This window comes from Blastocatellia bacterium (assembly GCA_035275065.1).
In the GTDB taxonomy this organism is placed as follows: domain Bacteria; phylum Acidobacteriota; class Blastocatellia; order UBA7656; family UBA7656; genus DATENM01.
This window is the reverse complement of record DATENM010000163.1, coordinates 1-57671: the sequence shown is the minus strand read 5'-3', so window position 1 is coordinate 57671 and position 57671 is coordinate 1. Positions and strand designations below refer to the sequence as shown.

Sequence of the window (57671 nt, the reverse complement as noted above, 5' to 3'; positions counted from 1 at the left end):
CTCAAGCTGCGCAAGGCAAGCGTTTATATCGCGAACGGTACGCACGCGACGGCGACCTTATGGGTAAGCGCTGCTGATCTGACCGCCTCCACGGCGACCGAAGCCAACGGCGCGATTGAAGCGCCGCCGAGCGGTGGCCATACGGTCACTGTTGATCGGGCGACTTTGGAAGCCATCTTCGGGACCGGTGGGACAATCACCGTCTATGCAACCTGGACAAACGACATCGGCGCGAGCGGATTCTCCAGTGGGGCAACCTACAACCTGACAACCGGTGAGCCGGGAGCCGTCGATCAGGATACGGCGGTGCCTTCCTCACTCGGCACCCCGACTCTGGTCTATATCGCGCGCCAGGGAGTCCACATCGAGGGGCTGATAGTGGGAGCGAACTGGAATACGCCGACTGACAAATGGGTTGTCATCTACAACGGCAGCAGCACCTACTTCGATCTTGCTGCTTATATGTCGAGTGGGGGCGCGACTGTGCAGGGGGCGGCGAGCGAGGCGGCAGCTCGCTATCGCATCGGGCCGGGTAAAGGCCACACACCCTTCGGGATCAAGCTGTACGATCTCAAGCAGGTGTTCGGCTTTACCAACCCGACGAACACCTATGCGTATTTCTATGCAGCCAACGCTAAAGGCACCAGCAGCAAATCATCTGATTCGGCGGCGCTGAATCTCTACACGGCTAAAGACATCATGGGGGCCACGGATGGGGTGCGTGTCCTCGACGTTGCCGCGACGATGATGAGTCCCGGCCAGTTGCTCGGCAACGGCGATGCCTTACTTGTCGATAACACCAATGACCAGCAATACAGTTGGGCGCGATGGGACGGCCTGACGACGCCGCTGCCAGCGATTGGCGGCACGGGCTACAAGGTGATCACCTCGACCACCAATGAAATTGCTTACGTGTCGAGCACGGACTCGCTGTGGCTGAAAGCCAACTCGACCTGGCTGTTGATCCAAAACGTCAAGAGGCGCATTAAGGCCGGGCAGCCCTACGCGCTCACCTTCATGCTGCGCGCGGCATCGGCGATCACCGTCACGGTCAAGCTGCACCTCTATAACCTTTCGCGCGCGGCGCTCACCGGCACCGCGAATGCGACCTCGAGCACGGCGGTCGTCGGCTCCGGCACACTCTTCCTTTCAGAAGTTTCGGTCGGCGATCAGATCGTCATTTCAAGCCAGAAGCGCACCGTACAGAGCATTACCGATAATACTCACCTGACGGTCACTTCGGCCTTCTCCGCCGCGTCGGGCGCGATCAACGTCATCATCGACAACATCAACGACACGATCAATAAAACCATCAACCTGACGACCAGCTACCAACTTTTCGAGGCCGTCATTTCGATGAAGAACAGCCCGAACCTGGCGTCGACGCCCGGCGGCACGGACTACGCCAACCATCAGTTCGGCGTCGAGATCACCGGCAACACGCAGGACGTCTACGACGACTATTTCATGCTGGTGCGTGGCCAGCAGCCGATGATGTTTGCGCCGCGCGGCGATGAGACTGAAAACTTCAACACCGGCGCGGTGCCGACCTACATCAGCACGCCGGACATCGTGCCGATCAGCGGCACCCAGGGCGGCAGCTACCTCAAAGACAGCGGCGGCTTTCTCAATCTGCAATAGGGGTGAGGGCGTGAGACGACATCTGTCGAAGCGAGACGAACTGCATCACAGGGCCGCAAGCCATAAGACCGCAGCGATAGCGCAGCTCAAAGATGCTGTAACGGTTGAGGAGCGTCATGCGCTAATGCGGCAGATCATTCAGGCGGATAGGCTTCACGACGAAGCCAGGGCGCACGACGGCTCATGGCAATGCTCCTTCTGCAAACAGACGAACCCGAAAGGCAAGCACATCAGCGTACCGGTGGCCGGAGTCCTCGCCGAGCGCGGCCAGGCGAAGCGTGCCGATGATGACCCGGAACGCGACGAGGGTGAATTCGTCGCGCTGCCGCCGCTGGTAAAGGACTACCCAACAACCCATCGGCCCTATTTGTACCTCTGTCACGAGTGCGGCATCGCCTGTGGCGTCGTCACCGAAAAAGAACTTGCCACAGGCCGGCGTGAGGACGATTTGACCAATTAGTTTGATTGGATAAAGAGGAAAACAATGCGAAAGGTTCAGAGTTCGGTTTTGCTAATTCTGGTTTTGTTACTGTGCTGCTCTGTCTTTGCGCAAGCGCCAGCGACGTGTACGTTGGCGGGTGTAGCCTACAACCCAGACGGCACGCTCGCCGCTGGGGCGCAATTCAGAGTGAGCAAAATTAGTAGGAATGGCATCTTGATTTCGCAGGGGCCATTCACCTATACAACCTCAAGCTTCACCGTCACGAACGCGACCAATGCGAGCCCGATTGTCATCACGGTCTCGGCAGCAGAAACGCTGCAAACCGGCGATAAGGTCTCGGTCTCCGGTGTGCAGGGCAACATCGTGGCCAACAACACTCCGCTAAACCCGACCTGGACGATTACGGTTGTTGACTCGACTCATTTCAGCCTGAATGGCTCGGCGGGGAACGGGGCTTTTGTACCTAGCAATACCGCTATTGCGACCGATGGTGTAATCCGCGACGCGCAGAACAATGCTGGCATCGTACTGCCGCAAGGTTCTACCGTCTACATTTATTCAGTGCTTGCGCCCTGGAATGTCCCTGGTGGCGTGGCTATTGCAGTGCCTAGCGCATCAAGCGCCTCGCTCGCTGCCCAAGCAACAGTCGCCGCCGTGCCGACGACGGGCGCGACTGTGCAAACAGGCACCGGGCCGACGACACTGACGAACAAGGAAGGCACCTTATGGTTTACGTCCGGGTTGAAAGCTGCTGAGACAACTCCCGGCATCGCGAAGATCGAGATCGATAGCGCTACGCTCGGCTCATTCCTGCCCACATACACAGCGAACCGTGCGCTGATCACTAACGGCAGTGGGCAGACTGCCGCATCGTCGGTAACGAACACCGAGCTTGGCTACTTGAGTGGCGTCACGAACCCGATTCAAACACAGATCAATAGCAAAGGTGACGCAAGCACCAATACATCTTCTTCCGTTGATTCGGAGATCGCATTATTCAGCGGCACCGGTGGCAAGACACTGAAACGGGCCACCGGCACCGGCGTCGTCCACCTGACCGCGGGCGTTTTCTCCACCTCGACGGTCAACCTATCTTCGGAGGTCTCCGGCACACTCCAGGCCGCGCAGTTCCCGGCGCTCACCGGCGACGTGACCACGCCGGGCGCTTCGGTGGTGACGACAATAGCGGCGAATGCGGTGAGCGACGCGAAGCTCCGGCAGTCCGCGGGGCTGTCGTTGATCGGGCGCACGGCCAACACGACCGGCAACGTCGCGGACATCGTGGCAGGCAGCGACTTTAATATACTGCGACGCAGCGGCCCGGCTATCGGCTTCGGCTCCATTGATCTATCACAAAGCGGAGCGGTGGGTACAAGCATCCTCGGCATCGCCAACGGCGGCACGGGCAGCGCCACACAAAACTTCGTTGACCTGACTTCAGCGCAGAGCAGCATTGGGGGCGCGAAGACATTCACAAGCAACCTGACCGCACCGGTCTATGACAAAGCAGGGCAGGTATTCAACGCCTCATCGTATGCGTCGATCCAGGCTGCCATTGATGCCTGCGCAGCGGCGGGCGGTGGAATTGTATACGTGCGTCCCGGCAACTATTCGATTTCTTCGACCCTCAATATTGGCAACGGCACATCTACGGCCATCAGCTCTTATCATGGGGTGTCCTTAGTGGGTGCGGGCGGGCCGCGCTTAACGGCAACGACCACCGGCCAGGCGGTCAAAATCACCTGGACGGGCTCAAGTAACACCGCCACCCCGATGTTGAAGATCAACGGGCCGATTGGCGGGGTGAGTGTCGAGAATATCCTGTTTGATTGCGCCTCAAGCGCGGGGATCGGTATCCAGTCGATTCACGCGCAGGGTGTGGCGATCAAGAACTGCCAGATTGTCAATAATACAGGCGTCGGCTTGGACATCGACGCCTATGCCACCATTACGTTCGGCTCTGATACTGTCTTCACGAACGGCAGCATTAATGGGGTTGTTGAGAATCTCCTCATCAACACCACCAACAACAACGCGACGGGAGTCCGCTTGGGAGCTACTGGCAACGTTGCGCAGTGGAACTTCAACGGCGGGGCGTGGCGGCTGGATGCTACGACGGGTAGCAATGTTCTCGTCCTCAGCTATGCCGACCACAATAACTTCTATAACGTTACGGGCAAAGCCGAGACAGGGGTGCGATTCAAAGCGATCTCAGGCCACGCGACCTTCCCTGTTAACAACTTCTTCTGGGGCAGCTCGATGCAGGCGACGAGCGGCGCGAATAGCTACGTGATTGATAACAGTGTCGTCACCTGGAACCCTTCCACGGGCTACGGTATCCCGCTGATCGGCCTGCCGACGGCAGACGGGTCGTCGCCTCCGACCGACACTCGGTTGTGGGGATTTACTGACAAACAAATTTTCTTAGGCAACTGGACGGTGCGTGACTCTTTCACCTTCGCCAACGCCGCACTCAAAGTGAACGATGCGGGCGGCACGAAGACAATGAGCATTGTTCCCGGATCAACCTACACGGCGAATCACACGCTAACGGTGACGACTGGCGACAGTGATCGAACGGTGACACTGAATGGCAACCCTACGCTCAATGATTGGTTCGACCAGTCGGTCAAAACCACAGCTTCGCCGTCCTTCGCAGGCGAGACCCTCACAGGCAACTTGATCTTTAGCGGCAATGCTCGACGGATGACCGGCGACTTTGCCAACGCGACTAACAGCAACCGCACGCTATTCAGGAACGCTTCAACGGGGGATAGCTACGTCGGTGTGATTAGCAATAGCGGCACGTTCGCAGGGTTCCGCGCCTATAGCGGCTCAGATCCCGACAACGCCGGCTTCATTGACTTATTCATGAACGGCACCTTCAACGGGGCTATTAACGTGGGACACACCGGCACCGGCACGACGCCGCCGTTTACGGTCTTCAAAGACGGCGGGGTGCAACTGTTTCAGGTAGGCACGAACCTGCATTTCACCGCAGGGGATTCGACCACAGGTGACTTCGAGAATTTTAACTTGCAGGGAAATTTCGCGGCCAACATCGGCGCGAACCTGCAATACCTAGCCATGCGCTCGTTGACCGAGTTGACGACTGTTGCCGCAGCGGCGACTACTACAACATCAATTCAGGTTCCTGCCGGGGCTGTCGTCTTCGGGGTAAGCGTGCGCGTGGCGACTGCGATTCCAACAGCGAGCACGTTCACGGTGAAGATTGGCACCGACACCTGGAGCACGGCGGCTGTCAGCGTCGCTTTGAACTCGACTGATCCGGGAACGGCTATCGGGCCGAAATATTATGCATCGGCGACCTCTGTCACCATTACGCCGAATTCAACGCCGGGCACCAACGCCGGCAGAGTCCGAGTAACAATTCACTACTACCAGGTTTCACCGCCGACATCATAAGGAGGGCCTTGATATGAAAAAACTTCTAGCAGTTATCTTCGCTTTTTCTATTGTTGGCTTGGCACAGCAACCGGCACAGCCATCGCAGACGAGCGCGTCAGCCCCAGAAGCCGCGCTCCCGGAATCGGTTGAGGCAAAGCGCGAAGTAGTATTGGAATATGCGCTCAGGCTCTCTCAGATAGAGGCCGCGCGCCAACGCGCCGCCGCGAAAAGACTGGAGGCGCAGCTTGAAGAGAACCGAGCAGAAAGACTCGGCGAAATGCTTCAGCCGCTGCTGGATGATTTTTTGAAGAGTCAAAAGCTCGATCCCAACAGGTATGAGAGGCATATCGAAGAGCAGCAGGGCCGGATTTATTTCACGCTCAAGAAACCGCCAGCGCAGCCTGAAAAGTGACCAGACAATAGCGGCTCTTTGAAAACTGATTATTTGCTCTTTGAACCCGCCTCAAACTGCCTTCAAAGCCGAAGCGCACGCGCTGTAAGTGTTGCATATACGTTCGAGGATCATGACGAAAATTGTGCAAAATTCGGACGATTAATATGCAAAATTATGGCGAAAATTGTGAAAAGCAATAGCCTGCCACTCACTTTCTGCCGATTTGAATCTGTGCCCGTATGATCTACGAAAAAATTCGTTGACATTACGAAGAGCTTCGTACTATGATAGCAGCCGGCATAAAATCAGGCGAAAGGATCATCGCTATGGCGAGGACGAGTCTGCCGCGCCCGACCGACGCGGAGTTAGAAATCCTCAGGGTCTTGTGGCAGCGCGGCGCTTCGACGGTGCGCGAAGTGCAAGAGGCGCTCCAGGAAACGAAACCCACCGGCTATACCACCGTACTCAAGCTCATGCAGATCATGACCGACAAGGGGCTGGTGCGCCGCGATGAGCGGCAGCGCGCCCATGTCTACGAGGCGCAACTGGCGCAGGAGCTGACTCAGCGACAGATGGTCAGCGACCTGCTTGAGCGCCTCTTCGACGGCTCGGCCAGCAGCCTCGTCATGCAGGCGCTGGCGACCCAGAAGACGTCGGCCAGCGAGCTTTCAGAGATTCGCAAAATACTTGATGAAGTCGAGCGAGGTCGGCGATGAACACACTGGAGATGCTGTTAAGCAAACCGCTCATTCAAGCCCTGGGCTGGGCGCTCGTCCACTTCATCTGGCAGGGCGCGCTGGTCGCTTTGCTTTATGCCGGGCTGGCGTCGGCGCTGCGCCAGCGCGCCGCCAACCTGCGCTACGCGGTCGCCTGCGCGGCGATGCTGTTGATGCTATTGCTGCCGATGGTGACGGGCTTCATCATCGCGCGCGCGACGTCACAGACGCCGGGCGAAGCATTGATGCGACAGACCACGGTCTACTCACCGACAGGCGCGTCGCTTGAAGGCCACAGGCAAGCCGGTGCCAGCGAGGCGACGCCGCCCGTCGGGTTCGGCGCGTCGCAGAGCGTGCCGGTCGCGACAACTCAAGCGGTCGCCCCGGCCAATGCGGATGCGCCGATGTCGTCATGGCCGCTGTGGGCGCGGCAGCGATTCGTTTCGCTCATGCCGTGGCTGGTGGCCGTCTGGTTTGCAGGCGTGCTGTTTCTGTCGTTCCGTTTTCTCGGCGGCTTGTTCGTCGCGCAGCGGCTCAAGCGGCGGGAAGCCAGCCCGTTGTTAGAGCAATGGCAAGCCAAGCTCGCGGAGCTTTGCGAGCGCCTTCGGGTGTCGCGGCCCGTGCGTCTGTGCGAGTCCGTACTGGTCGAAGTGCCGACCGTCATCGGCTGGCTGCGACCTGTCATCCTGGTGCCGACGAGCGCGCTGACCGGGCTGAACGCGGCACAGTTAGAGGCGCTGTTGGCGCACGAGCTTGGACACATCAAGCGTTACGATTATCTGGTTAACCTGCTGCAAACGGCAGTCGAGACTTTGCTCTTTTACCACCCGGCGGTCTGGTGGCTTTCATCACAAATTCGCCAGGAGCGCGAGCATTGCTGCGACGATCTGGCGGTCGCCACCTGCGGCAACGTGCTGGTCTATGCGCGAGCCCTGGCCGAGCTTGAGCAGATGCGTGGTGTCGCTCCGCAACTGGCGGTCGCGGCTTCGGGCGGCGTGCTGATGCGCCGCATCCAGCGGCTGGTCGGCAACCCTGCGCGACCTTCGCACCGCTTTGAATCGTGGCTCGCAGGTGTCATTGCCCTGGCGATGGTGTGCGGCCTGCTTGCCGGCGCGCAGGCGAGGATTTTTTCCGGCGAGATCACGAAAGCGACCGCGGATGATTCGTCCGCCGCGTCCGTAGCGCGGGCCACTGACAAAGCGGATCAGCGCGCGCCGGCTGCCGCGCCGAAACCGCTTGAGCCGGCTCACGAAACGCAATCCGAAACCGTCGAGAGCCAGAGCGAGCAGCAGAGTGAATCAACGGCGACGGTTGAAACGCCGGCCACCGAGCAGGCCGAGCAACAGAGCGAGTCGGGCGCTGACTTCCTCAGCGGCCTGGCCGCCGAGGGCTACAGCAACCTGTCGGTTGACGATGTGGTCGCCTTCAAGATTCATGGCGTCACGCCGGCCTTCATCCACGAGATGAACGCTTTGTTCAACAAGAAGCTGCCGGCTGATGAGCTGGTGGCGTTCAAGATTCATGGGGTCACGCCGCAATTTATGTCCGAGATGAAAGCGGCGGGCCTTGCCAATCTTTCACCGGACGATCTGGTCGCCTTCCGCATTCACGGGGTCACCCCTGAGTTTATGTCCGAGTGGAAAGCTGCCGGCTACGATCACCTTTCAGCGGATGATCTGGTGGCGTTTCGCATTCATGGCGTCACGCCGGCTTTCGTTCAAGAAGTGAAGGGGCTGGGCTTCGACCACATTTCGCCCGATGACCTGATCGCCTTCCGTATCCACGGCGTCACCAGCGCCTTCGTGCAGACGATGCGCGGCTACATCCGCGGCAACCTCTCTGCCGACGACCTGACGGCGATGCGGATTCATGGGGTTACGCCGGAATTCATCAAAGAGATGGAAGGCACCGGCTATACCAACCTTTCGGCGGACGACCTGGTCGGCTTCAGAATTCATGGGGTCACGCCGAGCTTCATCAAAGCTATTCAAGCGCTCGGGTTCAAGCCGACGGCGGATCAACTCGTCGAGTTACGCATTCACAACGTCTCATCTGAATTCATCGAAACGGTCAAGAGCCGTGGGTTCAAAGATGCGACGCTCGAACAGATCATCGAGTTGCGGCGGCTGAACATTGTTCCGGGCCCGCGCAAACAATAAACGGCGGCAAGTGCTCTGCTGCAATACCGTAGAACCCAGATACGAGACCCGCTCTCGACAGCCGAGTTGTGTCTCGTCAGGGAGGGAAAGCAATGAAGACGGAAATCCATCAACGCACCTCAGACCGGCCGACGCGCCGCCCTGCTATGGGATGGAAGCAGGCATTGCGCGCCACCTGTATGGCGCTGGCGCTGCTCGCCTGCTACTTCGGCATGCGTTCGACCGCCGCGCATAATGCGGCGATGCCTGAGCCCGCGGCGGCGCCGCTTGAGGCCATCACCGGCGAATGGATTATCGAATCGAAGCCTTCGAGCGATAGCCTTTACTTAACCGTGCAGCGCGGCGGCAATGAGAAGGGCCACCACTTTCATTCGACTTCGTCATTCGACATCAAGCAGGACAGCCTCAAAGGCTTGAGCATGACGATGATGCAGAGCAACGGCTCGCCTGTGCAGTTCCAGATCGTGCGCGACGCCGGCACCTTCAACTGTGAAGGCTGGTTCAAGAACGGCAACGGCTCGGGCCACTTCAGTTTCGCGCCCAGCCAGGCGTTCGCCGGCCAGATGGAGAGCCTCGGCTATGGCAAGCTCACCGACGAGCAACTCTTCTCGCTGGCGGTGATTGACGTTCATCTGAATTTCATCCGCGAGCTTAGCGCCCTCGGTTACGATCACCTGTCGCTCGACAACCTGATCGCCATGCGCATTCACGGGGCCGGCCCGCAGTTCATCAACGAGCTGAAGGCCGCCGGCTACGACCGCCAGCCGGTTGACGAGCTGATCGCCATGCGCATCCACGGCGTGACCCCCGATTACATCAAGGAAGTTAAATCGCTCGGCTACGAAAAGCCGCAGGTCGATCAACTGGTGGCGATGCGCATCCACGGCGTCAGCACCGATTTCATTCGCGGCTTGCAGGAGTACGGCTACGAGCGCCCGCCGATAGATGAGCTGGTCGCCATGCGCATTCACGGCGTCAAGATCGAGTTCATCAAAGAGCTGCGCGAGCTGGGCTATGATCGAGTGCCGATTGATGAACTGGTGGCGATGCGCATTCATGGCGTCAGCACGGACTTCATCAAAGAGGTCAAAGCGCAAGGCTATGACCGCGTCTCGATAGATCAATTTGTCGCGATGCGCATTCACGGGGTGACGCCGGCTTACATCGAGAAGATGAAAGCCCGCGGCTTCAACGATCTGACGATTGATAAGCTGATCGAGCTGCGCATTCACGGCTTCGACAAATAAGCCTGACGGGAGGTTCGCCATGAAAAATATCAATGAGCTTGGGCAGGTCGGCAGAGTTGAAAAGCGGCGGATGATTTACGGAATCGGGCTCGCGGCGCTGGTGGCCGTGGCCGTGTGGTTCGGCGGCGGGCTGGTCTTTCTGCGGACGCACGCCGATGTCTCAGCGCCGCAAGCGCGGGCTGAAGAAGCGCACACCGGCCAGTGGATCATCGAGCCGGGCCGCGACGCGAACTGGCTGCACCTGGAGTTGATTTATTCATCCGAGCAGCAGGGCAGGGGACGGAGCATGCACGGTTCGCGGCTGGCGCTCGACCAGTTGCGCGGCCTCGGGTCGGCGCAGATGATGTCTGCCGGCACCAACGTGCAATTTCAACTGGTGCGCGACGCCGGCACCTTCAACTGCGAAGGCTGGTTTAAGAACGGCAGAGGATCGGGCCACTTCGTCTTTGCCGCCAATCCGGCTTTTGTCGCCGAGCTGAAACGACGGAACTATGAAGCGCCCACCGATACACAGTTGTTCAGGCTGGCCCTGAGCGACACCGGCCTCGGGTTGCTCGACGAGTTACAGGCGCAGGGCTACGAGCGCCCGACGCTCGATCAACTGGTGCGTATGGGCGATCACGGCGTCAGCCTCGAATACCTGCGCGCCTTGAAGGCGCAAGGCTACAACGTGCAGTCGGTTGACCTGTTGACCCGCATGGTCGATCACGGCGTGACGGTCAGCTTCATCAAAGAGCTGGACGCGCTCGGCTACAAGAACCTGCCGGTGCAGACCTTGATTCGCACCGTAGATCATGGGGTCACGCCGGATTATATTCGCGAGATTGCGTCGTTCGGCCATAACGAGATACCGCTTGAGCAATTGACACGGCTGGTTGACCACGGCGTTACCGCGAAGTTTATCCGCGAGATCGAAGCCGCAGGCTATGGCCGCCCGCCGCTCGATCAGTTGGTGCGGATGCAGGATCACGGCGTCAACGCGCGCTTCATTGAGAAGATGAAGGCGCGCGGCTTCAACAACCTGACGATTGATGAGCTGGTCAAACTTGCCGACCACGGGATGAATGAGTGAAGCGCTCTTAGACGAGCGGTCATGAAGTCGGGCGGAGGCGGCGGAAGTTATAACGCACAGTGGCGCGCACGCTGACCGCCCGGCCCTCGCGCGTCGCCGGTTTGAATTTCAACTGGCGAATGGTGGCCGCCGCCGCTTCATCAAGGCCAAACCCGGCCCAGCGCGTGATCGTGATTTCGCCCACCGTGCCATCGGCGCGAAAGACCGCCGCGGCTTCGACGGTGGCGGTGATGTCGGCGCGCTCGGCTTCGCTGGTGTATTCGGGCTTGACGCGGTTTAGGAACTCCGGCGGCTTGAAACCGGCTCCAGCAGCCGTATCCGCGTCGGGCAGCTCTTCGATGTGTTCGACAGGCTCGCCGGATTGCTGCGCCATGCCGCGAGCGCGGTGGGCCATCATGCGCTCGGCGTAACCGGCGGCGCGGGTCGCCAGAGTTTTCATCACGGCTTCGATTGCGGCGGCGCGAGTCGCCGCTTTTTCGTTGATGAAATCAAAAGCCGCCAGCTCGCCGGTGCGCGCATCAACGAGCATCACGCCGACAAGCGCCTCTTCGTGTGACTCGGCCTTCGCCTCGCTGCGCGTAAACAGGTCGCGCTTGCCGGTGATGAAGAAGTCACAGCCGATGGCCGCGCCCAGCCGCCGCGCCTCGTCGCGGCTCATGTTGATTGAGCCGTCGTAGCCGACGCCCGCGACCGCCGGCTCGACCTGCAATGGCTCGATCAGCGTGATCTGCGCGCGCCGCGCCAGCGCCGCGCGCAAGGCTTTTTGTAGCGGATCGTCGCCAGCCTGCTCACCCACCCTGACGCCGTTGAAGCCGACAATCGCCACACGCAGCGGCGCTTGTCGCAACGCGCCGCCGGCTAGCGTGAGACCGATATTTCCCGACACACAGGCCAGCGCCAGGATGATTGAAACGGTCTTCTTCATTGATTCACTCATCGAGCAAAGGGCGGCGGGCGCCTTCCACGGACTTGCGAATGACCAGCGTGCGCGCAATGCCTTGCAGGTCGTGGATGATTTCGACCAACTGCCAGCGCGATGCCGCGACCAGCTCTGCTATGGGATCGAGCTGACTGTAGCCAATCTCACAAACGAGAAAGCCGCCCGGCCTGACTACGCCGAAGGCTTCGACCAGCAGGCGGCGGTAAAAGCTGAGCCCGTCTGCCCCGCCGAACAATGCCCCGTGCGGCTCGAACTCGCGCACGTCGCGCTGCACCAGCTCCGGCTGATTCTCGGCCACGTAAGGCGGATTCGAGGCGAGGATGTCTACACGATTGTCCAGCCCCGCCTCTGTAAGCGGCGCCATCAGGTCGCCTTCGTAAAATTCGATGCGCGCGCCGACGCCGTGTCGCGCCGCGTTCTGCCGGGCGACGGCGAGCGCCGCGCCGGAAATATCTGTGGCGACCAGGCGGGCGGCGGGCAGCTCGACGGCGAGCGTCACGGCGATGCAGCCCGACCCTGTCCCCAGGTCAACGATGAGCGGCGCGGCCTGTTGCATATCGCCCACCAGCGCCAGCACACGCTCGACGAGAAATTCGGTTTCCGGTCGCGGGATCAACACGGCAGGCGTGACCAGAAAGTCGCGCCCGTAGAATTCCTGATGCCCGGTGATGTACTGCACGGGCTCGCCCGCCGCGCGCCGCTCGATCATCTGCAAGAACGCTTGCAGGGCTTCCGCACTAATCGCTTGTTCGGGATGCGTGAGCAGGTGTGTGCGGTCAACCTTGAGCCGATGTGCCAGTAACAGGCCGGCAGTGCGGCGCGCTCCGCTCTCGCCCGCCTGTTCGAGCCGGCGCGCTCCTTCACGGATGGCTTCAGCAATGGTCGGCACGACAAACAGAATGCGCCGCTAGTCGCGCAAGGCGCAAGGCGCAATAAGTCGCGCTGGGTAGTGGGCGCGGCTTAACGCGTTTGCGGCGCAAGCTCCGGGTTGTAAAGGCCGGCGATGCCGTGCGCGACGCGACCCGGGTCTGCGCCGGCGCGGTTGGTGAGCACGATCACCGTTAGCTTGTCGTCAACGTAGCGCGCGATGTAAGTCGTGAACCCTTGCCACGCGCCCCCGTGCTCGATGATGTGATGACCATTGACGTCGCCGAGCTCCCAGCCGAAGCCATAAGGCTGTGTCTTGCCGCTTGCGAGTTTCACCGGCGTCCACATCTGCTCAAGGCTGGCGCGCTTGAGCAGGCGCTCCGTGTAAAGCGCCGCGTCCCACTTCGCCATATCGTAGACGGTTAAATAGAGGCTGCCGTCGGCGGTCGTGTTGAGCAGGGGCGACACCCACTCTTGATTTTTCAGCTCGCCTTTCACCAGGCGGTAGCCAGCGGCGCGGTTCGGAATGATGTCGGCCTCGCTGATGATGCGCGCGGTAGTCATATCGAGCGGCGCGAAGATTCTCTCTTTCAGCAAGTCACCATAAAACTTGCCGGTCGCTTTATGGATGAGAATGCCGAGCAGGACATAGCCGGGGTTGCTGTAGTTCCATTTCGTGCCCGGCTGGAAGTCGAGCGGTATGCCAGCGATCTTTTCCACCAGCTCGTCTTCGGTGTAATCGCGCCGCATGTTGATCTGGTCGTAAAGCTTATTTGAAATGCCCGACGTGTGCGTCAGCAGATGACGGATGGTGATGGCTTTCCAGATGTCGGGCGCGTCGGGGATGTATTTGCTGATGTGATCGTCGAGGCTCATCTTGCCTTCTTCGACCAGCATCATCACGAGGGTCGCGGTGAACTGTTTACCGACCGAGCCGGATTGATAGATCGTTTCCGGCGTCGCCGGCACGTTCGACTCGACGTTCGCCAGCCCGTAACCTTTGGTCTTGATGACCCGGCCATTCTTGACGACGGCGATGGAGAGGCCGGGGATTTTGCGCTTCTGCATATCGGCTTTGACGAAGAGATCAATCTTGTCGTCTTGCGCGAGTGCCGCCGAAGCATTGAGCGATAAAAAGAACAACAGCGCCGCGTAAGCGAGCCTCCGTGTGCGGTTCATGCGATCTCCTTTCCGGTCGAAACGGATCAATGAGCGCCCATGCAGGCATGGATGGAGCTATGTTTCCAGGGAGCCCGGAGAATTCTCTTTCGCAAAAAGAAAAAGCGCAAGCCGGTGGCTCGCGCTTCAGCGGTATTTGCAATGTCTGTCGTTCAGGCGGCGGCTTCGCTGCCGGCCTGGAGCTTTTCGGCCTGGTAATGTGCCACCAGCGCATCGATCAGATTGCCGATGTCGCCTTCCATGAAGGTGTCGAGCTGATGCACGGTGTAGCCGATGCGGTGGTCGGTGATGCGGTTCTCTTTGAAGTTGTAGGTGCGAATCTTCTCGGAGCGGTCGCCGCTGCCGACCATGGCGCGGCGGTCGCTGGCGATGGCTTCGTGCTGCTTGGCCTGCTCCATCTCAAGCAGCCGCGAGCGCAGCACCCGCATGGCTTTCTCGCGGTTCTTGATCTGCGACTTCTCGTCCTGCATCGAGACGACCGTGTTGGTCGGCAGGTGAGTGATGCGCACAGCCGAGTAAGTGGTGTTGACCGATTGGCCCCCCGGCCCCGACGAGCAGAAGGTGTCGATGCGCAGGTCTTTCGGGTCAATCTTGATGTCCACCTCTTCGGCCTCGGGCAGAATGGCCACGGTGATGGCCGAGGTATGGATGCGCCCGGAGGCTTCGGTCTGCGGCACACGCTGGACGCGATGCACACCCGACTCGTGCTTGAGCTTTGAAAAAACCCTTTCGCCCTCGATCAGCAGGATGGCTTCTTTGATGCCGCCGATGCCCGACTCCGAAACGTCGAGCACCTGCACGCGCCAACCCTGGCGCTCGGCATAGCGCGAGTACATACGCATGACCTCTGCGGCAAACAGCGTCGCTTCGTCGCCGCCGGTGCCGGCGCGGATTTCGACAATGACGTTCTTCTCGTCGTTCGGGTCTTTCGGCAGCAACAATACTTTCAGCTCGGCTTCAACCTGTTCGTGCCGCGCTTCCAGCTCGGCAAGCTCGGCGCGGGCGAGCTGAAGCATCTCGGCGTCCTCTTCCATATCGAGCATCTCGCGGGTGTCGCGTATCCCGCTGTCGAGCGCCTTGAACTCGCGATACTTGGCGACGACTTCTTCGAGGTCGCGGTGCTGCTTGGCGACGCGCGTGTACTTCGACTGATCGGCGAGCGTTTCGGGGTCGCCGAGCTGCGCCGTCATCTCTTCGTACTTCTTTTCGATGGAATCGAGTTTATCGAACATAGAACTCCAGTTGTCCGTTACCAGTTGTCCGTTGCCAGTTGTCCGTGCTCAAGAGGCGGCAATGGCCGCTAAGAGCTGGCAACTGAGAGCTGAGAACTGGTCACTGCCGATGGCTCAAGCTTCAGCGATTCTTCGAGCGCGTAGATAGCGACTTCGAGCTGTTGATCGTCCGGCTCTTTCGTCGTGATGTTCTGGAGCCAGAGGCCGGGCCGCGTGATGACCGCGAAGAACCACTGCGCGCGGCTACGGGCCGAAGCGCGGATGATTTCGTAGGAGACGCCGGCGATCACCGGCATCAGCAGCAGCCGCACGGCGAAGTTCAAAAAGAGCGAGTCGAATTTGACGATTGAGAAGGCGATGATCGAAACCAGCATCACGATCATCAGAAAGCTGGTGCCGCAGCGCGGATGCAGGCGCGATTTGCGGCGCGCGTTTTCGACCGTCAGCGGTTCGCCGGCTTCCCATGTGTAAACGACTTTATGCTCCGCGCCGTGGTACTCAAAGACGCGGCGCATCTCTCTCATCAGCGAGAAGGTCGTGATCATGACGAGGAAGAACGTCATGCGGATCAGCCCATCAACGAGGTTAAACATCACCGAAGGGCGCACAGGGTGGAGCGAGGCTTTCAGCCACGCCCAGGCGTTCGCGTACCAGGTGCCCGACGCCGAGTGCGCCTCCATCGTCCCGCCGCCGAAGTAGACGAACAGCATATTCGTCAGCACCAGCGGCAGCACGATGAACAGAAAGACGTTGAAGATGACGGCGAAGATCATTGAGCCCGCCGCCGCCGCATTCGACGTTTTCTTGACTTCGGCGACCGCCGGCCTGGACTCCGCGGCGAGGGCCGGAGCCGCCGCCGCTACTGTCGAAGTCAAAGCCGCCGTCTGCCCCGCCAGCGCCGGCTCAGCCGGTGCGTTGGCGGTTTCGTGAAAGATGGCGTTGGCCGAAAAGTTCAGCGCCTTGATGCCGAGGATCATCGAATGGATCAAGACACCGGCGCCGCGCAGCACCGGCAGTCGCAGCATCGGGTACTGCTCGGACAACACCGGCAGCCGCTCGCCCTTCGAGATGATCTCGCCGCTTGGCAAACGCACGGCGACCGCATACGAGTGCGGCGCGCGCATCATCACGCCTTCGATGACCGCCTGGCCGCCAACGATAATCTGCTCTTCTTTCATCACTAGCCTCCGCGTATGCGATTCGCGCCGCTTCGGGCAGGTTGCCGCGCGCTGGTTGCGATTTTACTACAAAAAAATATTGGCTGCCGGAACTGTTTTCAACGGTCGTCTCGGCGGCTGATGACTTGCTGGTGTGCAAAGCTGTCAGCCGCCGAGGCGCGCGCCTGTCCCGGCAACCAATATTCGGTTGTCGTTAAGTTAAGCTTCGGTCTTGCGCCCGTACTTGCGGTTAAAGCGCTCGACGCGCCCGGCGGTGTCGACCAGCTTCTGCTTGCCGGTGAAGAACGGGTGGCAGCTCGAGCAGATTTCCAGGCGAATCTCCGGCTTGGTCGAGCGCGTTTCCCAGGTCGCGCCGCAAGCGCAATGCACGTTCGCCGTCATGTACTTCGGATGAATATCTGGTTTCACTTCGTGCTCCTGTCAGGAATTTTCTAGTAAACGCAATAAATAAGCTTAGCCGACCAGACGCGCGACTGTCAAGATGGCGCTCTACGGCGCAGGCGGCGGGCTTCAAAAATATTTGCCTTGCAGGGGAAGGAAATCGCGCCGCTTGTGTCTAATTAGTTTAAGGCTTTAGTCTAAAGGAAATGACCGAAACGCGCGTCGAACAGCCCGAACAGGACGAGCGCGCGCTGGTGCTCGCGGCCCAGCGCGGCGACCGCAACGCCTTTCGGGCGCTCTACGAGCGTTACCGCGACCGCCTCAACAACCTGATCTTTTATACCCTCGGCGACGCCGGCTGGGCCGAAGACGTGCTGCAAATCGTCTTCATCAAAATCTACAAAGGGCTGCCGGGTTTTCGCTACCAATCGAGCCCGGCGACCTGGATGTACCGCATCGCTTTGAACGAGTGCCTGAATCAGCAGCAGCGCCGCGGCGTCGCGCATGTGCCGTTTGAAGAGATACTCGGCAGCGGCGACGAGCTTGACCGCACGACCTTGCCCGACCTGGCGCACGCCGACCGCGAGCGCCGCGAGATCATCGGGCAGGCGGTGATGGAGTTGTCGCCGCGGCTGCGCGCCGTCGTCGTCTTGAAGTACGTCGAAGGGCTGTCGTACGACGAGATGGCGCAGGTGCTCGACTGTTCGCCGGGAACCGTGGCCTCGCGCTTGAGCCGTGCGCTGCGCCAGTTGGAAGCGCGGCTGCGCCCGTTCAAGCGGGTCTTGTGAGTGGAGTAATTATGATGAAGTGTTGGCGAATAATAAGGCGGCGTGAACTGGTGCGCTACGTCACCAACGAGCTGACAGCGGATCGCGTGCAGCGCGTCGAAGATCACCTGCTCGATTGCGGCGAGTGCCGCGATGCCGTGGCCCGTTTGCGCAGCGGACAGCGCTTCGCCGCGCAGTTGCCAGAGGTCAAGCCGCAAGGTGACCCCTGGGCTGCTATCGAAGCCGCGATTGGCCGCGAAGACGAGCGCCGCGAGCCCGCGCCCGGCAAGGTCGCCGGCCGGCGCGGCAGGTGGCTAACCCCGCGTCTGGCGCTAATGGCGATGGCCGTTGTCCTGGTGCTGTCTGCGGCGCTCGTCATCGTGCATCGCCGCGCCGCCACGGATGAAGAGTCCGGCGGTTTGAAGACGCTGGCGGCGGCTGACTGGCGCGAGTTCCAGCCGGTCAGCATCAGCGGCATCGAAAGCAACACCAAGCCGCACGTCGTCGCCGAAGGTTATGTCAGCGAAGTGCGCTTTGACGATAAAGACGGCGACCTGACATTCAGGTTAGTTGATGACCTCAACGCGCAGGATCGCTTCATCGTCTGCGAGATCATCGAGCCGCTACGCTTGCAGCCGCCGACGGTCGGCAGCCGCGTGCGCGTCTATGGCGTCAGCCGCTATGACAGCGAGCACGATCACAACTGGTACGAAGTCCACCCGGTACTGAACATTGAAGTGGTCCGCTGAACTGTTCGATCAAGGGCGTCCGTTACAACTCCCTGTTTCCTCTGAAGCGATAAGGCCATGTTTTGCCTCAATCTCAATTAAACCTGTAAGGGATGAATATGGGACAAAGTAATCAAATGAAAATGAAGAATCTATGCCGCTTGCTCCTGCTTCCGGTCGCGCTTTTTGCCATGATTGCGGCGCCGGTCGCCGCGCAGTCTCCAAACACGGCGACGATGATTGTGACCGTGGTTGATCAAAATGGCGCTGCCGTCAAGGACGCGAAGATTTCTGTGGTGAACACCGCCACCGGCGCGGCGCGCGAGGCGACCTCCGGGGAGGAAGGCTCTGCGACGATTGCCGCGCTCTCGCTGACCGGCGAGTACAGGGTCAGCGTCGCCATGAGCGGTTTTACCGCCGAGGACGTCTCTGGTCTGACGCTGCGCGCGGGTGAAACCGCAACCGTGAAGATCAAGCTCGTTGCCAGCGGCGGCAAGAGCGAAGTCACCGTCTTCGGCACCACCGAAGGCGTGCGCGCCGACCCGCAGATCGGCCTGCCGCTGAAAAGCCAGCAGATTGACGAGACGCCGATCCTGGGGCGCAAGATGACGTCGCTGCCGTTGCTGAATTCCGCGTTCCGGCAAGGGAAGGGCACGGGCGACCTCTTCGTCAATCAGACCTACTTCATCACCGGCGCGGGCTCGCGCCGCACCACCACCTTCACGCTCGACGGCGCGAACAACGACGAAGGGTGGGGCCGGCAGACAACGATTGCCACCGTGCCGATAGGCGCTGTCCAGGAATTTGCCATACTGACGAACGCCTTCTCCGCCGAATTCGGCTGGACCGCCGGCCCGGCATTGAACATCGTCACCAAGTCCGGCACCAACGTCCTGCATGGCGAAGGAGTATTCCTGCTTCGTCCCGGCGACTGGCAGGCGGAGACCTTCTCGACGAAGAATTTCTGCCCGCCCTCGGTCGCGAGCTGTGTCACACCGACGACACTCCGGGCGATCAACCCCGTAGACATTCCCGACGCCTTGAAGCAGGTCTCCGGCTCGATTGGCGGGCCGATCATCAGGGACAGGACTTTTTTCTTCGCCACGTCGGACTACACGCGGCAGGATCGCACGACGTTCCTCTCGCCGACGCTGCCGGCCTTCCTGTTGCCGGCGGATGGCCATCTCGATTACACCGGCCACTACCGCCAGTTCCTCTTCAACGGGCGGCTGGACCACCGGCTGACGTCGAACCAGAATTTGATGTTCCGCGTGAATGTTGATCGGTTTGACGACGACAACCCGCAGGATGCGGTGGGCGGCACGAGCGCGCCCAGCGTCGCGCGGCGTTATGCGCGGCGCTCATGGACGACGCAGCTCAATCACACGGCGGTCTTCAGCACGCACCTGCTCAACGAGGCGCGATTTGCTTACCTGCATGGCGACCCGGTCACGTTATGGGAAGCGCAGAACCTCTCGACCACCTACACGCGCAGCGGCACGGTGCCGTTTACCATTGGGCAGTCGCGCTCGTCCGACATCTACAGTTACCAGTTTCAATTCTCGGACACGCTGTCGTGGACGCTCGGCAAGCACTACCTCCGCCTCGGCGGCGGCGTGATTCGTCACACGTCGGGCGGCACGGGCAGCGAGCCGGGCACGGCGATCCTCGGCACCTTCACGTTCAAAAACACGACCACGAAGCCCTTCGATCAATTAACGTTGGCCGATGTGCAGAACTACACCCAACCGATCAACTTCGGGATCAGCAGCTACGATCTGCCGCAGTGGCTGTTGACAGGGTTCGTGCAGGACAGCATTCACGTGCATCCCGACCTGACGATTGACGCAGGACTGCGCTACGACCGACAGACGCTGACCGACGCGACGAAGAACTTCGCGCCGCGCCTCGGCTTCGGCTGGCATCCGGGAGGCTATTCACGTTTATCGATTCGCGGCGGCTACGCGATGTATTACACGCAGATCAGGTCGAATCAAGTTGCCAGTTACCTGGTGAACGGGCTGGACGGACTGACGACTTACACGGCGGTTGCCGGGCAGCTCGGCTTCCCGACCTGCCTGACTTGCGTGCCGATCAACGTTGATCCGAAAACGCTGCCGGCTTCGCAACTGCCGGCGCGCGACATCACGATCATCGCCGGCAAGCGCGCTTTCTACGAGGCGCAGTTCGCAAAATACGGGCTGAATTTCAACAAGCTGTCGAATTACCCGGATGAGTTTGTCAACCCGCGCAGCCAGGTCGTCTCCATCGGCGTCGAGCACGAACTGACAAGGGGCCTGGTCGCCGGGGCCGATTATGTGCATCAACACTGGACGAAGCTCGACCGCACGGTTGATCTGAATGCGCCCGCGGTATTTGATCGCACGGCCCCCGGTCAAGTCCGAACCGTGGCGGCGGCAAATCTCACACGGCCCATCCTGCCCGTCGCGGGCGGCGTCCGTCAGGTCAACACGATCATGAATCTCGGCGTCGGCGATTACGACGGATTGCAAACGCAGATCACCTACCGCGGCCACCCGCGTGTTTTTGCCTCGCTCAGCTATACGCTGTCGAAGGCAACCAACACCTTCGAGCCGGACGGCAACGGCATCGCGCCGAATCAGGGCAACATCACGCGACTGGGCGAAGAAGAGCGCGGGCCGAGCGTCGTAGATCAGCGCCACCGCGCCGTCTTTACGTTCAATTATCGGTTCCCGTTCAACCTTACCGCCGGCACCCTGATGATGTACGCGTCGGCGCGTCCGTTCAGTGCCACCACCGGCATTGACAACAACGGGGATGGCGCGAATAACGACCGCCCCGTCGTCAACGGACAAGTCCTCAGCAAGTCGGCGTTCCACGGCACGCCGACCTCTGACGTGGCCGTCTTCGTCGAAGATCGCATCAGGCTGTCAGAGCGCACGGCGATTCTGCTCCGGTTGGAAGGTTTCAACCTCTTCAATCATGGGAACTATCTTGGCCGCGGGCAGACGATCTACGGCGACACGCTGACGCCGAACCCGACCTTCGGTCAGTTGGTGGCCGTCGGCACCGCGACCAACGCGCTGCCGGCCTTCGCCAACGTCGATCCGCCGCGGATGTTCCAACTGCAAGTGCGGTTCATCTTCTGAGTCATGCTGTTATCGGTTCAAGGAATCTCCAAGCGCTTCGGCAGACAGCAGGCGCTCGACCGCGTCAGCTTCACGGTGCGTGAGGGCGACGTGATGGGATTGATCGGCCCGAACGGCGCGGGCAAGACGACGCTCTTCGAATGTGTCGCCGGCTTGCTGCCCGCTAACCAGGGGGCGGTGGTTTATCGTGACCGCGGACTGGCGTCGACGCGCCGCAAAGAAGCGCTCTTTTATATGCCCGATGGCATTCTGCCGTGGGCTGAACAGACCGTGCGCTGGGCGCTCGGCTTCTTTGAAAAGCTGTACCCCGGCGCGCCGACCAAAGCCGCTGCGCTTGTCGAGCCGTTGAAGCTCGAACGCTTGCTCGACGCGCGCATCGGCACGCTCTCGAAAGGCGAGCGCAAGCGCGTGCTGCTGGCGCTAAGTCTTCTGACGCCGCAGCCGCTATTGATGCTGGACGAGCCGTTCGACGGGCTCGATCTCCGTCAGACGCGCGACGTGATGGCGCTGCTGCGAGCGCAAACGGCAAGCGGGCGCACATTGCTGCTATCGATTCACCAACTGGTTGACGCGGCACGCGTCTGCGACCGGCTGGTGCTGTTGAGCGCGGGCCGGGTTGTCGGCGAAGGCCATCTCGATGAGCTGCGCGCCCAGGCGCACTTGACCGAAGGCGGGCTGGAAGAGATTTTTCTCGCGCTCACATAAACGAACAACGAAGGGCGGGTTTTGACCGCGGACTCACCACCGAAAATGAAGCGAGCCACAAGCGGCGCGGGCGCAAGCTGGCTGCGGCTGCTCACGAAAGAGTGGCGCGAGCTGATGCAGTCGCGCGCTTACTGGATTCTGTTGTTATTGGTTGGGCCGCTGGTCGGCAACGGCTTCATCACGGCGGTCAACGTCTACGCCGAAGCGAGCGGCATTGGCGGCGGCGCATCGGCACTGGCTGAAGGGCTGACGCCGCTTGACGGCATCCTGGTGCCGACCTTCGGCGCTTACGATCTGGCCGTGACGCTGCTTTTCCCCTTCGTCGTCATTCGCCTGGTGGCGGCGGAAAAGCAGAGCGGCGCTTTGAAGTTGATCTTACAATTTCCGACCGGCTTGACGGCGACGATGGCGGCCAAGGTCGCGGCGCTCTTGCTCGGCTGGGCGGTCGCGTGGCTGCCGGGCTTGATCGCCCTGCTGCTGTGGAATCATTACGGCGGTCATCTGTGCGGGCCTGAGACGGTAAACCTGCTGCTCGGTCACCTGTTGCACATGACGCTTAGCACAGGCGTCGCCGTCGCCGCCGCGGCGATTGCCGAAAGCGCCGCCAGCGCCGCGATCATTACGCTGGGATTTACAGTCGGCACCTGGGCGCTGAATTTTATCGCCACCGTTCATGGCGGATGGTGGCAAGAGCTGGCGGCCTACACGCCGACATCGGCGCTGCGCGTCTTCGAGCAAGGCTTGCTCAGGTTGAGCACAGTGATCGTCATGGCGGCGTTCAGCGTGGCCGGCATCGCATTAGCCATCACCTGGCTGCACACGGGCCGCGGCTGGCGCTATCGTCTGGTGGCGACCGCGGCCATCTTTATCGGATTGGCGCTTGTCGTCGTCGGCGCGGGACGCTTGCGGACAAGCTGGGATGTCAGCGAGAACCGCCGCAACTCGTTCGCGCCCGCCGACGAGGCGACGCTCAAGCAAATCAACGAACCGCTTAAAGTGACGGTCTATCTCGCGCCCGAAGACCCGCGCCTGATGGACCTCGAACGCAGCATCCTCAGCAAGCTGCGGCGCTTGCTGCCGCGCGTCGAAGTCACGTACGCCGCCGGCTCTCAGACCGGCTTATTCGAAGGTGATGAAGATCACTATGGCGAAATCTGGTACGAGCTGGGCGAGCGCCGCGAGATGAATCGCTCGACGGTCGAAGCCATCGTGCTGGAAGAACTCTACAAGCTGGCCGGCCTGACCGCCCCCGAGCACGCTGAAGAAAATGAATTTCCCGGCTACCCGCTGGCCGCGCGCCCGGCGGGCGCGACATGGATTTTTTACCTGCTCTGGCCGCTCGCGATCCTCGTCGCGTGGCGGCTGATTCGTAGATCAAGGAGATGAGAATGAACAAGCGCTTTCTGTCGTACCTTACCCTGATCGGTTTGATCTTCGCGGTTTCTGCCGACGCGCAGCGCGCCAAAAAAGCGGCGGCCGCCAAGAGTGTGCGCGTTGACCTCTCGAAAGAGAAGGTCGGCGGCGCGTCATCGAGGTTCCTGGCGGTCGTCGGCAACTGGGCGATTGTTGACGACGGCGGCAAGAAGTGTCTCGCCGTGGATGGCCGCCAGTGGCTGCGCGGACAGCCGGCGAACGGCCTGGCGCAGAACGCGCGCGCCATCTACGGCGCGCGCCACGAAGAGTTCATCGATAACGTCAAGGCGTTCGCCTACTTCCCCTATGCGGTGGCGAAGGACGTTGCCGACTTCCAGAACGGCGAGATCAGCCTGCGCTTCAAGTTGATTTCCGGCAAGCTCGATTCCTGCGCCGGCATTCTCTTCAATCTCAAGCCGAACGGCGATTATCTGACCGTGCGCTTCAACGGCAAGGAAGACAATGTCGTGCTATGGACGTTCAACAAAGGCAAGCGCAGCTTCGTCAAGCGCGGCACGGAAAACGTCCACCTCGACTGGAATCAATGGGCGGCGCTAAAGGTCGCGGTTCACGGCACCAGCCTGCAAGCCTATCTCAATGACAAGCTGCTGCTCGAATACACGCTGGCCGAGCCGGTGACGGGCCGCGTCGGTGTCTGGTCGAAGACCGACAGCGTCAGCTACTTTGACGATTACACGGTGACGCCGATGGCGAATTAAGCGCGGCCTGATTGGCTTCGAGTCGGCGCGGCGGGTAAACTGCCATGCAGTCATGACGCGAGATGAAAGTCATACGACAGCGACCGACTTGCCATTCGTCACCGTCAAGTATGCGCAGACGCTTGATGGGCGTGTCGCCACGGCGACCGGCGATTCGCAGTGGATCAGCGGCCCCGATTCCTTGCGCCTGGCGCACCAGTTGCGCGCCGAGCACGACGCCATTCTGGTCGGCATCGGCACGGTGCTGGCCGACGACCCGCAATTGAATGTCCGGCTCGCGAGCGGGCGTGACCCGCTGCGCGTCGTCGTCGACAGTCGCCTGCGCACGCCGCTAACCGCGCGCGTGCTGGCAAACGGCGCCGCCCATCACACCCTCATCGCCACCACCTCACACGCAGACCGCGCCGCCCGGCAGGCTATCGAACGGCTCGGCGCGCAGGTCGTCGCCTTGCCGGCTTCGGCGGGTTCGGCGGCGGTTGATCTGCGCTTGCTGCTCGGCGAGCTGCGCGCCCGCGGCGTCGCCTCGGTGCTGGTCGAAGGCGGGGCGCGAATCATCACTTCGCTGCTGACGCGACAACTCGTTGACCGGCTGGTTGTCGCCATCGCCCCCAAGCTGATCGGCAGCGGCACCGATGCTATAGGCGATCTCGGCATACGGCGGCTGGCTGAGGCGTTGACCTTTTCGACCTTTATCACTAGCCGGCTCGGCGACGACTTGATCTTCGATGGCCGCATCGCCTGGCAAGACGATTAGAGGACTATTTAAATCGGTGTAGCCCTGTAGCGCAATCTGTTAGATTGCGCCGTGACTCGCGCAATCTAACAGATTGCGCCACATCTTGCCGTAATCGTTCTAGCCTACCCCAACCGGGTGTCATTTCTTAATCCATCGCCAAATCGCTCACGTCAGCCCCTTTGAAGTCACCTGCCGGAAGCGAAGAAAAGTATTGTTTTTCGAGCATTTTTGGCTATTCTTGTAGCGGATTGTGCTTGCCGTTTGCGCCCTTGGTCGGGCGCGGCTGCCCCTGCGAAATCAACCGCTTGCCACTCGCCGCTGCGGCGCGACCATTGCTCAATGCTCATATTTCGTCCTGCTCATTCTTCCTTGCGCGGAGGTGACTCGTGTTGACACGTCTCTTACGTCGAGCCGGCTGGCCATCAATTACAATCTGGTTTCTCGTCGCCGCCATTTGTCTGCCACTGCATATGAGCGGCTCGCGCGCGGCGACTTTTCCGGCGCCATCCTCGCCTTCAATTATGGCCGCGCCCGGTTTCGATCAAGCCTGTGCGCTCTATCAAAACGATAAGGGTTTGAGCTGCCGCGATGCCACGCGCGACGAGGCGCAGGCGCTCTCACGCCCACGTGACCCGCGCCAGTTGCACGTCATCTCGCCGCCCAGGATTGCTCAAGCCAATGGCCTGACACTCATCCTGCGCGCCACCGAGCAACTCGAAAGCAACCCGACGGCGAAGGCCGCCTTTTTGAAAGCCGCGGCCATGTGGGAGTCGGTGATTCAGACGCCGATCACCGTCGTCATCGATGTCGATTTCGGGCCGACGTGGTTTGGCGAGCCGTTTCCTGATCACGTCGTCGGTCTCACCAACCCGCAGCCGCTGTTCGCAGAGCCGGTCTACCCGGCGTTGCATGGGCGGCTGCTCGACATTGCGAACTCGCAGAAGAAGAACGACCTCTACCTCAACCTGCCTGAGCTGATCGTGCCAACCGATAAAGGCCAGACGCAAGCCATCGTCGCGCCGTCGGCGATGTTCCGCGTCTGGGGGTTCATCGATGCCGTCGCCGACCCCGATCACGAATCCGGCTCGTGGGGGCACGGGCCGGCCATCGGCCTGGATTCACGCGTCACTTACGACTTCGACCCGAGCAATGGCGTGGACGCTGACAAGGAAGACTTTGATGCCGTCGCCTGTCACGAGATCGGCCACGTCCTCGGCTTCACCTCTTACGTTGGCCAGTTAGAGATGAATCCCGATGCGCCGCTGGCGCTATCGATCTGGGATCTCTTCCGTGTCGGGCCGGGCACGAACCTCGGCGGCTTCGCGTCGGCTTCGCGCATTCTCTCTTCGGGCGGCGCGCAGTACTTCTATGCCGGCGGCGATACCTACGGGCTGTCGACGGGCAAGCCCGACGGCACGGGCGGCGATGGTCGGCAGGCGAGCCACTGGCGCGACGATGCCATTGCCGGCGAGATGCGCATCGGTGTCCTTGACCCGACATTGCCTGCCGGGAAGCGCGAAACCATCACCTTGAAAGACCTCGAAGCCTTGGACGCTTTCGGCTACTGGATCAAACCAATCGGTAATGCGCCGCCGGCGCTGAAATCACTGGCCGGCGATCTGAACGGCGACGTGCTGACCTTGAGCGGCACACTGACGGATGTAGACGGCGATGTCGTGCAGGCGCAGCTTGAGATGCTCGATGAAAAGGGACATGTACTGGGCCAGACGGCGCCCTTCACGGTTGACTTCGGGGTACCGTCCTCGCAGTTCTTCAACTTCACGATCAAGCAGATGGGCAGCCAGCCGGCAGTGACGCAGGTGCGTCTGAGCTTGATCGATACGAAGGGCAATCAGAGCAAAGCGATGTTGACCGACTTCAGCGGCGGCGACACCGGCGGGCCGCGATTGAACGCGGCGAGTTATAAAGGCGGCACGTTCAGCGTCAAAGGCAAAAAGTTCGGCGAGCAGCCGCAAATCGAAGTCAACGGCACGGTTATCACGCCGCCGTTCGGCTTTGACAATGTCACACCCAAGCGCGTCGCGGTCAGCGGCCAGGCCGCCGAGCTGAATTTGAAGACCGGGGCGAACCGCATCCGTGTCATCAGCAACGGCCTGCGCTCGAACCTGCTGGTCATCGATATGTAAAGCCGGCCTGTCGCAAGCCGACAACAAACAAAAAGGGAGAGGCGGTTTGCAAACCATCTCTCCCTTTTCGCTTGCTTGCGCGAGCCGATGCGCAAGCTAACCGCCTTGCGCTACACCCGAATGAATGTATCGAACAAATAAAGTTGCCGACTAAATATGCCGTAAGTTGTTGATTCTTGGTATGGGCTTTTTCGCCTGAGACAAATAAAGTTGCGGACTGAGCATCTCCTTATGCCTGAGTAACGCTGCGCCAGGAACAATAAAGTTGCGGACTAGCCAGGGTTGGAAATAACTACAATCAGATAAATGCTCAAACTAGTCCAATAAGAAACCAGTGTGATTTCAAGCTCTGTTTGCCTCATAATGCTTCAAAACAAGGGTTACACGCCTACATCTTTGCCAGTTTCGGGTGGAAATGACCGCCCTTTTCTGAGAGGTATTTGGGTAGCCAATAACGGGTGGTACCTTTGGCCGGCTGCCTTAGTGCACAACTGGTATATAATCTCTGACCACCAAAATATTGCTAAACCTGAGGAGTGCAGAGTTAGCCTGACATGATTCTTGCGCTCGTATTCTCTATGCAACAAAATAGGTATCGGGCTTTCCTCAACAGGATGAGCCTGATACCGTTATGATTGTGGCTGCTCTTGCTTGATTAGCTGATACCGCAGGCTTCTTTTAAGCGCTTTATTTCCTCTTCAAGCCTGATGATCCTTTCTTGCAGATTACCCTCTTCCTTGATGCCGCGTTGATACTTGCGCGAGATCAGCTTGATCATGGCATCATAATCAGCTTCATCCGGCTCGGCTGTTTTCTTTGGGCTGTCCATATTAAACCTCCTGCTGTATCGTTGCCGATTTGCCTTCATCAACGGTAAAGCAAAAGATGCCGTGCGGCTTCGCGAGGCGCAGATAGTCTTCAATCGGCATGACGATGGAATTCGTCCAAGTTCCCGCGTTAAACGCGATGCGGTCGTTCGCAAGAACCGATGGATCGAGGTACAACTCGAAGGGCAGAATCGGCGAGCTGAACGGCGGCACTGCGCCGGGGAACAGCGTCGTCATCGAGAAAAGTTCATCGCGCGAGGCGAACCGCAGCTTCTTTACTTGTAGATGTTTCTTAATCGCCGTCGAATCCAGTTTGCGCACGGCACTCAATACGAACAATCGAAAAACGTCGTCCGTCTTCATCAAGATCGCCTTGCCGCCGACCTTCAGTTCTTCACCGCGGGCACGCGCCGATTCTTCTGATGTGTGCGTCGGCTCGTGCTCAATCTCCCTGAACTGGACTGACTCACGCGTGAACCAGCCGCGCAACTCCAAGAGTGTCGCGTTTGTCATGTCTTACCTCCGAAAAGCAGAGTGGTTGCGAACCAGAAATCTCTGCGCGTCAAAAGACGCGCAGAGATTCGTTTGCACGTGCACGCCCCGGCCACAGGTCAGCACGCAGGTATACCCTCTGTAGCCAGCGGTCGCGCCCATCAAAGCGCGGCACGAAGGGCTTACGCCCGTGCACACAGACGCGGTTGTTGATGATGAGCATCGCGCCTGGTTGCAGGGCCACCTCGGCCATCGCCTCAGGCGCATGCAGGGCGTTGTGCAGCGCCTGCAGCGCCTGCTCGCCAGCGCTATTCAGCGCCCGCATATGGTTGAAGTTGACGCGCAACTCAACCGCATCAGCCGGTCCGCTTAACACGGCGAGTGGCTCCGACCATTCGGCGGCTTGCAGATTCGCGCGGAATGATTCGGGCGCGCGGATCTGAAAGTCAGGCCGGCGCAACGCTTCGACCTGCTCCGGGCACAGCAGTTCACAGGCCAGTCGCGCATCGCCTATAGTCGTAAGCGCGCGGCACTCATGGTCTGCGCGAAGGCAGTACAGCGCCAAGTGATTAGGGGAGAGCGGGTCGAAGGCCGCTTCGACATGGTCGTCAAAATCAACCAACGACCCAGCGTTCGAGCGCGTGGTCAGGCCGACGCGCGTCGGCTTTACATTGTGGAAGAATGCGCCGTTCTTCTCGGCCCGGTACGAGAAGACCTGGCCGATAACGGACCCGAACAGCGTAAGGCAACCCTCGCTGACGAAGCTTTCCTTTAGACGGACGACGTCGCCTTCGGGCGTCGCAGGCAGCACTGGGTCCGTTGGCAGGTTGGCGATATGGAGCGCGCCGCTGGCGCGCGGATGGTTGCGGAAGTTCAGGAGGAACGCCACCAGCGGATCGGGAAGCAGCGCGACCTGCTTGACGATCCAGGCGACATAAGCTTCGAAATCGTCGTAAGGTGACGGAGATTGCGACAGGGCGGAAAGCAACAACTCTCGCGTCGTGTCGTCGAGTCGCCACCAATTAATCGGGCCACAGCGGCCCGGTCGGCGTCGTGACATATTACCTCCATGACCGGAGGCGCAAACGCCGCCCCTATTGCAGCCCTGCAGGAATTGCAGTAGGGTATTTAATTCAACGGCGTCAAATCTTGCACGAGGAGAGCCGTTGACCTTTCGGGGCTTGCGCCTCGGAAGCTAGCAGATGAGCCTGGGCGACCCAGTCAAGGAGCTTGGGCTCATCTGAATTCTGTTTGCAGTATTACCGCCCGCAGGTTCTTACCTTAACGACTCGGTAACGCGGCTAATTATCAAGCGCAATGGCCAGTCCTTCCTTGGTGCTTATCGCGCAATAGGCGATGCGCATTACGCAAACGGGGCATTTTCAAAAACGATCTGGAAAGAACCGGTTGCGGCACGATGCTACTACACAACGGCCCTGACGTAAAACTCTAAATAGCTGCAAAATCGCGGCTTACAAAGAAAGCGTTGGTCAGGAACAACGAACAGGGGACGGGCAACGAAACAACAACGGTGCTAGCCGGCGGCGCGGGAGGAAAGCTGAAGCAGAGAAGCGTTTGTACCTTTCTGTGGATTCGCAAGCGAAGGCTTTTCCATGGCGTCCTTGTCATAGAACGCGTCGCCGGGCTACAGGGCGAAAACCCGTAACGCGGTTTCTGCAAGAATATCTTTCCGGGCCGCCTTTGAGAGCGGCAACGCACATAACTGCTCGACGTTTGCCCGGATGCTGCGGACACCGGGGCCGGGCCAGTCAGAGCCGAATAGTGTCTTGTGGGCAAATTCTTCTACTCTCGGAAACCAACTGAGCAGTCTTTGGGGCGGGATGCCCGAAATATCCAGAAACACATTTGAATGCCTGCGTAGCAGGAAAAATGCGGTTTCAGTCCACAGAGGTCTGCCGCCATGCGCGATGACGATTTTTAATCGTGGGAAATCGACCGCCACGTCATCAAGAAACATGGGATCGCCATACTGATTGCGGGCGCGCGGAAAGATCGACGTCCCGGTGTGGAAGATGATAGGAATGCTGCTTTCCTCCGCAACTTTATACACCTGCTCTAAGGCTGCATCTCCGCAGCGATAGTCATTCGGGAAAAAGAGCTGGTGAGGAGGATGGATCTTTAACACACGCACGCCTAAATCATAGATGATGCGCTTCAATTCGGAGGCGGGATCTTTGCACAGTCGCGGATGCACGGAGCCGCACGCAACGAGCCGATCGGGAGCCTCTTTGACAAAGGCTGCGACCCAGTCATTGACCTCTTCCGTAAAGCCTAGTACTTGCGGGCTGACATAGTTCACCAAGACAGCCTTTTCGACGCCTTGCGCATCAAGGAAATTAAGCAGCTTGGTCGGGTGCAACATCAATTCGGCGACTGATTCAAAGTCATCATAACTAGCACGTAGTAACGAGAGCGCGTCGGCTTTGATCATAGGCAAGGGCATGATGTGCAGATGCCCGTCAATCACCCTTTCGACTTCGGCCGTCATAAAATCCTATTTTGCCCTCCTGAGCAATGATACAAGCTTCCCGCTGGGGGATGGTTGAGATGAGACCGCCCGGTGTCCGTCGGCAGCGCGGGGTCCTACACTCAGGTCGCCTTGAGCGCGCGTCAAGCCTGCCTGTCTTAAATACCACGCTATAATGTCGTCCGCCAGTATACGACCGCGCCGGCTGAGATCAAACCCGATGTCGGTCGCCGTGGCCAGTTCCCAGTCTGCCAAATCTCGGGCCGCTGCTATCGCGGAATCTAATAATGAAGGGGCTAACTCCGCGAAACGGACCCGACCCAATTTCACGCCCAATACAAAAGTGCGGATAGCAGCCTCCTCAGCGCTTAATAAGTGCGCCCGCTTAACGGCCCACCGGCCCTGCGCCGTGTCGGCCAAGTAATTCTCAAAACTTCTGCTGTTCTGGAACATCAAGCCCGGAAGCGTCGAATACGCCGACACGCCGAGTCCGAGCATCGGCGTGTCGGTCCAGGCGAAACGCCGATGCCTGTGAGCAAATGCAGTACCCTTCGTAAAGCTAAAACTCGTATCGGGTAAGTAACCCTGTCCTTCCAGGGTTTGGTAGGCGAAGTCAGCAATCTCGGTTTCGACGGTAGGGGCGAGCACGGCGTTTTCGAAAGGCAACTCGCCGGTTTGCGCAAGAATGGTATTGGGCAGCACCTGGAGCCGGTAGATAGACACCGACTCCGGCTGTAGCGCCAAGACCGCGGACATGAGGTCAGGCCACAATGCCGGCGAGTCGCCGAGCAGGCCGGAAATCAGGTCGATATTAACGTTCCAGAAGCCGCTTGCGCGTGCTAACTCGACGCAGCGGTACGTCGCCGCTGCGCGGTGCGGGCGCCCATTAGCTTTTAGAATGAGATCGTTAAAGTGTTGCGCCCCGATGCTTAGACGGTTCGCTCCTATCTCATTCAACACCTGTAGCTTTTCCGGCGTGGCTGTACCGGGCTCGACTTCGACAGTGAACTCCACCTTCGGTGCGATCCTGAAGTTCTTTTGGACGGCGTTATGAATCTGCGCCATCTCTTCGGCAGAAAGGTAGCTGGGGGTCCCGCCTCCCCAGTAAATGGTTGCTACTTCAACTGCCCTACCCGGCACGAGCCGGCCATAGAAGGAAATCTCCCGCAGCAAGGACCTCAAGTAGAGTCTGCGCAACTCCTGTGACGAGTTCGTTAACACCCTGTAATAACAGAAGTCGCACCGGTGCCGGCAAAAGGGTATGTGCAGGTATAAACTAATAGAGCCTTCCAGCCTAGCGATGCTGGCTTCGATGCCCTCGCGGCCATCTAGCAGGCGCATCCTGTCGAAAGACGGATACTCGACAATAAACGGTGCCGAACGTTTGTCCACATCAATACTAATCATTAACGTACTCCTTGCTCACTCTCTTACGTACGGAAAACCGCCCCGGAGCCGTATAAATTCGCAAACTCATCCCGAGAGAGCACGCACGCATTCAGCCATCGCTGATCCTTGCCTTCCTTAGGAATCAATTGATACTTCTCCGGCCCATTCTTGACGTTAAGCATCCACTGGGGCGGAATTTCGCCGGCAAGGTTTATCTTGATAATTAGGTCTTCGACCTTATCGGCGAGCTTCGCATTAATGCTATAGAAGACCTCACGTGGTCGGTCTTCGGGCTTGGTAAGCTTGGTAGGGCCTTTGTCAAAGAAGGGCGTAAATTCTTGCGCACTAAATTTCTCCTGATTGCCCTGTCTTGCGTGGTCGGCCGTGACGGCTTGGAAAAGGCCGTACTCTTTCGGTGCCAGTTCGATATGAACGCACCTTCTGGTGTGCCTTTCGCCGATCGCAAGTATGGCACCTGTGCCCCCTTTGACTTCTTTCTCTATGAGTATTGCGCAATCGTAGAAGAGGTTCTCGCGGCTGGCGACCCCCTCAAAAAGTGATATCACCAACCGCGTGAGGTTCTCCCTGAAGGTGGCCTCGTCTTTCTCCCGTTCGACCCAATAGGACTGGGGGATCGGACGGATGCGCGGTGCATCGGGTTGCAGCTTTCTTAAATCATCGATCAGTCCTGCAATGTTCGTGCGCTTCAGGAAACTGCTGATCATAATAATGTCGAGCGAGGGGAATCGCTCGCGGAACCTATGCAGATACCTAAGACTGGTCAACTTACCGGGGCTGGAGCCGCCATCTAGGCTGAAGTCCAGGCCGAGCATGGCGAATGGGGGTGCCTCCATGGTCAGAGCCGCCTCGATATCCTGCTCGTCGGCCGGATAGATGTAGGGTCTGACCTCACAGATGTCGGCGAGCAGTTTCTTGACGTGGAAAGCCTTCTCTTCTTCGTTCTCAATGAACGCAAAAACGTATGGGAACATTACATCCTCTCCTTTCCCGGCTTAACACTAATGGTCCAGAGCCAGTTCCGTTTGCCATCGGCCATCTTGTGTTCTGCGGGGGGCGTCCGCTTTCCTTCCGTGAAAACTCTAGACAGTCTATTGTAGACGCTTGAGATGCCCCGGCCAGTTCCGGCCCGTCGCTTCCTGGCCGTCACCGGATTGCTAACATACATGATAAGGAAGCCTTCTGCCAATTCCAGTTTCAGAGTGATCATGTTGTCCGCAGGAATCACCCGCGGCGAGTGTTTGAAGGCATTGCATAACATCTCAGTCCAAACCGTTTGGAGCGCGCTGAACTCGTCCTGGCTCAACGCGATAGATTCAAGTTTTATGTAGATGTTGAAGCAGCTCTCGAAGGGCCCGGATTTCTTACTGACATAATACTGCTCCTCGGCAATACTGCGAATCTCCCGCTCAATCTGTTCTTTTGTGTAGATCCCGTCCGGTTTGGGGTCCAACGTACTGACCTCGCCGGTAATCCTCTGATAAAGTCTGGCCCTATGTTCTTGGCAGCGCCTTTCAAGCCGGCGCGCATCTTCGTCTTCCGGGAACTGCTGGTAGAAGAGAGCGGCAGCGCTCAGATGGTTGAAGAGTTCATGGTCTTCCGTCAGGTACCGGTCGTAGATGCTCCTCATCATCTCTTTGACTTCCGCCTCGCTCTTCCTCCGGCCGGGGATAGACTGCCACACAGGCAGAAGCACTGAAACCAGATCTATGATGTATCTACGAATTGAATTGACGTCGTAGTCGCTGATCCTTGCCGTCTCTTTAAACAGGCGGAACGATATTACGCTTTGTAACTCGTCACCTTCATAATTGGCAAAAAAGACGACCTGATATTGCTGGCGGTCGGCCGGGCCAGCCGGGAAACGTACGCCGAGGTAGGAAACATCCTGGCTGAGCTTTAGCCCCTGCCTGCGACAATAGTCCCTCAGGGAGATTTCTGCTTTCTCCATGTCTAAGAGCCACAAGAACTTGTACTGCTTGTTATAGTTTTTATACTTGATGTCCAACACCATCGTCTCGTCGGCAAACTCTCTGTTACCATCCACGAGGACACACCACTCCAGAAGCTTGGCGTAGTCTCTATGCAAGAATTCATAACGCCATTGCGACTGGCTCGCGCGCGCTTTCTCCACCCCTGCGGAATGGACCTTCTCACTGTCGTTTAGGACGACGAAATTGATCGGGTCGCCGGAAAGCGCCTCTGGCACGGTAAAGGCTCGATCCTCAGGGATAAACCGCAAAGGAAACGCCCAGAACCAGTAATCCCCCAAGACAGCGGAAACGACCCGGTGGATTACTTCGGCCGTGGAAAGTTCATTTCGGTGAAACCGGTAGATTGTGGAATTCTCGCCGACGCAGTGGGCTGATAGACAACGGCCGAGGCCCTCGTCCTCCGGGTCTAACGCCCTGAGATGTTCTAACAGAGTTGGACTACCGTCCTGCGCGAGTGTATTCATAGTGCCATCGCAGAAATGCCCTTTCCCAAAGCAGGAAGAGCCGATAAAGCAGGTAGCCAGCCATCGCCGACGCGAAGATGCCCAAGTACATCTCCGGATAATTAATTGACCGCTGCATGTCGATTAAGAAGTGGCCCAGCCCGTCAGTGCCGAAGATCATTTCCACGGTGACTGTAAGAATATAAGCATAAGCAAGCGTCGTACGGGCGCCCGAGAGGATCTCGGGGGAAGCGGCCGGCAGTATGATATGAGTCAGGCTTTGGGACGGTGACAGGTGTAACATACGGGCGGTATCGAGGAGGATAGGGTCGACACGTCGAATGCTGTCATAGGTGGCTACAAGTAGAGGACCGAAAGAGCCGATGACGATCACAATCAGCTTGGCCGGCTCTCCTAACCCGAAGAGCACCAACGCTGCCGGAATGATGGCCGCCCCCGGCATGGGTCTGATCATTTCGACTAACGGCTCTACAAGGTTGAAAAACAGGGCGGAGCGCGCCATGGCGACCCCAAGAGGCAGCGCGATAAAGCTAGTCAGGATGAACCCTGCAGCCGACCTGGTTAAACTCACCCCCAAATTTGAGCCGAGTTCCTGCACTACATCCCACCGGAACGCCGTTGATAAAATAGTGGAAGGTAAAGGCAGGTACTTGGGATCGAAGAGAAGCCCTGTCCGGCCGACGAGCTCGAGCAATAGCAGGAGAACGAGCACGCTGATGAGGCCCATCATTCTGCCTCTTATGAGCGACTTCCTCATTATCGTATCCTTAATCATCCCGGCGGCCAGTAAACAGGTGGTACAAGCGGGCTCGCGCCCAATCAAATTCCGGGTCGAAGCGGGTCCTGTCCTGCGAGCGCGGGTAGGGTAGATTGTTCTTGATTTCCGCTCGCACACCGAAAGAAGGCCGCGAGAAGACGATCACACGGGAGGCAAGATATGCCGCCTCGTCAAGATCGTGCGTGGTCATCAAACAGGTGAAGCCATGCTTGCAGTAAAGGCTGAGCAGCAGGTCTTCGAGCTCAAGTTTCGTGAGATGGTCGACCGATCCGAAGGGCTCATCTAAGAGTAGAAAACGGGGGTTCGGGGCAAGCGCTCGCGCAAAACAAATTCGCTGCTGCTGCCCTCCCGAAAGCTGGTAGGGGTAATAATCTCCATACTCCTCAAGCCCCACCTCATGCAGATAATGTCTGGCGGTCTCCCTCTTTTCTGCCGACCTGACCCTTTGGCTACTGGAACCCGTCAGCGCCAACATTACGTTCTCTAGGGCTGTCTTCCAAAGCAAGAGTGAGTTCCGATAGTCCTGGAAGACGATCGCAAAATCGAGGGGCGGCGAAGTAACCGGTTGGCCGTCTAAACGTACCACCCCTTCCGTAGGTTTCTCCAGCCCGCACACAATCCTCAACAAGAGGGACTTCCCAATTCCTGACGGGCCCGTAATGACGACAAATTCCCCCTCATCTATGCGAAGCGATAGATTGCTAATGACCGGCCTTCCCCCATTGAACGATTTCGACAGGCCCGCAATTTCTATGACCGGTTTACTATTTGTCGCCACCATACAAGGCCCCTTCCACGGCGGACGCGTGGTCAATGAGTTTCTGGTGGAGCAATTCCGCATTAATCATCTGTAACTGGTCAGAGCTGACCTCGTCCTTGAACACAGGCAGGCGCACCTTGGCCGCAGTGCCTTCATCAATACGGGTATATTTGGGCAGAAGGGAGCGCGCCTCTGACTCATGCTGCGCAACAAACTCTCTTGCCTTGCGCATGGCCTCTTGAAAGCCCTGAATCTCCTTCCCATGCTTCTGCAGCCACTCTTGAGGGGCTATGTAAGATGCGACCAGCAGGGTTGGAAATACCTTAGTATATTCATAATCCAAAAGCTTAATCCCTTTGCCGGTCAAGGCACTGGTTAGGTAAGGTTCAACAGAAATTGTCGCATCCACCTCCCCTTTTGCCAGCAGGGCTTCCATCTGCGCATGAGGGACCTCGTAATAGCTGACCGCATTATAAGGCAGGCCATTCATCTCTAAGTACCGGTTCATTACAAACTGGTCTATGTTGTGCTGGGCATTTATTGCGATACGCTTACCATTAAGATCGGCTGGCGAGTTGATCGGAGAATTATCCCTCACCAGTAACGCATGGGCACGACTAGCGTCGGTTTCATAGACGGCCGCCCCGACTGTTTGAAACTGTAAGCCTTTGGAGCGAGCAACCAAGAGGGTGACAACATTCGAGAAGCCAATCTCCAGGTTGCCGCTCCCCAGTGCCTCCAGAATCATGGGCCCCCCATTCATTGGCGTGACGGACACCTTTAAGCCTTGCTCGGCAAAGTAGCCCTTTTCAACAGCAACGTATAGAGGCAGGGTGTCGATAATCGGGATATAACCGATGCGCAGTTCTGTAGAGGACGAATTGCCGCGATTAGTGCAGGAGATGATCCCGACGAATAATAGAGAAAAAACCAGAAGTGAGATTAACAGTACCTGTCTTCTCATACCCTTACACTCCAGCTCGCTGAATTAGAACGAAAGATATCTCCTGGATAGTAGCATCTTGATCCTTCTCGTCATCTTTTTTTTCGTTGCCCATTCGTTGGCAGTTCTTTTGGCGTTGCTGGTGCCCGACGAATAAACGTCGGTCTACGTCGCCCCAACGCTAAATGGCTGAAGCAAAGTCCTTTATCTCTTGCCCGTCGAGATGCCCTCGCATATCATCGCAGTCCAGTGGCGTTCTTTGACAACATAATCGCCTGTTCTGTATCCCGAACTTTTCAGCTTCGTCTATTACAAAGAGCCTAGGCGCAAGGTAGGAGAGGCAGCAGGTTGATTGGGAGGGCAGAATGTGAAAGTGGATCAAAAGATCTCCCCTTCTCAAATAATCCACTGCGGTTCGTCCACTTGCGAAGAAGGAACTGGAGCACCCAGCTGCAACATGTTTAAGACGATCCTGCGACCTGATTTGCAGGGCAGCTTCTTTCTCTAATATCAAAGCCTGCCTACAAAGGGCCGCTTCTAGGGCGGGCTCCTCAAACAAGCTAATGGTTGGGCGGTCTCATCGCGCGAGACTGACTCCGGATTGGAGGATGAAAGTATGAGATGTACGAAATGCGACAATCATATCTCAATCATCAGTACCTATTGCCATACTTGCCAAGAGTATGAGGTGCATCCCATTACTAGCATCGGTAGTATTGTGGCTTTGCTAATAATCATTTATCTAATGCAGGCTTCTTGAATTAGCAGTTCGGTTGCTTGTGCCTGCGCCGCGCGAACTCTAGATGGTGCCGCAGCCCCGGCCCTGAGAGGAGTTCGCTAGGAAGTACAGCCTGATTTCGGGTGCGGCTCAGAGGCGGCATTTTTAACCTTCTAGTTGGCTCCGATTTTGGGTGCGGCTCAATTGCACGTCCGTTCGGGGCTGGATCAATGGGCCTCCTCATTTCAAGACAGTGAGGGAATCTAAGACTATCATCGCTGGCTCTAGCAATGCACGCTCAAGCCCGCTAACTAGCCCAAGGCGCCTCGCTTTTTCAACCAATGTTCAAGCGTTCCTTTTCCACTTGGCGCGGGAGCCTCTAGACCTTTGGCTCCGGATATAAGCATCCCCTCGCAACTTACCGGTTGCCCTAAATGATGTAAGCATTTCCCAAATGTGGAGCTAGTGGGTTTCACGTCCAAAATAGATATCAACGGATTACTAGCTAAGGCGAGCAGGTCTCCTGCTGGACTAAAAGACATGGAAGTCCACTTATTGGCTTCAGCATTCAATTCTAGAATTCTTTTTCCACCAGGACTCCAAATTTCTAACTTTCCTAAGGCATCAAGCATTGCGAAGTCTCCCGTCATAGGATTGATTTCAATCTGCAAGATTTTTTCTAGCGATTTAAAATTAGCGTTGAATGCTGCAGTATCAATAACTGCCTCGGGGTTCGCCTCAGCCGCCATCAATCCCTCACAGCTTTCCGACGATAACTTCTCTGGAGACAGTCTCGATCCCTTGTAGTAGTTAAAGAACTTTATTTCACCTTGATTACTCCCACAAATGACAACCCCATTCGGGTATATGGCTAGGGCAGTTATGGCTGTTTTAAAGATCCGGCGAGAAGCAATTCTTCTCCCTCGTGAGTCAAAAACTTGCACACTCCCATTATACTTACCTACAACTAGTAAATCTCCTTCTGGATAAAACCTGAGTACAGTGGGGTAAGTAAAATCTCCCGTTAGGGTGATAATAGGAAAGCCATAGGCTCGTTGAATATCATAAAGAATCACTCTTTTCTCCCTCACCCGTTTAGTAAAGCCAGGATAATTGGCATATTTATTAACCTCATATGCTAGTGAATTCTTTAGGGCCAAGAGCCCTCTGTTAGGGGCAATCGCAATGGCTGTCGTACGACCTTCAAGCGCTCGCTCATGAAACTCATTACTTTTAGCTAATTCAACCCAACCAATTCCCCCTTCATAACTCATATAAAGTCTTTGACTCATAGGATCCCAGCATACAGAATCTGATTTCTTAGATGTAGGAGAGGGAATGCTCTTCACAGCCCCCCAATGACTAGTAGACCATAGATGGATAACGCCGTCAGATCCCACAGTCGCTAGAACTGGGCTGTCCGAAATCCAAGCCAAAGAGATAGATGGACGGGGAGCATAAAAGGTTATTTTGGTTAGATCTGCGCCCCTTAAATCTGCCTCGTCCAAGATCGTATGCGTTAATATACAGCGACTTAGATCTGATCCCCTCAAGTCCATCTTTGTGAGATCGCTCGCACTGAGATCAGCACCTGAGATGACCACTTCTCTCAAATTGCGCCCTTTAAATTCTTGGCGCAAGCGGTTCAGCAAGGTTGCCCCATTCCCTCCGCAGTACCCTACCTGATGAAATGTTTTTCCTCTCGTTGAGTCGATTAGTTCCCATAATCTTTCTTGCTGTTCTATCATTGGTTCCAGGAAATCGAATACCTCAGGAGTCAAGATCTGTCTGCCGAATGTCTTTCTTAATACTTCTAACGACTCGCCAGCGAACAAAGCCATACAAGTCCCTCCTGAAGTCATACATCGAGGTAGGCCCTCAATCTCTATCATCTGCTCTTTACATATCTGTTTTTCATTCGGGCAAAGAAAAAAGTCATGCCAGTATCGAATCGGCAATTTATTGGAATCATTGCTTTGAGGGAAGTATGCGGTTATCCACTCAGACATAGGGGCAAAAAGACCTAATTCAGCAGCGAATTTATAAGCTACGAAGAATTCCGGGAGGGATTTATGTGAGAAGGAATAATTCCCATCCTCATCACGCACCAAGAGTGATTGACCTATTAAGTCAAATTTCCAATGATCTATTTCTCTATCCTTCAATTCAGGCCGGTATTGACGCAAGTGATTAGGAAACTGTGAATAGTTAATCTTCAATTCACCAGTTGATAACATCTGCCAAGCTAATTCGCACAAAAAATAGACCTTATCAGCCATAGACGTGAAAGAACGCTTCTCGCGAATGTTCTTGAGCAATAGCTCTTTAGTGGCATAAAGAAAGACCCGCGACAGGTCTATCTGACTCTTCTCATCCAGCGAAGGAAGAGCTGCAATTATGAACTCTATCAAACCTGCACGTTGAGCAAGATCCGCTAGAGAGGAATTTGAAAGTATTCGTTCTGCCAGCTGACCTCCAACCATCTCTCCCTCTCGTTTTATTAGTAGCTTTGTAATTTGGGCAGGAGTCAACTTTTTCAGATGTATTATTTGGAACTTAGGGGGCTCCAGTACAGCAACGGTCACTGGGCTATCGGTCGGAGTATCCTCCCCTCCAAGTGTCTTGGTCGCAGCTTTGGCAAATTCGAAATGCTCAGCACGACAGGTAAGTATAGCCTTAGCTCCCGGACCAATCGCACGAGCTAGCTGCCAAAAATGATCAATCTGTTTCTGCCTATTAGTGCGGTCTGCCATCTCGTCAAAGCCATCGAAGATAAGCAACAACTTACCCATGCGATTAAGTTGTTGATACGCACTATAGCCCGGCAAGCCAATTTCAAACTTCCGGAAGAAAAAATCCGAGAAGAGAGTTTCTATCTTTTGTGCACTAGTAAAATCTCGTAATTGTACAAGAATTGGAATTCGGGGACGCTGCCGTCCACTTTCTCGAGCCGACTTATAGGCATGCAAAGCCCGGTAAGCATATTGCAGACAGAACCAAGTTTTTCCTGTCCCAAACTCACCTAATACCGAAATGTGCTCTGCAGATGGATCTTCTAACCACTGATCAATGTAATCATCAATGCGGTCATAATCGCTTATTCCAAGTCTCTCACCAGTTGCTGGATCTATATCATCCTTAGTACAACCCAAATCTATATAATATCTAGAAACCTGCTTGCGCTGAACTTCGGCCTCCATCCAAGTGAAGTATTTGTCGAAATTTGCGTTCTGATCAACAAGTTCGTCAAATGTGTAACATTGCAGTCGAGCATCCCCTTTGATTGATTGGCGGGCAGCCGGAGTTATATGGCGCATTGAAAGTAACCAGCCCCTGTGAGTCCCTTGCTTCTCCACAGCCAGTCTTAGTTTTTGGGCATCGGCGACAGTAGCTTCACCTTGGATACCATATACAAGTACGCGATCATATCCGCCAGTGATGGGCTCGTTGAGAATAAACTGAAACGATCCTGCCTCCGCATCAATATATGACTCCACCTGATGGCCACACACTTTCAGCCACTCATGCACGTCTGTTTGAAATTGTTCGAAAGGCTTGGTCCGTTGGGCTTGTAATGGCATGTGCTTGGAGGGGGAAACAAGCTTGTTCTTCCCTTGCTCCTCTTTTTTTCCAAGCCTCTTCGGCAATGTAAAGGAGTAGCGGCCATCTTTCGCGGAGTCTTGATCACTCACCCATTCAGTCCGTTGATCGCTCCACCGCCTTAAAAATATTGTCCCCTGTCCGCTATCAAAATCTAGATGGACAAAATTATACGAATTGGTATAGCGCGGGTCGTCGGGTACGCGGCGGTCATAGCTTGCTCCTGCGGGAATATGAACATAGTTGCTATTCGGGCCGTGAACTATCTTTATTTGGGGAAAATGCTGGTGACCGCACAATATGAAGTGACACTCTTTAGTCAATCTATCTTCTACGCGAAGACGGTCGAACTCATTCAGCCATTCGAACGGGTGGTGTAAGACGACAATACGAACATCAGCATTGGCAGACTGTTCGAGAGCCCTATGGATCTGCGGTTCGCCGAGGATCAGGTACCCACGATCATTAACCCTGCCTTTACTATCCTTATTATGCCCTGTGAGCCATGCAGAATTTAAGCACAATATAGAGACCACCTTGTTTTCAACGGTCAATCGCCTTAGATACCAGTAAGCTAAATCATAATCTTTAAAGTCTTGATAACCGCCAAGGTATTCAGCTGCAAAGTTTCTATAGTCAGTCAGAGGCTCTAGTAACGCCCGGCGCTTACGATCATCTGTTAACCAGTGGGCTACTGCTTCAGAATTACTCAGCTTGTCCAAGAGTTTTTCTGATAGGATTTCCAAAGCATCACGATCTACGTCGTGATTTCCGGGAACAATGAATAAACGCTCCCGGCCAGCATCTCCTAATCCCGTTGCCTCTAAAAGGGGAGCAAACAAATGCTCTATGGCTGCCGTGTATTCTATTGATTTCCCGTGATATGCGAGATCCCCACTGAATATAATGAAGTCTATTTTTTCTAATTCAGGAGAAATCTTAGTGCGGTCATGGATGTCTCGCATTAAGAGGTCGCGAACAACTTCTCGATCAAAATCTTTACCCTTCTGATGCCAATCAGAAAGGTGCAGCCAAGTTAGTCCAGTCATTTTCGAATATCCCCTGCCGGAACCAGCCGTTCTAACCTCGATTCGCTTTGACGCCCAAGACAGTACTTCATCAACCAGTAGGTCTAAGGGTTTGTTTCCATCAACAAACAGATCTGATATTCCGGGAAGTACTGATTGGACTTGCGCCTCGGTTGAGTGCGAGTCTATTAGTCCAGGTTGCTTAGCGTCCTCATTCCTCTCAGATAATCGCGAAGCGCGAAGGCCTTCAGTTACTTCTATATAGATGATGTATAACTGAGAAGGAAATACTATCCTGCGCAACACATTTACTATTTCTGCATGTCGTAAGCCATCGACGATTAACGATTGTCCAGGAATCCAATCAGCTTGCCCTAGGACTGTCCTACAAAACTCGTCACAGCCTTCATTGATGAGAGACTCACCTATCTCTTGTAGTGTTCGTCTGGATTCCTCAAGGCCCCGCTGGCGAGCAACTGACCGCACGTAGTCCCCAAAACTAACATAAGGCCATCCCAGCGCTTCGGCGACTTTACTGGATAAAGTGGACTTCCCGCTACCTATCTTTCCTGCAAAGCCCAAAATTACTGCATCTGCCATTCTGCTACCCTTCTGTGCTTACCGCCGAAAAGAAATTGAGCCTAACTTCTGTATTCCTATGCTGCATCCGGAATGGCACATATTTTACTCCGATACAATGGTCGGCTTAGGCACATTATACAGTTATAACGCGTTGAGTTTCGTACGAATATTCTCATATAGGGTCTTTGCCCTTTCTATCAGGTCGTCATAAGTAAAAACCGTTATCGCCTGACTATTGATACAGTAGCGCTTGAGTTTAGCCGATTGTTCTGGTGATAAGTCCTTCCTCTTTCCCATCACTAGCAAGCCTCTAGGGGAAGAAATTCCCGGCATATGATAACGCGCATACTCACTATGGGAATCAACCCATTCTTGAAAATCTATAACTTGTCCGAAGGCGTGAGTAAACTCGGCAGTGAAGTCATTCTTCGCAGTAAATATGCTGTCTTGCGGCTTCTCTATTTCAACGAGTATATACTCATTATCAAGCCTGCGAACAACAAAGTCGGTCTTATACTCCAGCCCGAGTTTTTGTTGGTCTACTATTTGGTCAGCCAGTGGATCGATAAAGACTGGGTTCGCTGCGAGGAACTGTTGATACTCCTTTTCTGGAAGATCACTACTGACCAGCCTTTCGAATTCATCAATCAATCTTTTGGTAATTCGTATGGAAGATTCCGTAAAAATTTCGAATACCGAAAGGCGAAAGGCGTCAGCTCCGGCCTTGCTATTGAGACCTATGTAAGAATTATTCTGGTAAAGGAAGTGAAGGAGTTTATCAAACAGACTCTCGCTAATCTGACTCTCTGTTATAAGATCGTAAAAGGCTTCACGAGCTGCAGTAACTATTTCTGGGCTGAGGGGAAGGTTCAAAGGGGGCATAATAGGCATGCGCCCCAGCATAAAAGCAGGCGGATGCTGCCCCTGCGCAGCGTGCCAGAGTGATTCGATAATAGCTGCAGGATATATTATCCCTGGTGCCTCTTGTATAGTAGAGACGAGGGCCTGCACGCCCGCTACTCCTTTTTGTAATAAGCCCCGGCAAGCCATACGGGGCAGGTCATATTTATCACAACTCATCCCATCAATCTCTAGGAGGAGTCCTCGCAGATGTGTTAGAGCCGACCCATCCTCAGCCGATGCTAGACTTGCTATCTTTCCAGATAATTCTTCTGCGGAAGGTTGATTAAGAAAGTTTTTGTCATCCATCAACTCCTTCACTAGCGCTACGAGTTTGCCGATAAGAATTTCCCTGTGCCCGTCTCCTTTTACAACCAAGTCGGCTGTCTTTGGTAGGACGGTTCGTACTTGTGCTTCGGTTGAATGTGACTCTACACGTTCAATATCACTGGGATCTGTAATATTTTCTTCACGTAAATGGGTTAAGCGAATTCGATCGTCCACGTCTAGGAAAACAGTGAGCATGATAGAGGGCTTTACTAAATTCTCTAATATCTCTTCAACTTGCGTATGCCGAATGCTATCGATTACTAGAGATTGGCCGGGCTCCCATTGAACTTGTTGCAACACAGCGCGACAAAATCCTTCACAATCGCCACTGACCTGAGTTGCTCCAATCTCCTGTAACACCTCTATTGATGTGTCGCGCCCTTGCTGGCGAGCAAGGATGCGTATGTATTCTCCAAAGCTTGTCCAAGGTAGTCCCAAACTCTGGGCCACGCGTTTCGACAACACCTTCCTGCCGCTTCCTACCCTACTGGCAAATCCGAGAACAATTGAACTCATAATCAACCCGGTGGCAACTTTAATTGTTCAGACGCGGATTGCAGCACCACCCAACCTCGTCGGTCCCGTTTCTCGATTACTAAAGGCTGAATAGCTTGCACATTTTGTATGCGCATCAAGGTAGCGAATAGTGCTTTCTTCCTGTCTTCCCAAAAAGATGGATCTTGAGCACACAACGCGTCAGCATACTGCTGCTTGATTGCATCAAGTGATCCCGGCTCAAGCTCATAAAACCAAGCATTGGCGACCCTGCATATCCCTACAACCGGCCCGCCGGCTCTTTTCAAAAGAATTACATCGTCTTTCCGAACGGATTGATATGGCGCACACCGCACAGAAGAAAACCGGGATTCAATTTTCTTCGAACCATCTAAAACGTACTGGAGGAAAGGCTCGACAAATACAGCCAGATGAAGTGAGTATGGTGCCGCATTGTCGGAAAGGAGACAATCTAAGTAATTTCTCCAAAAGTTATTTTCCTGAACAGCTGGAATGAGGTCAAAGGCAAAAAAAGAATGCCATTTCATCATTCACTCAACTCTCCCTGAGAGATAGATTTTCATCTTCTTCTATTCTGATCATGTCCTTGATCCGTTTTGCGGCCTGAGATACAAGTAGACGTTCCTCTGTTCTGAGCCGCCTTACTAAATTGGCCGCAACTCGTTCATCGGGCTGCTGACCATTTGCGAGGGACTGCAAAATACTTTGTAGTACATTTGTCCCATGGCAAGCAAAGACCCGATTGCCTGAGGTCCAAACATCGATTAATCTGCGGCGCTCATCACGTCTACTGACCGAGGGCAGAATGTCACCTAGAACAACCGAAATCAGACTTGGGTCGCAAAAGCCAGACAGGTGGCGCAATCTGATCCGTATGCGTACCGTTCCGACCTGCTCTTCCACAAATGGGCCTTCGCTTGCTATTGGCAATCGGGGGCGAGGCAAGTCTGAAGGGCGATCGCGGGAAAACAAGGCAAGATCCCCGGCTCGCCATTCGGTAGATACAGCAGAAAGGCCTTCTGCTCTAAGGGCGTTGACTTCAAAGGGTGGTGAAGTATAGGGCAGGGCTGAGGGCTCCAGCCGCAATAAAGTTAGGCCTAACTCATGGGCCCAGTCGAATAAGGCTACCCTGTCTTGCTCAACGCCAGGCCTCGTACCAACTGGAGGAATGCTAACTATTACATAACCTCCTTCTCGGCAGAGTTGCGTTGCAGCCCAGATAAATCCGTGAAGGTGCTCCTCATACCAGGGCGGATCTGCTATTACGGCCGCCGCTTGTATTTGAGGTAAAGGGTCAGCCAGAAGGTCGCACTGCTCAGCCCTTGCCTCGGGTGTTGAGCGAGAAAAGCTATTTATTATTGTCTGACTGGCATCGAATAAAGCCACCCTTCGGGGGTAATTCTCATTGATTGAAGTGCGCAATAAGGTAGGGGTGCCCAATAGGATGACTGTTTCTCCAGAATCGGTAAACTCTAGACACGTATTTAGTAATCGCTTAATCGCTACATTACTGAACCGCCAGTCATAATCGAGAGGATGGGGTACTGGCAAATTGATCTTAGGGCAAGGATTGATCAGGTCCTGTTCCTGCCAACGATCCTCTGCGGTCGGCGGATTCCTAAAAAGACTTTCTCTATCGACTCCAAGACGCTTGAGAGACTCGAACACAACAGATGGATAAACTCCTGGGAGCTTAATTAACAACTGATCAAAAGTTTCAGCGCCATGTAGGAGTGCCTTGTGAACCCAGGCATCCACCAGATGCTCGAAATCTTGGTTTGCTGAACCCATCGTGCTCATATCCGTATTCGGCTCCCTTTTAATGGGACATCAGCAATATTACGCGCTCGGTCCTCGCTAGAAAAACGATTCTCTAACTCTTTTTGCCAAACGTCTAAAGCCAGCCACTGATTCTTTAATGCGTCCCTTTTTATATCATCCAAGCGAGCTACTACTGGCGTGAATATCTCAACCTCCAATGGTACTGTGCGTAAAGGCAAATATTCATCTAGCAATTGTAGGCGATCAATAAAGCGTCGGACATCGTCATTTATCCCCTCAGTAGAGGGAGTGGTTATGGTGATATAGGCGTATAGATCAATGCCTGTCGCTAACAGATTGCCAAACAAGGTGAACTGGCGCTCGAATATCTCTGGCTCTGCAAGGGTATTAAACGAGAACGACTGAGAGTTGAACCCTTTAAAGCAGCACACTCGCCCGTAGTTTCTATAAGACGTGATAAGCTCACGATCTTCATCTGTAAGGAATTTCCAGAAATAGTCATTACTCAAGTTGTCATCTGACCAGAGATAGATGCTCTGTTCCAACCCACGATTGCGCAGCTCAGCCATCATCCATGGCACCCATTCAGGAACTAGATCAGGTTGCCCTCCAGAGAGATCGATCATTGGAGGAGGATCGGTCTGCTCAAGATAAAGATTTATAATTTGCTCCGGTGTCAACCAGTCAGAGTATTTGCGGTTGGCTGACAATAGGCTGAATGGAACGAAGCAATACCAGCATCGCCAATTACAAGAGGCATTCTGGAAAACTTGTGCCCGCAATATCTCTGAAGGTGGCAACGCAAGTGCTTTGCAGGCTGGATCAATAGGCAGGGGGTTAGAGGGCCAGCCTGGTCGCTTCTCACGGATAAAGTGTCTGATACGGCCAAAACCGCTACAATTCGCAGGCTCTGTCATGTCCTGTTCCTGCTCAGTGTTATGGAAATTGGTGATTAGCAGCCGTCTGTTAATCAGGTCAATTGATTGTGCGCGATAACGTGATGAAAGAGCATCTGTGTTAATCAACGCCATATCTTTACCCCTTCTTCACGCTTGAAAATAGCTCTGGGTTCTTCTCTCGAATTTCAGACGGTTTTTCCCCTTGCTCCGTTAATTCAATCTTCTCTTCAATATAGCGCATAACTAACTGGGCTAAGTACGAAATCTCGGGTTGAGTTAAATCGCGTCCGAACTCAATGCCATGCCAGTTTTCGATACAGCGACGACAGCACGTTGCCGTGGCATGCTGGGCATAGTAAACAGCCCGATCACCTTCCCAAGGTGTCTGAAACCCCTCCCTAAAATTCTCAGCCTTGCCGACAGACTGCCGAATTCGATTCTCAGCTGCCTCACGCATTCCGAGAAGCCCCTTCTTGCGCGCGTGAATTATAGCCTTAGGGCTCATATTCACAACACACCAATACTGATGCCTGACCCACTCATTTTTCAGTGCAGTAACTGTGTTTTCGATGTCTTTTGAGTCGCGGGACTGTACCTGTTTCCAATCCACCAATTGGTCCTTACCACACACCTGACAAGATCCCGCAGGTTTACTCTCTTTCCCTTTCTTTTTGCTTGTCCTAAAGCAATGTAGGCCATTGTCGCAGTCGCTGCCTCCGCAGGACATTCTGCCTTTTAATGATTTTGGTTTAGCCTTTTGCGTATCTGCGGCCATCACCTCAATCCTCAGGATCAGACAAGGCTAGTTGTAGCAAACTTCGGTCAACTTCATTAAGGGATCTAAAGTTTGCATGTTGTAAAAAGATATCTCGCGCCACTCGCCAAGGTTCAGTACTTACCTCCTGGAGATTGGTAGCAGCCCCCCACCAGTTGGTTACCTCATCTTGCCAGAGACGGTAGGCCATGTGATTCGCAAGCGCACCTACCGAGACATTTTCTTTCGCGGCGATCCGAGGAATAACATTTGTCAATAGCGGCACTTTACCCTTTGATGCTTGTACACATATTTCAACCAACTCCTCTGCCCGCCCATTCAACAGAACGTCGCCGGCAAATTGACTACATGTCTGTTCCTCTTCAGAGTCACGTCTTTCTTTTGACGTTTCGCTGGATTCAATTATACACAACTCATCAACTTCTGGGTCTTGACCAATGTGGCGGAATTCATGAAGAAAGTCGAAGGACCAACGTGCAACTGATGCAGTTTGCTGCTTCAGTACAATAATATTTCGGCCTTGGACTCGCCAACAGGCGCCGTGGAACGTTCCCCGATCACTTAATGGGAGAACGGTAACTCCCAACCCCCAGGCGTATTTTAGAATGTCCTCAAAGGTCACTGCCCCGAAGGATGAAAGTATAGCTTGGCGAACTTCATCCGGCTCCGTCGGAATTGGCTTTGGTACTATCCCTTCAGTAGCCTGTAAGGCTAACAAGGCCATATGGTGTGCATATATTGTATATGCTTTGACCTGAGGCTCTCTTGCGGTTGCAGGCAACTTGAACCGGGCGGTGCCCAAGGCAGGAAACGTATTAAGTTGAAGTGGAGCCGCGTCAAAGAACTCTGCCACCGTGCAGCGTAGAATCCTACACACTATCGTTGCCGCCTGAAGTACATATTTGTCCAAGCCCTGAACGATCTTGCTTTGAAGTTGAGCAGCAAGCGAGTGAGGAAGCATCTTCTTTAAGACAAAATCGCGTTTGAATCCAACCTCTTGTAGCCGGCTAAAAAACCTTGCTGGGGTAATCATCGCATTCGGAAGGAAAACATCTTCTCGAACGCTGATTCCAAGAGCTTTAATTATTTCCATGACCCGCTCTAGACTAGCAGCAGCGTAGTCAGTCGCCTCGTAGCGCTGTACCTGCTGCTCTTTAATACCTAAACGTTCAGCCAGCTCCCTTTGGCTCAAGCCAGACGCAATGCGGGCTTGTATTAAAGCGCTTGGTAAATCCTCGAATGATTCACGTGCGATTACCGTTCGAGCGCCAGCTCGGAGAGCCTCATACTCAGCTAATTGTGCGCGAAGATCCTCCAACTGGCTTTGTAAAGCCTCCCTTTGTGCCTTCTGTAGAAGAGGATGTAATTTGTTGCTCGGATCGGCATGGGAATCCATCTGGTTTAGAGCCCGCTCAAACCTTTCTGCCTCGGCTTTAGTAATTCTGTACTGTCGTTCGTTTTTTATCATATTCTTAGCTCCCTTAGATTGATGGCGACAATACCCTTCAAAGCCCCTGTGTTTTTGTCCCTTTGGAAGAATTCCCAAAAAGTAATGCCACTACTTCCCTCAATAATCTGTGCGGGGAAGAGCTCACCAAGATACTTGGTTTTCTGTGCGGCACGGCCGTTATCGAAGTCAAGCAAAACAGGATCAAGGAGAGTCGGGTCAACCTCGGCCACATCCCAGCAACCATCGTAATCTCCAGGAAGAGCTTTTGCTGTTACAAAGCTGCCGTCTATGAAGGCTGTTTTACATCCCGCTCGTTTCAAAGAGCTTAATGCCGCTAACAAACCTTTCATAAGGAGTTGCCTGTAAGAACTTCCAGAAAATCTGGCAACAAATTCCTCAATTGATGCTTGATGCACCCCGGCGGGAAGAAAACCTTCATCAGTGAACGGCGGTATCATAACACAACTTTAAAGTTGTGTTGAAAATTTGTCAAGTGATTTTGGCCTGTATACGCGAATGATGGTTGGGCCGTCTATAAAAAATGCGTCCGCTCGCATTCTCTTGAGTTAGGGTGAGTCATAAGGGCACTAGCCGTAGCTGTGAAGTGGTTTGGGCCAGAGATGGCTTGCAGGAGCGATGTGGAAAGATTCCAAATAGAAACATCAAGATCAAAGGGAAAGACTGTATGTTCAACATCAGTCCTTCGGGTGATGCACAGCGTATCTACTCATGCAACGCTAAGTAACTATTTCTCAGGTACTGTAGTAGTACGGAATCGTATCTCGCCGCGCAGAGCGCTAGCCGCGCCATCACATCTTTGCAAAAAGTCAGCATCGAATTGGATCAACCTACCGTGTTGATCCCGCTGGACAGTCAGTATGGTAAACTGCGCCTCGACTTCACTACATCCGCGCCCGCCACCAGACACCATGAAACCAGACCGAGAGTCATCCTGAAAGCCGGCTCGCTGAGCTTTTAAGTAGGTCCCAGTGGTTAGTGGGCTACCAACCGGAGATATGAAACTCATCTCCCAGGGCATATCATCCATCCTAAATGAAAAGACAAGCTCATTAGGTGTATCCTCTTCCACCGTCAAATGGGCGGCTTGGCCAGTTAATCTGATTTTCTGCCCGTTCCCGATGTATTCGTTAGGCTCGCTATCGAGTGACAGGAAGGTGCTGGGGAGAATATTGTACTTAAATGCCAAAGCGGGGCGTCGGGAAGATGTCTGAGCCTTAGCCTCAATAGCCTCTCTTTTTGGTGGACTACCTGTTCCTACCCGCGCCTCTGCGGCGGCGGTTGCCGAAAGCGGGAACTTAATTAACTGAGCATCAGGGTGCTCAGGCTTAGAAAGTGATACTACTGATGGGGTCGCACGGTCGAACGAGGAGGCCGACACCTTTCGAAGTAGTTCGCCAATAGTCAGGCTTGCTTGTCCTTTAAATGATTGCCCGTAGATAATCATTAAACGCCTGGCGAGCGGCCCTACGCTTAACGGTGAGTCGGGATCTTCTGGGTCTTGGACTGTAGGCACTACAGTGCCGGGCGCGGTCGAGTATACGGCGATAGTCGGCCCGTGAAACTCGTTTTCGTATCTCAGTACTTTGAATACGTCAGTCAGGTTCTTCGCCAGTTGTTGGGAGATTACAGTGTCCAGGAGGGTCACAGGGGTGCCTTCATAACAAGCGTCGAGCAACAGCATCCCGGCGAGTTTATGGCTTTCGATCATGTCTGACACTTCACCCGCGTAAATGGCTGCGTCGCCGAGCGTATCAATGTTGATACGCTCCTTGGGCACGGCAAAATTCCCGGGGATGGAAAAGTGGTTCCACCCGACCCCTTCTGAAACTCCATGCCCACAGAAGTAGAAGATAATTAACGGGTGTCGGCCAGGCAACCGACGTACTCTCGAAATCAAATCGTTCAAAGCTTTGAGTACATCCGCTTTGGTGACGCGCCTCTCCTTCTCGGAGACGAGCGTAATCCCTGCGGCGGCCCCAGACCGGTCAAACAATGCTGACACCTTCCTCGCGCTCCGGTTAGCGCCTTCTAAATCTTTGAATCCTTCGCCGCCCCCTTCCGTTCCATAGTAGGTGTTGCCGACCGCGAGATAATAAATATCGTATGCCTGCGGATCAAAGTGAGTTGGAAAGCCCGCTGCCAGATCCGGAAATAGCAAGAGCGGGAGCAGGGCTAAAAATCGCATGATGATCCTTTATTGCGGCTGTGTGAACCATTGGTTTCGGGAGGAATCTCGGCAAACGGTGATCAGTTGATCAGCCCGCACCTTTAACCTGTCTCTGGTGCTATTGCCTTTCAAGTAATCTTGAATTTCGACATGAAAGTCGATCATGGCGCGCTCGACGGCTTTGTCCTCTACGTAAAGCATGTCCCCCCAATATAGTGAATAGAATTGATCGATGGCCTTCTTGAGGTCGGCCTTATTCAGATCTTCCGCCGCGATTTTGCCGACCACGTTGCTGATCTTCATGTACACTTCAAGCTGTTTCTCCCATAAACGGCGCTTGAATTCCAAACGGTCGTTTTCGGCAATCAGCTTATACTGCCGCTCCAGTTGAGCGCCCTGCTCCTTTGAGAATTGCCAAACACCTATCAGCAGGCCGACGACGGTGAGAATAGGCGCGACGACTTTTGCGCCAACATCCCATTTACGATAAGTTTCCTCGTCCATTGCCTATTTCAATCCACCTCATAATAAAAAATCAGGTCTTTAGTCGGGGAGACCTTTGACTGGGCCTTTTGACGCAAGATCATCGATTGACGTGCTGTCCCAGGCTTAGGAGGAGGGAAAATTAGCAGGTACTCCACATCATCTACCTTTAAGGCCACATCCAGAGATGACACCCTGTGAATGCTCCAGTGTTTTTCATCAGCCTTGATCTCCCTGTTGACGCATTTCTTAATGACGACGCGACTATCCGAATAGAATGTCCAAGATTCGCCGCTCTTACATTTGTCATTGCCCATGTACTTTTCAAAGCGTTGGAAGACCCACACCTTATCAGTTTTGCCGGTCAGCTTGTCAGTCTCTTCTTTTGTATCTTCCTGAGAATATGAAGGCGCACAAAGCAAAAGGAAAAGGAGCAGGAGAAGGGAACTCTTTTTGACCATAATCCTCTCCGCCTTGGAGATGACACTCCATAACCATTGTTCCAAGGCAACAAAGAAGTTATTACAAGAGTAGTAGTCACTGCCCGCTGGTGGTGCAGGGCCAAAACAATAGTTGGCCCGCCTCCCTTTGTCAACTTGTGATCTGCCCCTGGCGATGAAGTTATGTTGGGATAGAGACTGTTCACATCTTCCCGACCTGTAGCGGCCCTATCGACCGTATGAGGCCACCGAGCCCACCTTGATCCACAGGGGGTATGCGTTCGCCTGTGAGCAGCCGATTTAAATAGTGATTGTCTCCACTGGCTATTGGAGGAAAGTTTCCTCAAATCCCTTTGTCTTTCTTCATCTGCGCCAGAATACTTTTTAATGTTTCCAGATCGATAATCTCACCTGGGGGATGCTTTAGAAACTTTCGATTTACTTCAATGAAGTACTTTTCAATAATTCCTTTCCTCTTCTCCTTGGCGTTGTTCTCCGTCAGCTTCTCAGGTTCATTTGCCATAATGTGTCTCCTTATTCAGAATAGTCCCTCCGGCAGGTGAGATAACTTTAAGCTATTACCTCCTTGTCTTTACTGGATAGAAAAGGGTCGTTGGTGAAAGAGCCTTCACGATCACATACTATATCGCATCGATAGATCATAACTCGCCCAAGGAATAATTCAGATCTGATCTGACCTCGCTGTGCACGTTTTCGGATGGTGCTATGACTCACGCCCTTTAGACTCGCTGCTTCAGCTACTGTCACTAAGTTCTTTGCAATTACGGTTTTCGCCTCGGTAAGGCGATGATGCGCCTTTCGGCAGCGATCTGTGTCGAACCTCGCCCACGCGCGCTTCTTTGTGAACACAGTGCCACAGTGCTCACAAACTGTCTTCTCCATTGTGGAGATTGCATTAGTTTCGCCAGATTCGACCCGATAATTCGACATGGTGAAAGATCTCACCTCAACCATCCTTAGCCGGCTAAGGTAAGAATGCTCTTGATCTCCAAGCTCTGTAGAGCTGCATCAATCGTCTCCTTTATGCCTGGCACACTTGCATACTTGTATACACAAGAACGGTTCACGAACTGCCATCGCTGGGGAACTACTCCCTCCTTCTGATAGCACTCGGCAATCCACCAGATGCGGCGGATGGCAAACTGCTCTAGAGTTTCAGCCACCCTCTCCAATGCTTTTCTAGTGCGCGGGAGCTTATCCAGCTTTTGTTTCAGCAATCCTGACAAGCCGATTTCTTTTCCTATTGCAGATATGGTCACTCTCCGGGGGCGCTCAGGAGCATTCTTGATTTGCAGGGCCGCGGTTTCTACCTTGCTAACGACATCTTTATCTCTGTTCACCCAGTCAATACTCGAAGAATTATGGTTAGTCTTTCTTGAAGGTAAAGGCCTATGAGATTTTAGCCACTCCTGGTCATTCGCAAGTAACCAGGTATATATTCGCAGTAAGGTTTTTCGAAGTCGCTTCATCTCAATTCCTGGCTCTTTAGCCATCGTAGATAGCCACATTTGGCGAAAATCAGCTCGTTTTCTCTCTTTGTACGTCAAAGCATCTTGGAGCTTTAAGTCTGAAATCGGATCAGCGGGCGCGGCGTTGCCGCTCTGACGATCAGGAGGAAGTCCTAAACGTTGAACATAGCGATGAATTGTAAGCGGGTCTACTCCCTGCAAACGCGCGATCTCAGCAACGCTGAATGAAGGATTCGTCCAACGTTCTTTCAAGGCATTCTCCCACACAGGCCCAAACGCTTTCATCTTGCTGATTCGAAATCTATCTTCAGGTGTGTTATCAGGGCCAGTGCGCGTATAAATAAAGCCACAATCGCAATTGAAAGTGCCTGCGGGCCTATGGTCCTTTCCCCTGAAACTCAGACGGCAATCTATTACAACAGACTGCTGATAATGGTCAGCCACAGGGTTGAGGCAGGGCCAAGGTGGGTCGCCGAAGAATTTGATCTCTCCTGGGAGCTTGAAAAATTCTTCGGCTGTACATTCAAGAAAATCCATTAGTAAAAGATGGCGAAGCGGGTGTTGTGCATTCTTCTTGTTTCGCACCAAACGCAGAAGCCAATTATCCTTTTCGCCTTCCTTTTCTACTAGCCTACAATGGAGAGATGATAGGAAGTCGGATGAATAGCGCTCTCTGAATGCCCGGAGCAATTCGGTGGCATAAACCCCGCCGCTAAAACTAGCGAGTTTCCGATCAATAAGCAGGAGAGTATACCGATTGTGTAAAGCTTCAAGTGATGATGCTAGCTTTCGTTGCTCTAATAACCAGGCTGCGCTGCAAGCGATATTCAGAAGTGTCTGATGTAGGGGATCCAGCGTATTTAATAACCGAGCTGTACACAGCCGTATGCAATTATCAGCAGGAACAAATTCATATGTCCTTCTGAAGTAGTCTGCGGGAGGCTCGGCATTTTCTAGGAAAGCTCTATGGAGTGGGCAGACTTTTACCCCAGGGATTTGATGGAGGCGGTGCAAGTAAAATTCTCCGAATCGCTCTTCGTCTTCTTCAGAACACAACGGGCAGAAGCGGAACCGTCTGGGTAAAGGAACCCGGCTGGCCATAATGCCAGCGCGTTTATGAATCACCTGTCCACCCGACTCTCTCATGTTCATCCGAAGCTGATTACTCCGACCTGATGGGAGAAAGGCGCTAAAGAGAGGGAAAAACGTATGTCCGTCAATCAGTCGGTTAGCTGTCCAACGATGATTCGGCGGTAAACCTTGTACTAATGAGTCAATGTGGCTAGGCAAATCGATGACTGCTGCGGCACTATGTCCTCCGAATAGCTCATTCAGCACGGCTCGTTTATCTGGGAATTGAGCGCGAGCGTAATACCTCGCGCATGCGCTATAGAGCAACTCATCAGGATATAGATCGGGGAACGTAGCAATCATAACGCTCTGTCTGTCATTCAATAAAGCTGAACTTGCTTCAGTAGGTCTAAACTGGATTTATGAGGCAAAAGACTCCAGCACCTCAGCAGTAGCACGTTTGATATCTAATGAGTCTTTGAGCCTGCGCACACCAGCACGTCTTAACAGTTGATTGTGCTTAGGAGTTATTCCTTCTTTACGGAACTCGTTAGCCATCCAGATTATTCGACGGATAGAAAAAGCCTCACAGCTTTCATTGACCTCTGTAAGAGTTTGAGAAGTTAAGGGGAGCTTGTCTCGGTTTTTCCTAAAGAAATCTCCCTTATCAAGCATCCGACTGACTGAGGTCTCCGAAACCCTCTCAGGGCACCCAGTTGCGTTCTTTATAGCTTCAGCCGCAGATCTTACTTCCAACGACCACTCAACATCACGCTTTGACCAATCCACGCGAGGTTGTACATTCCTGGTCTCTCTATGTCGTTTGGGTGGCATATGAGCGTCGTGCCATTCTGAATCATTTTTGCGAAGCCAAGCATAGACAGATTTACTCTTATCGTGTAAAACCTTTCGGCCCGCTTCTGGGTTCTCATTTACGGCAGAGAGCCATGCGCCTCTATAAAAATTTCGTGTCTCCTCGAATTTTCTCGTAGGGGAAATATATCTGGGTTTTAGAACAGTTGATTTTCTGGTAGGCCGGGGAAAAGAAAGATTGAGCCTAGCAGCTTGCACCTTAGCTGTATAGGCAGCTACTCCAAGCTGACGGGCTAATTTTATAAGACTTATATTTATATCCGCCCATAGTTCTACTAACTTTGAATCCCATACTGGTCCAAATCTTTTAATCCTTGTCCTTTTAAAGCGATCTGATGGCAGCTTGTCAGGACCTCTTCGACAGTAACTAAATCCGCAATCGCAGTGAAATATACCTGTGACCTCAGCATGACACCTACTGTATTTTATTTCACAGTTATTCACTCTAGGCTCTTTGTAGTGACCGCTTACTGGGTTCAGACAGGGCCAAGGCCCTCTGCCAAACGGTTCCGGATGATCCTTAATGAGAATCTTCATGCCTTTTAGTTGGGAGAGCCCGGGCTGCCGCTTAATAATTTCCAGATCATCGGGAAGGTCGAAGAATTCCTTAACACTGCATCCTAAGTAGCTCATTAACAGTAAGTGTCGCTGAGGTTGCTGTATCGCTTTTGTCGACATCCTAAAAAGTCGAAACACCCATTTGTAATCGCAGTCGAAATCGCAGTTGAGCATCGTCAAAAAATCCATCGGGAACTTGGCCTGGAAGGATTCTATAAACGCATCGATAAGCACTCCTCCCTTGTAATTGACCAACTCGCGCTTGGCGAGCAGATAGAGATACCGACTGCAAATGGTATTATGGCCAAGAGGCTCTCCCGGGTGGGAGAGTAGCCAGGCTGTGTTATCTGCAATACTCAAAAGGCTCCTGTGATAAGGATTGGCAATATTAAGCGGACGCGCCTGAGGCAACAGTATAGATCTCTCAGCAGAGATAAACTTCTGGCGGCTCCGGCGATTACGCCTCAGCGCATTACTGTTTTCTAAGAAAATATTCTAAGTACATGACAAAAGTTGAGTAACTTGTCGAAATGCAATCTGTTGGATGCGATCCGCAAGATTGCATAAGATGTGCCGCAAATGATTCAATCCGTAGCGAAAAATACTTCTCGCCAGTCGTCCATGCTTCTTGGT

47 protein-coding genes (1 of these 47 running past the window's edge) are annotated in these 57671 nt (G+C 54.9%); 16 read left to right on the top strand and 31 right to left on the bottom strand.

The annotated features are described in order from the left end of the window. The 8 genes from VJ464_30710 to VJ464_30675 all read left to right on the top strand — a co-directional run. Positions 1–1641, top strand: part of the annotated coding region (locus VJ464_30710) for a hypothetical protein (GenBank protein ID HKQ09533.1) (this coding region is incomplete at its 5' end). Its footprint begins 685 nt before the window's first position; 1641 of its 2326 annotated nt are in view. Positions 1642–1765: 124 nt separating this feature from the next. Further along, on the top strand, positions 1766–2101 hold the full coding sequence (locus VJ464_30705; GenBank protein HKQ09532.1) for a hypothetical protein: 336 nt from the start codon (positions 1766–1768) through the stop codon (positions 2099–2101). Between the two features lie 195 nt (positions 2102–2296). After that, positions 2297–5509: a hypothetical protein gene (locus VJ464_30700; protein ID HKQ09531.1), complete on the top strand. Its 3213-nt coding sequence runs from the start codon at positions 2297–2299 to the stop codon at positions 5507–5509. Positions 5510–5522: 13 nt separating this feature from the next. Further along, positions 5523–5903 carry a hypothetical protein gene (locus VJ464_30695; protein ID HKQ09530.1) on the top strand — a complete coding sequence of 127 codons (381 nt, stop codon included), beginning with the start codon at positions 5523–5525 and terminating at the stop codon, positions 5901–5903. A gap of 308 nt (positions 5904–6211) precedes the next feature. After that, positions 6212–6601, top strand: a complete 390-nt coding sequence (locus tag VJ464_30690) for a BlaI/MecI/CopY family transcriptional regulator (protein ID HKQ09529.1) — start codon at positions 6212–6214, stop codon at positions 6599–6601. Then, the gene (locus VJ464_30685) at positions 6598–8760 is read left to right on the top strand and encodes a M56 family metallopeptidase (GenBank protein HKQ09528.1); all 2163 of its coding nucleotides are present in this window, start codon (positions 6598–6600) and stop codon (positions 8758–8760) included. The genes VJ464_30690 and VJ464_30685 overlap by 4 nt, the downstream gene beginning before the upstream one ends. A gap of 92 nt (positions 8761–8852) precedes the next feature. Continuing rightward, the gene (locus VJ464_30680) at positions 8853–10007 is read left to right on the top strand and encodes a 4-hydroxy-3-methylbut-2-enyl diphosphate reductase (protein HKQ09527.1); all 1155 of its coding nucleotides are present in this window, start codon (positions 8853–8855) and stop codon (positions 10005–10007) included. Between the two features lie 19 nt (positions 10008–10026). Further along, positions 10027–11079, top strand: a complete 1053-nt coding sequence (locus tag VJ464_30675; protein HKQ09526.1) for a hypothetical protein — start codon at positions 10027–10029, stop codon at positions 11077–11079. A gap of 19 nt (positions 11080–11098) precedes the next feature. On the opposite strand, the gene VJ464_30670 is transcribed toward VJ464_30675, so the two are convergent. The 6 genes from VJ464_30670 to rpmE all read right to left on the bottom strand — a co-directional run bounded on the left by VJ464_30670 (position 11099) and on the right by rpmE (position 16883). Continuing rightward, positions 11099–12004, bottom strand: coding sequence for an energy transducer TonB (locus VJ464_30670; protein ID HKQ09525.1), 906 nt, complete (start codon positions 12002–12004; stop codon positions 11099–11101). A 4-nt stretch (positions 12005–12008) separates the two neighbouring features. Next, on the bottom strand, positions 12009–12908 hold the full coding sequence (prmC, locus tag VJ464_30665; GenBank protein ID HKQ09524.1) for a peptide chain release factor N(5)-glutamine methyltransferase: 900 nt from the start codon (positions 12906–12908) through the stop codon (positions 12009–12011). Between the two features lie 71 nt (positions 12909–12979). Continuing rightward, positions 12980–14065, bottom strand: coding sequence for a serine hydrolase domain-containing protein (locus VJ464_30660; GenBank protein ID HKQ09523.1), 1086 nt, complete (start codon positions 14063–14065; stop codon positions 12980–12982). Positions 14066–14217: 152 nt separating this feature from the next. Further along, positions 14218–15297, bottom strand: coding sequence for a peptide chain release factor 1 (gene prfA / locus VJ464_30655; GenBank protein ID HKQ09522.1), 1080 nt, complete (start codon positions 15295–15297; stop codon positions 14218–14220). 68 nt (positions 15298–15365) lie between these two features. Continuing rightward, on the bottom strand, positions 15366–16475 hold the full coding sequence (locus tag VJ464_30650; GenBank protein HKQ09521.1) for a DUF1385 domain-containing protein: 1110 nt from the start codon (positions 16473–16475) through the stop codon (positions 15366–15368). 198 nt (positions 16476–16673) lie between these two features. After that, the gene (gene rpmE, locus VJ464_30645) at positions 16674–16883 is read right to left on the bottom strand and encodes a 50S ribosomal protein L31 (GenBank protein HKQ09520.1); all 210 of its coding nucleotides are present in this window, start codon (positions 16881–16883) and stop codon (positions 16674–16676) included. Between the two features lie 179 nt (positions 16884–17062). On the opposite strand from rpmE, the gene VJ464_30640 reads away from it, so the two are divergent. The 7 genes from VJ464_30640 to VJ464_30610 all read left to right on the top strand — a co-directional run bounded on the left by VJ464_30640 (position 17063) and on the right by VJ464_30610 (position 25073). Continuing rightward, entirely contained in the window at positions 17063–17644 is a 582-nt protein-coding gene (locus tag VJ464_30640; GenBank protein ID HKQ09519.1) for an RNA polymerase sigma factor, read from the top strand. 11 nt (positions 17645–17655) lie between these two features. Continuing rightward, complete coding sequence (locus tag VJ464_30635; GenBank protein ID HKQ09518.1) at positions 17656–18372, top strand: zf-HC2 domain-containing protein; 717 nt, start codon at positions 17656–17658, stop codon at positions 18370–18372. Between the two features lie 116 nt (positions 18373–18488). Further along, positions 18489–21482 carry a carboxypeptidase regulatory-like domain-containing protein gene (locus VJ464_30630; protein HKQ09517.1) on the top strand — a complete coding sequence of 998 codons (2994 nt, stop codon included), beginning with the start codon at positions 18489–18491 and terminating at the stop codon, positions 21480–21482. Positions 21483–21485: 3 nt separating this feature from the next. Continuing rightward, on the top strand, positions 21486–22187 hold the full coding sequence (locus VJ464_30625; GenBank protein ID HKQ09516.1) for an ABC transporter ATP-binding protein: 702 nt from the start codon (positions 21486–21488) through the stop codon (positions 22185–22187). Between the two features lie 45 nt (positions 22188–22232). After that, a complete protein-coding gene (locus VJ464_30620; GenBank protein ID HKQ09515.1) occupies positions 22233–23573 on the top strand; it encodes an ABC transporter permease in 1341 nt (446 codons plus the stop codon). A gap of 2 nt (positions 23574–23575) precedes the next feature. After that, positions 23576–24319 (top strand): hypothetical protein, encoded by a 744-nt coding sequence (locus VJ464_30615; protein ID HKQ09514.1) that lies wholly within the window; start codon positions 23576–23578, stop codon positions 24317–24319. Between the two features lie 52 nt (positions 24320–24371). Continuing rightward, entirely contained in the window at positions 24372–25073 is a 702-nt protein-coding gene (locus tag VJ464_30610; GenBank protein ID HKQ09513.1) for a RibD family protein, read from the top strand. Between the two features lie 167 nt (positions 25074–25240). Here VJ464_30610 and VJ464_30605 read toward each other — a convergent pair whose 3' ends face one another. Beyond that, complete coding sequence (locus tag VJ464_30605; GenBank protein HKQ09512.1) at positions 25241–25402, bottom strand: hypothetical protein; 162 nt, start codon at positions 25400–25402, stop codon at positions 25241–25243. Between the two features lie 39 nt (positions 25403–25441). Here VJ464_30605 and VJ464_30600 point away from each other — a divergent pair, with 39 nt between their 5' ends. Continuing rightward, positions 25442–27202, top strand: a complete 1761-nt coding sequence (locus VJ464_30600) for an NF038122 family metalloprotease (GenBank protein HKQ09511.1) — start codon at positions 25442–25444, stop codon at positions 27200–27202. A gap of 655 nt (positions 27203–27857) precedes the next feature. Here VJ464_30600 and VJ464_30595 read toward each other — a convergent pair. The 24 genes from VJ464_30595 to VJ464_30480 form a co-directional block, all read right to left on the bottom strand. Beyond that, the gene (locus tag VJ464_30595) at positions 27858–28031 is read right to left on the bottom strand and encodes a hypothetical protein (GenBank protein ID HKQ09510.1); all 174 of its coding nucleotides are present in this window, start codon (positions 28029–28031) and stop codon (positions 27858–27860) included. 1 nt (position 28032) lies between these two features. Then, complete coding sequence (locus VJ464_30590) at positions 28033–28524, bottom strand: YbaK/EbsC family protein (GenBank protein ID HKQ09509.1); 492 nt, start codon at positions 28522–28524, stop codon at positions 28033–28035. 67 nt (positions 28525–28591) lie between these two features. Then, positions 28592–29581: a TauD/TfdA family dioxygenase gene (locus VJ464_30585; protein HKQ09508.1), complete on the bottom strand. Its 990-nt coding sequence runs from the start codon at positions 29579–29581 to the stop codon at positions 28592–28594. Between the two features lie 585 nt (positions 29582–30166). Continuing rightward, positions 30167–31030 (bottom strand): amidohydrolase family protein, encoded by an 864-nt coding sequence (locus tag VJ464_30580; protein ID HKQ09507.1) that lies wholly within the window; start codon positions 31028–31030, stop codon positions 30167–30169. A gap of 6 nt (positions 31031–31036) precedes the next feature. Next, positions 31037–32416, bottom strand: coding sequence for a coproporphyrinogen-III oxidase family protein (locus VJ464_30575; protein ID HKQ09506.1), 1380 nt, complete (start codon positions 32414–32416; stop codon positions 31037–31039). 23 nt (positions 32417–32439) lie between these two features. Continuing rightward, positions 32440–33390: a hypothetical protein gene (locus tag VJ464_30570; protein ID HKQ09505.1), complete on the bottom strand. Its 951-nt coding sequence runs from the start codon at positions 33388–33390 to the stop codon at positions 32440–32442. After that, positions 33390–34874: a hypothetical protein gene (locus VJ464_30565; protein HKQ09504.1), complete on the bottom strand. Its 1485-nt coding sequence runs from the start codon at positions 34872–34874 to the stop codon at positions 33390–33392. Before VJ464_30565 ends, VJ464_30570 begins: the two co-directional genes overlap by 1 nt. Further along, complete coding sequence (locus VJ464_30560) at positions 34849–35604, bottom strand: ABC transporter permease (GenBank protein HKQ09503.1); 756 nt, start codon at positions 35602–35604, stop codon at positions 34849–34851. The genes VJ464_30565 and VJ464_30560 overlap by 26 nt, the downstream gene beginning before the upstream one ends. Before the next feature lie 37 nt (positions 35605–35641). Continuing rightward, positions 35642–36433: an ABC transporter ATP-binding protein gene (locus VJ464_30555; protein HKQ09502.1), complete on the bottom strand. Its 792-nt coding sequence runs from the start codon at positions 36431–36433 to the stop codon at positions 35642–35644. After that, complete coding sequence (locus VJ464_30550) at positions 36417–37376, bottom strand: ABC transporter substrate-binding protein (GenBank protein HKQ09501.1); 960 nt, start codon at positions 37374–37376, stop codon at positions 36417–36419. Before VJ464_30550 ends, VJ464_30555 begins: the two co-directional genes overlap by 17 nt. 1008 nt (positions 37377–38384) lie before the next feature. Next, the gene (locus VJ464_30545; protein ID HKQ09500.1) at positions 38385–43301 is read right to left on the bottom strand and encodes a metallophosphoesterase; all 4917 of its coding nucleotides are present in this window, start codon (positions 43299–43301) and stop codon (positions 38385–38387) included. A gap of 123 nt (positions 43302–43424) precedes the next feature. Beyond that, positions 43425–44975: a Shedu anti-phage system protein SduA domain-containing protein gene (locus VJ464_30540; GenBank protein ID HKQ09499.1), complete on the bottom strand. Its 1551-nt coding sequence runs from the start codon at positions 44973–44975 to the stop codon at positions 43425–43427. Between the two features lie 56 nt (positions 44976–45031). Next, the gene (locus tag VJ464_30535; protein HKQ09498.1) at positions 45032–45559 is read right to left on the bottom strand and encodes an ASCH domain-containing protein; all 528 of its coding nucleotides are present in this window, start codon (positions 45557–45559) and stop codon (positions 45032–45034) included. 4 nt (positions 45560–45563) lie between these two features. Beyond that, positions 45564–46829 (bottom strand): hypothetical protein, encoded by a 1266-nt coding sequence (locus tag VJ464_30530; protein ID HKQ09497.1) that lies wholly within the window; start codon positions 46827–46829, stop codon positions 45564–45566. Next, positions 46826–47842: a hypothetical protein gene (locus VJ464_30525; GenBank protein ID HKQ09496.1), complete on the bottom strand. Its 1017-nt coding sequence runs from the start codon at positions 47840–47842 to the stop codon at positions 46826–46828. The genes VJ464_30530 and VJ464_30525 overlap by 4 nt, the downstream gene beginning before the upstream one ends. Before the next feature lie 4 nt (positions 47843–47846). After that, on the bottom strand, positions 47847–48485 hold the full coding sequence (locus tag VJ464_30520; GenBank protein ID HKQ09495.1) for a DUF4186 family protein: 639 nt from the start codon (positions 48483–48485) through the stop codon (positions 47847–47849). A 4-nt stretch (positions 48486–48489) separates the two neighbouring features. Continuing rightward, positions 48490–49953: a helix-turn-helix domain-containing protein gene (locus VJ464_30515; protein HKQ09494.1), complete on the bottom strand. Its 1464-nt coding sequence runs from the start codon at positions 49951–49953 to the stop codon at positions 48490–48492. After that, positions 49950–50393, bottom strand: a complete 444-nt coding sequence (locus VJ464_30510) for a hypothetical protein (GenBank protein ID HKQ09493.1) — start codon at positions 50391–50393, stop codon at positions 49950–49952. Before VJ464_30510 ends, VJ464_30515 begins: the two co-directional genes overlap by 4 nt. A gap of 287 nt (positions 50394–50680) precedes the next feature. Then, positions 50681–52141, bottom strand: a complete 1461-nt coding sequence (locus tag VJ464_30505; protein ID HKQ09492.1) for a caspase family protein — start codon at positions 52139–52141, stop codon at positions 50681–50683. A gap of 9 nt (positions 52142–52150) precedes the next feature. Beyond that, positions 52151–52627, bottom strand: a complete 477-nt coding sequence (locus VJ464_30500) for a hypothetical protein (protein ID HKQ09491.1) — start codon at positions 52625–52627, stop codon at positions 52151–52153. An 8-nt stretch (positions 52628–52635) separates the two neighbouring features. Further along, on the bottom strand, positions 52636–53067 hold the full coding sequence (locus VJ464_30495) for a hypothetical protein (GenBank protein HKQ09490.1): 432 nt from the start codon (positions 53065–53067) through the stop codon (positions 52636–52638). Positions 53068–53389: 322 nt separating this feature from the next. Continuing rightward, positions 53390–53569 (bottom strand): hypothetical protein, encoded by a 180-nt coding sequence (locus VJ464_30490; protein HKQ09489.1) that lies wholly within the window; start codon positions 53567–53569, stop codon positions 53390–53392. 454 nt (positions 53570–54023) lie between these two features. Next, entirely contained in the window at positions 54024–55970 is a 1947-nt protein-coding gene (locus VJ464_30485; GenBank protein ID HKQ09488.1) for a TnsD family Tn7-like transposition protein, read from the bottom strand. Positions 55971–56027: 57 nt separating this feature from the next. After that, positions 56028–57398 (bottom strand): TnsD family Tn7-like transposition protein, encoded by a 1371-nt coding sequence (locus tag VJ464_30480; GenBank protein ID HKQ09487.1) that lies wholly within the window; start codon positions 57396–57398, stop codon positions 56028–56030. Positions 57399–57671 lie beyond the last annotated feature (273 nt).

Coding starts and splice junctions, on each gene's coding strand:
- VJ464_30705 (HKQ09532.1), top strand. CDS start 1,766: ATGCGGCAGATCATTCAGGCGGATAGGCTTCACGACGAAGCCAGGGCG.
- VJ464_30695 (HKQ09530.1), top strand. CDS start 5,523: ATGAAAAAACTTCTAGCAGTTATCTTCGCTTTTTCTATTGTTGGCTTG.
- VJ464_30690 (HKQ09529.1), top strand. CDS start 6,212: ATGGCGAGGACGAGTCTGCCGCGCCCGACCGACGCGGAGTTAGAAATC.
- VJ464_30685 (HKQ09528.1), top strand. CDS start 6,598: ATGAACACACTGGAGATGCTGTTAAGCAAACCGCTCATTCAAGCCCTG.
- VJ464_30680 (HKQ09527.1), top strand. CDS start 8,853: ATGAAGACGGAAATCCATCAACGCACCTCAGACCGGCCGACGCGCCGC.
- VJ464_30675 (HKQ09526.1), top strand. CDS start 10,027: ATGAAAAATATCAATGAGCTTGGGCAGGTCGGCAGAGTTGAAAAGCGG.
- VJ464_30670 (HKQ09525.1), bottom strand. CDS start 12,004: ATGAAGAAGACCGTTTCAATCATCCTGGCGCTGGCCTGTGTGTCGGGA.
- VJ464_30660 (HKQ09523.1), bottom strand. CDS start 14,065: ATGAACCGCACACGGAGGCTCGCTTACGCGGCGCTGTTGTTCTTTTTA.
- prfA (HKQ09522.1), bottom strand. CDS start 15,297: ATGTTCGATAAACTCGATTCCATCGAAAAGAAGTACGAAGAGATGACG.
- VJ464_30650 (HKQ09521.1), bottom strand. CDS start 16,475: ATGAAAGAAGAGCAGATTATCGTTGGCGGCCAGGCGGTCATCGAAGGC.
- VJ464_30640 (HKQ09519.1), top strand. CDS start 17,063: ATGACCGAAACGCGCGTCGAACAGCCCGAACAGGACGAGCGCGCGCTG.
- VJ464_30635 (HKQ09518.1), top strand. CDS start 17,656: ATGATGAAGTGTTGGCGAATAATAAGGCGGCGTGAACTGGTGCGCTAC.
- VJ464_30630 (HKQ09517.1), top strand. CDS start 18,489: ATGAAAATGAAGAATCTATGCCGCTTGCTCCTGCTTCCGGTCGCGCTT.
- VJ464_30625 (HKQ09516.1), top strand. CDS start 21,486: ATGCTGTTATCGGTTCAAGGAATCTCCAAGCGCTTCGGCAGACAGCAG.
- VJ464_30620 (HKQ09515.1), top strand. CDS start 22,233: ATGAAGCGAGCCACAAGCGGCGCGGGCGCAAGCTGGCTGCGGCTGCTC.
- VJ464_30615 (HKQ09514.1), top strand. CDS start 23,576: ATGAACAAGCGCTTTCTGTCGTACCTTACCCTGATCGGTTTGATCTTC.
- VJ464_30610 (HKQ09513.1), top strand. CDS start 24,372: ATGACGCGAGATGAAAGTCATACGACAGCGACCGACTTGCCATTCGTC.
- VJ464_30605 (HKQ09512.1), bottom strand. CDS start 25,402: ATGAGCATTGAGCAATGGTCGCGCCGCAGCGGCGAGTGGCAAGCGGTT.
- VJ464_30595 (HKQ09510.1), bottom strand. CDS start 28,031: ATGGACAGCCCAAAGAAAACAGCCGAGCCGGATGAAGCTGATTATGAT.
- VJ464_30585 (HKQ09508.1), bottom strand. CDS start 29,581: ATGTCACGACGCCGACCGGGCCGCTGTGGCCCGATTAATTGGTGGCGA.
- VJ464_30580 (HKQ09507.1), bottom strand. CDS start 31,030: ATGACGGCCGAAGTCGAAAGGGTGATTGACGGGCATCTGCACATCATG.
- VJ464_30575 (HKQ09506.1), bottom strand. CDS start 32,416: ATGATTAGTATTGATGTGGACAAACGTTCGGCACCGTTTATTGTCGAG.
- VJ464_30570 (HKQ09505.1), bottom strand. CDS start 33,390: ATGTTCCCATACGTTTTTGCGTTCATTGAGAACGAAGAAGAGAAGGCT.
- VJ464_30565 (HKQ09504.1), bottom strand. CDS start 34,874: ATGAATACACTCGCGCAGGACGGTAGTCCAACTCTGTTAGAACATCTC.
- VJ464_30560 (HKQ09503.1), bottom strand. CDS start 35,604: ATGATGGGCCTCATCAGCGTGCTCGTTCTCCTGCTATTGCTCGAGCTC.
- VJ464_30555 (HKQ09502.1), bottom strand. CDS start 36,433: ATGGTGGCGACAAATAGTAAACCGGTCATAGAAATTGCGGGCCTGTCG.
- VJ464_30550 (HKQ09501.1), bottom strand. CDS start 37,376: ATGAGAAGACAGGTACTGTTAATCTCACTTCTGGTTTTTTCTCTATTA.
- VJ464_30545 (HKQ09500.1), bottom strand. CDS start 43,301: ATGGCAGATGCAGTAATTTTGGGCTTTGCAGGAAAGATAGGTAGCGGG.
- VJ464_30535 (HKQ09498.1), bottom strand. CDS start 45,559: ATGATGAAATGGCATTCTTTTTTTGCCTTTGACCTCATTCCAGCTGTT.
- VJ464_30530 (HKQ09497.1), bottom strand. CDS start 46,829: ATGAGCACGATGGGTTCAGCAAACCAAGATTTCGAGCATCTGGTGGAT.
- VJ464_30525 (HKQ09496.1), bottom strand. CDS start 47,842: ATGGCGTTGATTAACACAGATGCTCTTTCATCACGTTATCGCGCACAA.
- VJ464_30520 (HKQ09495.1), bottom strand. CDS start 48,485: ATGGCCGCAGATACGCAAAAGGCTAAACCAAAATCATTAAAAGGCAGA.
- VJ464_30515 (HKQ09494.1), bottom strand. CDS start 49,953: ATGATAAAAAACGAACGACAGTACAGAATTACTAAAGCCGAGGCAGAA.
- VJ464_30510 (HKQ09493.1), bottom strand. CDS start 50,393: ATGATACCGCCGTTCACTGATGAAGGTTTTCTTCCCGCCGGGGTGCAT.
- VJ464_30505 (HKQ09492.1), bottom strand. CDS start 52,141: ATGCGATTTTTAGCCCTGCTCCCGCTCTTGCTATTTCCGGATCTGGCA.
- VJ464_30500 (HKQ09491.1), bottom strand. CDS start 52,627: ATGGACGAGGAAACTTATCGTAAATGGGATGTTGGCGCAAAAGTCGTC.
- VJ464_30495 (HKQ09490.1), bottom strand. CDS start 53,067: ATGGTCAAAAAGAGTTCCCTTCTCCTGCTCCTTTTCCTTTTGCTTTGT.
- VJ464_30490 (HKQ09489.1), bottom strand. CDS start 53,569: ATGGCAAATGAACCTGAGAAGCTGACGGAGAACAACGCCAAGGAGAAG.
- VJ464_30485 (HKQ09488.1), bottom strand. CDS start 55,970: ATGATTGCTACGTTCCCCGATCTATATCCTGATGAGTTGCTCTATAGC.